General features: G+C 65.2%; 36 protein-coding genes and 1 tRNA gene. 15 read left to right on the forward strand and 22 right to left on the reverse strand.

The features are described 5' to 3' along the window. Positions 1-38 precede the first annotated feature (38 nt). Entirely contained in the window at positions 39-3,713 is a 3,675-nt protein-coding gene (locus KF791_17355) for a PQQ-dependent sugar dehydrogenase (protein MBX3734346.1), read from the forward strand. Between the two features lie 170 nt (positions 3,714-3,883). After that, the gene (locus KF791_17360) at positions 3,884-7,606 is read left to right on the forward strand and encodes a PQQ-dependent sugar dehydrogenase (GenBank protein ID MBX3734347.1); all 3,723 of its coding nucleotides are present in this window, start codon (positions 3,884-3,886) and stop codon (positions 7,604-7,606) included. A 57-nt stretch (positions 7,607-7,663) separates the two neighbouring features. Here KF791_17360 and KF791_17365 read toward each other — a convergent pair whose 3' ends face one another. After that, positions 7,664-8,497, reverse strand: coding sequence for a type II secretion system protein (locus KF791_17365; GenBank protein ID MBX3734348.1), 834 nt, complete (start codon positions 8,495-8,497; stop codon positions 7,664-7,666). A gap of 163 nt (positions 8,498-8,660) precedes the next feature. Here KF791_17365 and KF791_17370 point away from each other — a divergent pair, with 163 nt between their 5' ends. Then, entirely contained in the window at positions 8,661-9,575 is a 915-nt protein-coding gene (locus KF791_17370; GenBank protein ID MBX3734349.1) for an aldo/keto reductase, read from the forward strand. Between the two features lie 9 nt (positions 9,576-9,584). Here KF791_17370 and KF791_17375 read toward each other — a convergent pair whose 3' ends face one another. Continuing rightward, positions 9,585-9,791, reverse strand: coding sequence for a hypothetical protein (locus KF791_17375; protein ID MBX3734350.1), 207 nt, complete (start codon positions 9,789-9,791; stop codon positions 9,585-9,587). A 52-nt stretch (positions 9,792-9,843) separates the two neighbouring features. Then, positions 9,844-11,145, reverse strand: coding sequence for a Gfo/Idh/MocA family oxidoreductase (locus KF791_17380; protein MBX3734351.1), 1,302 nt, complete (start codon positions 11,143-11,145; stop codon positions 9,844-9,846). A gap of 154 nt (positions 11,146-11,299) precedes the next feature. On the opposite strand from KF791_17380, the gene KF791_17385 reads away from it, so the two are divergent. Both KF791_17385 and KF791_17390 read left to right on the forward strand, forming a co-directional pair. After that, positions 11,300-12,628 carry an asparagine synthetase B family protein gene (locus tag KF791_17385; protein MBX3734352.1) on the forward strand — a complete coding sequence of 443 codons (1,329 nt, stop codon included), beginning with the start codon at positions 11,300-11,302 and terminating at the stop codon, positions 12,626-12,628. Positions 12,629-12,768: 140 nt separating this feature from the next. After that, a tRNA-Ser gene (locus KF791_17390) sits at positions 12,769-12,859 on the forward strand. Positions 12,860-13,190: 331 nt separating this feature from the next. On the opposite strand, the gene KF791_17395 is transcribed toward KF791_17390, so the two are convergent. Beyond that, a complete protein-coding gene (locus tag KF791_17395; GenBank protein ID MBX3734353.1) occupies positions 13,191-15,407 on the reverse strand; it encodes an LPS-assembly protein LptD in 2,217 nt (738 codons plus the stop codon). A 132-nt stretch (positions 15,408-15,539) separates the two neighbouring features. Here KF791_17395 and tilS point away from each other — a divergent pair, with 132 nt between their 5' ends. Together tilS and ftsH are read left to right on the forward strand one after the other, a co-directional pair. Next, positions 15,540-16,910, forward strand: coding sequence for a tRNA lysidine(34) synthetase TilS (gene tilS, locus KF791_17400; protein MBX3734354.1), 1,371 nt, complete (start codon positions 15,540-15,542; stop codon positions 16,908-16,910). Between the two features lie 61 nt (positions 16,911-16,971). After that, a complete protein-coding gene (gene ftsH, locus KF791_17405; protein MBX3734355.1) occupies positions 16,972-18,984 on the forward strand; it encodes an ATP-dependent zinc metalloprotease FtsH in 2,013 nt (670 codons plus the stop codon). 18 nt (positions 18,985-19,002) lie between these two features. On the opposite strand, the gene KF791_17410 is transcribed toward ftsH, so the two are convergent. Continuing rightward, a complete protein-coding gene (locus KF791_17410; GenBank protein ID MBX3734356.1) occupies positions 19,003-21,351 on the reverse strand; it encodes a CRTAC1 family protein in 2,349 nt (782 codons plus the stop codon). A gap of 18 nt (positions 21,352-21,369) precedes the next feature. Beyond that, entirely contained in the window at positions 21,370-21,840 is a 471-nt protein-coding gene (gene ribH / locus KF791_17415; protein MBX3734357.1) for a 6,7-dimethyl-8-ribityllumazine synthase, read from the reverse strand. Between the two features lie 369 nt (positions 21,841-22,209). On the opposite strand from ribH, the gene KF791_17420 reads away from it, so the two are divergent. Both KF791_17420 and KF791_17425 read left to right on the forward strand, forming a co-directional pair. Beyond that, a complete protein-coding gene (locus tag KF791_17420) occupies positions 22,210-22,902 on the forward strand; it encodes an ABC transporter ATP-binding protein (GenBank protein ID MBX3734358.1) in 693 nt (230 codons plus the stop codon). Further along, the gene (locus KF791_17425) at positions 22,899-26,411 is read left to right on the forward strand and encodes an FtsX-like permease family protein (protein ID MBX3734359.1); all 3,513 of its coding nucleotides are present in this window, start codon (positions 22,899-22,901) and stop codon (positions 26,409-26,411) included. Before KF791_17420 ends, KF791_17425 begins: the two co-directional genes overlap by 4 nt. 21 nt (positions 26,412-26,432) lie before the next feature. Here KF791_17425 and KF791_17430 read toward each other — a convergent pair whose 3' ends face one another. Then, a complete protein-coding gene (locus tag KF791_17430; protein MBX3734360.1) occupies positions 26,433-27,917 on the reverse strand; it encodes an alpha/beta fold hydrolase in 1,485 nt (494 codons plus the stop codon). Positions 27,918-28,599: 682 nt separating this feature from the next. Between KF791_17430 and KF791_17435 the strand changes: the two genes are divergently transcribed. From KF791_17435 to KF791_17450, 4 genes are all read left to right on the forward strand, one after another. Then, entirely contained in the window at positions 28,600-29,628 is a 1,029-nt protein-coding gene (locus tag KF791_17435) for a transposase (GenBank protein MBX3734361.1), read from the forward strand. 162 nt (positions 29,629-29,790) lie between these two features. After that, a complete protein-coding gene (locus KF791_17440; GenBank protein ID MBX3734362.1) occupies positions 29,791-30,819 on the forward strand; it encodes a hypothetical protein in 1,029 nt (342 codons plus the stop codon). 46 nt (positions 30,820-30,865) lie between these two features. Then, positions 30,866-31,273, forward strand: coding sequence for an AAA family ATPase (locus KF791_17445; protein MBX3734363.1), 408 nt, complete (start codon positions 30,866-30,868; stop codon positions 31,271-31,273). A 45-nt stretch (positions 31,274-31,318) separates the two neighbouring features. Continuing rightward, the gene (locus tag KF791_17450) at positions 31,319-31,963 is read left to right on the forward strand and encodes a transposase (protein MBX3734364.1); all 645 of its coding nucleotides are present in this window, start codon (positions 31,319-31,321) and stop codon (positions 31,961-31,963) included. A gap of 342 nt (positions 31,964-32,305) precedes the next feature. Here KF791_17450 and KF791_17455 read toward each other — a convergent pair whose 3' ends face one another. The 3 genes from KF791_17455 to KF791_17465 are packed head-to-tail and all read right to left on the reverse strand — an operon-like array spanning position 32,306 to position 35,839. Further along, on the reverse strand, positions 32,306-34,495 hold the full coding sequence (locus KF791_17455; protein MBX3734365.1) for a hypothetical protein: 2,190 nt from the start codon (positions 34,493-34,495) through the stop codon (positions 32,306-32,308). Next, complete coding sequence (locus tag KF791_17460; protein ID MBX3734366.1) at positions 34,492-35,394, reverse strand: ABC transporter ATP-binding protein; 903 nt, start codon at positions 35,392-35,394, stop codon at positions 34,492-34,494. Before KF791_17460 ends, KF791_17455 begins: the two co-directional genes overlap by 4 nt. A 37-nt stretch (positions 35,395-35,431) precedes the next feature. Next, a complete protein-coding gene (locus KF791_17465) occupies positions 35,432-35,839 on the reverse strand; it encodes a GntR family transcriptional regulator (protein MBX3734367.1) in 408 nt (135 codons plus the stop codon). Positions 35,840-35,971: 132 nt separating this feature from the next. On the opposite strand from KF791_17465, the gene KF791_17470 reads away from it, so the two are divergent. Further along, complete coding sequence (locus tag KF791_17470) at positions 35,972-37,360, forward strand: tetratricopeptide repeat protein (protein ID MBX3734368.1); 1,389 nt, start codon at positions 35,972-35,974, stop codon at positions 37,358-37,360. 65 nt (positions 37,361-37,425) lie between these two features. Here KF791_17470 and KF791_17475 read toward each other — a convergent pair whose 3' ends face one another. The 9 genes from KF791_17475 to KF791_17515 form a co-directional block, all read right to left on the reverse strand. Beyond that, positions 37,426-39,126, reverse strand: coding sequence for an AAA family ATPase (locus KF791_17475; GenBank protein MBX3734369.1), 1,701 nt, complete (start codon positions 39,124-39,126; stop codon positions 37,426-37,428). Positions 39,127-39,249: 123 nt separating this feature from the next. After that, entirely contained in the window at positions 39,250-40,701 is a 1,452-nt protein-coding gene (locus KF791_17480) for a ThuA domain-containing protein (GenBank protein ID MBX3734370.1), read from the reverse strand. Further along, complete coding sequence (locus KF791_17485) at positions 40,692-41,507, reverse strand: PQQ-dependent sugar dehydrogenase (GenBank protein MBX3734371.1); 816 nt, start codon at positions 41,505-41,507, stop codon at positions 40,692-40,694. The genes KF791_17480 and KF791_17485 overlap by 10 nt, the downstream gene beginning before the upstream one ends. Before the next feature lie 33 nt (positions 41,508-41,540). Beyond that, entirely contained in the window at positions 41,541-41,786 is a 246-nt protein-coding gene (locus KF791_17490) for a hypothetical protein (protein MBX3734372.1), read from the reverse strand. Beyond that, entirely contained in the window at positions 41,783-43,306 is a 1,524-nt protein-coding gene (locus tag KF791_17495) for a proteasome accessory factor PafA2 family protein (protein MBX3734373.1), read from the reverse strand. The genes KF791_17490 and KF791_17495 overlap by 4 nt, the downstream gene beginning before the upstream one ends. Next, a complete protein-coding gene (locus KF791_17500) occupies positions 43,303-44,064 on the reverse strand; it encodes a hypothetical protein (GenBank protein MBX3734374.1) in 762 nt (253 codons plus the stop codon). The genes KF791_17495 and KF791_17500 overlap by 4 nt, the downstream gene beginning before the upstream one ends. Beyond that, entirely contained in the window at positions 44,061-44,855 is a 795-nt protein-coding gene (locus KF791_17505) for a proteasome subunit alpha (protein ID MBX3734375.1), read from the reverse strand. The genes KF791_17500 and KF791_17505 overlap by 4 nt, the downstream gene beginning before the upstream one ends. A 14-nt stretch (positions 44,856-44,869) precedes the next feature. After that, positions 44,870-45,043 (reverse strand): ubiquitin-like protein UBact, encoded by a 174-nt coding sequence (locus tag KF791_17510; GenBank protein ID MBX3734376.1) that lies wholly within the window; start codon positions 45,041-45,043, stop codon positions 44,870-44,872. Positions 45,044-45,045: 2 nt separating this feature from the next. After that, entirely contained in the window at positions 45,046-46,581 is a 1,536-nt protein-coding gene (locus KF791_17515) for a proteasome accessory factor PafA2 family protein (GenBank protein ID MBX3734377.1), read from the reverse strand. A gap of 236 nt (positions 46,582-46,817) precedes the next feature. Between KF791_17515 and pgm the strand changes: the two genes are divergently transcribed. Beyond that, a complete protein-coding gene (gene pgm / locus KF791_17520; protein MBX3734378.1) occupies positions 46,818-48,458 on the forward strand; it encodes a phosphoglucomutase (alpha-D-glucose-1,6-bisphosphate-dependent) in 1,641 nt (546 codons plus the stop codon). On the opposite strand, the gene tnpB is transcribed toward pgm, so the two are convergent. From tnpB to KF791_17535, 3 genes are all read right to left on the reverse strand, one after another. Continuing rightward, complete coding sequence (gene tnpB / locus KF791_17525) at positions 48,374-48,943, reverse strand: IS66 family insertion sequence element accessory protein TnpB (protein ID MBX3734379.1); 570 nt, start codon at positions 48,941-48,943, stop codon at positions 48,374-48,376. The genes pgm and tnpB overlap by 85 nt on opposite strands. Further along, complete coding sequence (locus tag KF791_17530; protein ID MBX3734380.1) at positions 48,940-49,311, reverse strand: hypothetical protein; 372 nt, start codon at positions 49,309-49,311, stop codon at positions 48,940-48,942. Before KF791_17530 ends, tnpB begins: the two co-directional genes overlap by 4 nt. 67 nt (positions 49,312-49,378) lie before the next feature. Next, positions 49,379-50,042, reverse strand: a 664-nt coding sequence (locus KF791_17535) for a hypothetical protein (protein ID MBX3734381.1), incomplete at its 5' end; no start/stop codon positions are given.

A 50,042-nucleotide genomic window follows, 5' to 3' on the forward strand; every position in this document is an offset into this window, starting at 1 on the left:
GAATCACGCGAGGCCCCAGCTCGCACAATAAAATCATCATGCGCCGCTTCCGAAATTCCGATCCTGACGTTGGCACCGCACCGTACCGGCAGACCGGACCGGGTGCCGCGGCCCCGCTGTCACCCGTCATCGCCCTTGCGGACCGGCCGCGGGCTTGGCTCAGGCCAATGCTTGCCGTGTTGCTCGCCTCGGCTTCGACCTGGGCCGGTGTGGCCCAGCATCTGGTTTCGAATCCGCCGCGGTTCCCATTCGCCGATCAACCGGCGGCGTATGAGCTGGTGAACTTGATGCCCAGCCTGAATTTCACGGACATCATCGGCATTGCCACGCCTCCGGGACGCACCAACGAGCTCTTCGTGGTGATCAAGACCGGGCGGATTTACGCCATCACCAATCTGGCTGCGCCGACCCTTACCGACTTCCTCGACATCCGGTCAAAGACCTTCACCGTCGGCGAATGCGGGTTGACCGGGCTCGCGTTTCATCCGAACTACGCGCAAAACCGGAGGTTCTTCGTCTTCTACACGCCGACCAACAGTGCGGCGCAGCGAATGTACAATGCGGTTTCCCGCTTCCAGACGGATCCGGCCAATCCCTGGCGGGCCCTGCCGAACTCCGAGCAGACGCTGTTCGCCCAGCACGACGTGGCCTCCAATCATCAGGGGGGTGACCTGCACTTTGGTCCCGACGGATACTTGTACGTCTCGCTCGGTGATGGGGGCGGCGGATCGGCCGGGGCGACTGCCAATGCCCAGAAGATCAACAATAATTTGTTCGCGGGAATCCTGCGCCTGGATGTGGATGAGCAACCGGGGAGCCTGACCCCGAATTCGCATGCCGCCGTCGTTGGGGGATACCGGATTCCGCCGGACAACCCGTATGTGGGTGCCACAAGCTTCCATGGACAGTCCGTGAATCCATCGTCGGTCCGCACGGAGTTCTGGGCGGTGGGCCTGCGGAATCCGTTTCGAATGTCGTTCGACTCCTACACCGGGGAGCTTTACGTCGGCGACGTCGGCGAGGTGACCCGGGAGGAGATCAACCGGGTGGTGGCCGGCGGGAACTACGGATGGAACCGTGCCGAGGGAACCCTCGTCTACAACGCGCCGCCTTCCGGGACCACCTATCTGCCGCCGCTTTACGAATATGGACGGACCGGTGACGCGAACTTCCAGGGGTTCTGTGTGATTGGCGGTGTGGTGTACCGCGGCACGCGGAATCCGGAACTTTTCGGCAGGTACATTTTCGCGGACTATACCACGCGCCACGTTTGGGCGCTGGATCCCGGGCAGCCGGCCGGGTCGGTGCGGCGTCTGCTGACGGCAGCGGGACAGCCGGTTTCGTTTGGCTTTCATCCGCGGACCGGAGAGGTGCTGGTGGTGGAAAGAAGTGGTTCCACCGGGCGGATTTCAAGACTCCGGCGCACGCCGGCAACGGACGGCCCGGGCCTGCCTCAAACGCTGAGCGCGACCGCAGTCTTTTCCAACCTGGGGACCCTCGCGACCCAGGAAGGGGTGCTTCCCTACGAGGTCAATCTTCCCTTCTGGTCGGATCACGCCATGAAGTACCGGTGGTTTTTCTTCCAGGACCCCGCTGGCGTGATCACGCGGGACGCTTCAGACCGGTGGACGTTCCCGACCGGCACGGTCTGGGTGAAGCACTTTGAGCTGGACCTTGTGCGCGGGAATCCGGCGACTCGACGCCGTCTCGAGACCCGCTTCCTCGTCAAGACGGCGGAAAGCGTTTACGGGCTGACCTACCGATGGCGTCCGGACGGCAGCGACGCGGACCTCGTTCCGGATGGCGGAATGGATGAGACCATCCAGATTCAGGACGGTGGTGTCATTCGCGACCAGGTCTGGCGTTATCCCGGGCGTTCGGAGTGCATGGTCTGCCACCATGGCACCGCGGGAGGCGTGCTGGGTTTCAGCACACGGCAACTCAATCGCAATGTGGTGGTTGCGGGATCAGGGATCAACCAGTTGACGGCGTTCGGAAACCTGGGGGTGATTCAACCGCCACATTCGCAGCCGGCGTCGTTGCCGAGGCTGTCGGCTTCGGATGATCTCACGGTGCCTTTGGAGGACCGCTTCCGGTCGTATCTGGATGTCAATTGCGCATACTGTCATCAACCGGGCGGCATCGGACGGGGCCAGTGGGACGGACGCTTGGCGACGCCGTTCCATCAGGCGGGCATTCTGAATGGCCCGGTTTTTGACGACCTCGGAATCCCCGGTGCCCGTGTCATTATCCCCGACAACCTCGGCGCCTCGATGATCTGGCAGCGAATCAGCCGCCTCGACGACCGGCACATGCCTCCGCTGGCCAGCTCCGAGCTGAATGCGCCAGCCCTGGAACTGGTTCGCTCGTTCATCGAGGGCGGACCACCGGCGCCGATGCGCACCGAATGGACCATCGGCACCTATGAGGGTCCCGGCACTCCCAATTATCCGGTCTCGGCATTTGCGGAGTTCTCGGCGGCGGACAATGCGCGCACGCCGGCTCCCGGTGCCGTGACCCGGGTGCCGGGTGATCCCCAGTACAGCGCGGCCAACAACCCCCGTTCGGATGACGACTACTACTTCGCGGGCACCTATCCCGCGGGATTCAATGGTCTGACCTCGACACTTGTGGTGCCATACGACGAGCCCTTTTCGGCATGGGAGCGCTCGCACGGAAAGACGGATCCGACCAACCGGATTCATCTGGTCCTTTCGCCCTCGCAGACATCAGCCGGGGTCCGTTTCCAGCTGCGCCTTGAGTATTGCAACGGCGGGGTGTCCATCGATGGGGTGCGGCAGCCCGGGTTCGGGGAGCACAGCATGGTGTACCGGTTTCGCAATGGAACCGGCCTGGAAACCGTCCTGCAGAGCCGTGTGCTCAATTCCGTGGGTCCGGTGGTGATCGAGTTCGATGCGGCGGCGGTGGGCGCCACCCCGGGCCCGAACACCATCGAGCTGGTTCGAACCGGCCCGTCGCTGTCCGGGGTGTCGTACTGGGTGGAATACGACCAGGTCCGCCTGAGCGTGGTGCCGTCTGCACCGCCTGCGGTTCGGACGTCCTGGGTGATCGGCACCCGGGAAGGACCCTCGACGCCGGGCTATCCCGGCGCTGCATTCGCGGAGTTTTCAATCCAGAACCAGAGGCTGGATCCGTCCCCCGGATCGGTGACCCGGCTGCCGGGGGATCCGCAGTACGCAGCCGCGTCGAATCCCGGCGCGGACGATCACTTCTATTTCGCCGGCACCTATCCCACGGGATTCAATGCCCTGACGACGCCCCTTCAAGTCCCCAATGACGAGCCTCCGGTGGCGTGGGAGCGTGCCCATTCCGGCGCGGACCGCTTCAACCGGGTCCACTTCATGCTGAGCGAAGCCCACTTGGTGCCCGGAGCCCGGCTGCGGCTTATTTTCGAGATCTGCAGCGGCAAGCGGATGATCGGCACGGTGGACAGCGGGTTTGGCGAGCACGACATGATCGTGAGTTTTCGAAACACGGCCGGGACGGTGACCCAGCTTCTCAGCCGAAAGATCACGGCCACCGGTCCGGTGGAGGTGGAGTTCCCCGTGAGCGCCGTGGCGGCGCAGGCGGGTCCGAACACGATCGAACTGAACCGAACCGGTCCAAACGCCTCGGGCGAATCCTTCTGGATCGTGTACGACTACCTCCGGCTGGACAGCAACGTGGGCGGCGGATACCCCGCACCCTACTGAGGTTCCTGGCCTCCCTGGACAATGATGTTGGTGCCGTCGCCCAGCGTAACTTCCCCGGCCGACGTGGGTGCGTCGCGGATGCTTGTTTGCGCCACTGTCAATGACCGGAGGGGGTCCTTGAGCGGCCCGAGCTCCCGCCGCCGCATCAGTAGCGCTGAGCCCGACACGTGATGCGTAACATTTCCAACGGGTCCAGCGGTGTCCTCCCGGGCCGGCTAAACCTCGGCCTCATTCCAGGCGCGGGCCACCGCTCCGGTTTGGGTGTGGTTCCGGAAGGCGCGACGAGCCCCCATGCCGCGATCCACCCGGGGGCCCTTCCTTGGAGGCCCCTCAAACCGTGGCTGCTGGCGCTCCTGTGGTGGATCTCGAACGTGGCTGGTGGTGCGCAGGGACCGTTGGTGAATCCGGCGCGCTTTCCATTCACAGCTCCCGGCTCGGAGTACCAGCTGGTGAATGTGATGCCCGGTCTGAACTTCCCGAGCATTGTCTGCACGGCGATGCCGCCTGGGAGGACCAACGAGCTTTTCGCGGTGATCAAGTCGGGCCGGATCCTCGTAATTACGAACCTCCAATCCCCGACGATTACAGCGTTTCTCGACATTCGGTCGCGGACATTCACCGCCATCGAGAGTGGTGTCACCGGCCTCGCGTTTCATCCAAACTACGCGCAAAACCGAAGTTTCTTCGTCTTTTACACGCCCACCAACCATGTGGAACAGCGCGTATACAATGCGGTCGCCCGCTTCCAGACGGATCCAGAAAATCCATGGCGTGCCCTCCCGAACTCCGAACAAATGCTGTACGCGCAGCACGACGTTGATGCGACCCACCAGGGAGGCGACCTGCAGTTTGGTCCTGACGGATATCTGTACGTTTCCGTGGGGGACGGTGGAGGCGCGACAGGAGCAGCGGCCAACGCCCAGAGGATCAACCGGGATCTGTTCTCCGGGATTTTGCGGCTCGATGTGGATGGGCGACCGGGGAGCCTGACCCCGAATCCGCATCCATCCGTCCGTGGAGGTTATTGGATTCCACCCGACAACCCGTTCGTTGGTGTGACGAGCTTTGGCTCGCAACCGGTGAATCCTGCCACCGTTCGCACCGAGTTCTGGGCCGTGGGGCTGCGAAATCCGTTCCGGATGTGCTTTGATGCCTATACGGGCGAGCTGTACGTCGGAGATGTCGGCGAGGTGACCCGCGAAGAGGTCAATCGGGTCATCCGCGGGGGCAACTATGGCTGGAACCGAATGGAGGGCACGGTGGTCCGCAGCAGCTTGCCATCCGGGATCCCATATTTGCCACCCCTCTATGAGTACGGGCGCGCCGGTGGCGATCCCAATTTTCTGGGAAATTGCGTGATTGGTGGCGTGTTGTACCGGGGCACCCGTCATCCGGAACTGTTCGGGAAGTATGTATTTGGGGACTATGGCACCCGGCACATTTGGGCGCTCGATCCTTCCCGGCCGTCCGGAACTGGAGTGTCCCGCCTTCTCACATCGTCGTGGGTGCCGAGTTCCTTTCTGGTCCACCCGACGAGCGGTGAGATTTGGGTGGCGGAACGGGAGGGCCCGAATGGAAGAGTTTCAAGGCTCGAACGAAATCCGACCCCCTCGGCGCCGGGGTTGCGTCAGACCCTGGGCGAAGCCGGCGTCTTTTCGGATCTGGGCTCGCTGGCGGTCGCTGATGGCGTGCTGCCCTACGAGGTCAACCTGCCGTTCTGGTCGGATCATGCAGCCAAATACCGGTGGTTCTTCTTCCAGAATCCCAACGGTGTCATCACTCGGGATGCCGCGGACCGCTGGTCGTTTCCAGAGGGCATGGTGTGGGTGAAACATTTCGAGCTGGACATGGTTCGTGGTAATCCCGCCACAAGGCGGCGTCTGGAGACGCGCTTTCTGGTGAAAACGGCAACCGGTGTCTATGGCGTGACGTATCGGTGGCGTCCGGATGGTAGTGATGCCGACCTTGTGCCGGATTCCGGCATGGACGAGAGCTTCCTGGTACAGGATGGCGGCGTCATACGATCCCAGCTTTGGCACTATCCCGGGCGATCGGAATGCATGGTGTGTCATCATGGTCCCGCTGGCGGAGTCCTTGGCTTCAGCACCCGCCAGCTAAATCGCGACGTGGTTGTCGCCGGCTCGGAGATCAATCAGTTGACTGCGCTGGGCAACCTGGGGTTGATTCATCCACCGCACCTCCATCCGGAATCCCTTCCGCGGCTCTCGGGGGCGTCTGATGCGACGGCATCGCTGGAGCACCGCTTTCGCTCGTATCTCGATGTCAATTGCGGGTACTGCCATCAGCCGGATGGAATGGGACGGGGATTATGGGATGGACGTTTGGAGACTCCATTGGTCGAGGCTGGCATCGTGAACGGTCCGGTTCTGGAGGGGTTTGGTATTCCAGACGCCCGGGTTCTTGTCCCAAACAATCTTCAGGCATCCATGATCTGGCAGCGCATCTCGCAGCTGAATGAACGGCACATGCCACCGCTGGCGACGAGCGAACTGGATTCCGGGGGGATGGCCCTTGTGCACGCCTTCATTGCTGGCTACGGACCTCCTGCGAATGGAGATCGCACCGAATGGACCATCGGCACCTATGAGGGTCCCGGCACTCCCAATTATCCGGTCTCGGCATTTGCGGAGTTCTCGGCGGCGGACAATGCGCGCACGCCGGCTCCCGGTGCCGTGACCCGGGTGCCGGGTGATCCCCAGTACAGCGCGGCCAACAACCCCCGTTCGGATGACGACTACTACTTCGCGGGCACCTATCCCGCGGGATTCAATGGTTTGACCTCGACACTTGTGGTGCCATACGACGAGCCCTTTTCGGCATGGGAGCGCTCGCACGGAAAGACGGATCCGACCAACCGGATTCATCTGGTCCTTTCGCCCTCGCAGACATCAGCCGGGGTCCGTTTCCAGCTGCGCCTTGAGTATTGCAACGGCGGGGTGTCCATCGATGGGGTGCGGCAGCCCGGGTTCGGGGAGCACAGCATGGTGTACCGGTTTCGCAATGGAACCGGCCTGGAAACCGTCCTGCAGAGCCGTGTGCTCAATTCCGTGGGTCCGGTGGTGATCGAGTTCGATGCGGCGGCGGTGGGCGCCACCCCGGGCCCGAACACCATCGAGCTGGTTCGAACCGGCCCGTCGCTGTCCGGGGTGTCGTACTGGGTGGAATACGACCAGGTCCGCCTGAGCGTGGTGCCGTCTGCACCGCCTGCGGTTCGGACGTCCTGGGTGATCGGCACCCGGGAAGGACCCTCGACGCCGGGCTATCCCGGCGCTGCATTCGCGGAGTTTTCAATCCAGAACCAGAGGCTGGATCCGTCCCCCGGATCGGTGACCCGGCTGCCGGGGGATCCGCAGTACGCAGCCGCGTCGAATCCCGGCGCGGACGATCACTTCTATTTCGCCGGCACCTATCCCACGGGATTCAATGCCCTGACGACGCCCCTTCAAGTCCCCAATGACGAGCCTCCGGTGGCGTGGGAGCGTGCCCATTCCGGCGCGGACCGCTTCAACCGGGTCCACTTCATGCTGAGCGAAGCCCACTTGGTGCCCGGAGCCCGGCTGCGGCTTATTTTCGAGATCTGCAGCGGCAAGCGGATGATCGGCACGGTGGACAGCGGGTTTGGCGAGCACGACATGATCGTGAGTTTTCGAAACACGGCCGGGACGGTGACCCAGCTTCTCAGCCGAAAGATCACGGCCACCGGTCCGGTGGAGGTGGAGTTCCCCGTGAGCGCCGTGGCGGCGCAGGCGGGTCCGAACACGATCGAACTGAACCGGACCGGTCCAAACGCCTCGGGCGAATCCTTCTGGATCGTGTACGACTACCTCCGGCTGGACAGCAACGTGGGCGGCGGATACCCCGCACCCTACTGAGCGAGAACGGGCGCCGTGACGGAGTGTCCGCGGTCTTTGGCGGGCAAGTCAGGCGGCTTAGCGGCGGACGCTGGTGCGATCTGAAAGCCAGATCATGTCGCGATTGTTGGGAGAGGCCACGTTCAAGGGCATTTCGTAGAACTTGATGGGCTGGACCGTTCGGGCGTCCACCCACTTGCGGATCTCGGTATGCCCGTCGGCAAAAGAGATGCCGGCCGCCCGGTTGTGGTAGCTGGCCGGGTAGTCAATGATCCGTGCCGCACCGGGAGATTCCACCATCATGTTGGCAAACCCGCCGGCATTGATGCTGTCCGGATGCTCATCGAGAAGAACCCACAAATCGGAGGCGCCCGGTTCGACAAAGTCCGAGGTCTTGTAGTAGGTCTTGTAGCGACGCTGGTTGGCGGACATGGACGATCCTGGTGGGAGCCACTCGCCGGGTCCCCCCATCGCCTGGCTCATGCCCATGCTGCGTACCCGGGGGTGTTTCCGGCCCCCCAGGGTGATCTGGCTGCGGTCGGCGGGACATTTGTACACCGCTGGCGTCCCGAGATAGGGGGCGAATTTGGAGTTCGTCACATCCATGATCATCAACAGGTTGGTGTTGTCGCTGGGGAACGGGCCCGGCCAGCCCAGCCAGCCGCCCACCCACTGATAGGGCTCGTTCCTCGAATTCCCGGGTGCGGTGATCCGGTCGGCGTTGTCGTTGGGGTACATCAGGTGCGCCAGCTGCAACTGCTTGAGATTGCTCATGCAGGAAATGCCCTGCGCCTTGGTTTTTGCCTTGGCGAGTGCCGGAAGTAGCATGCCGGCCAGAATGGCGATGATGGCGATCACGACCAGCAGTTCGATCAGGGTAAACGCGGACGTCCGACGCGGATGACACATCATGGCGGTAGCATGCGGCTCCTTGGAATTCGGGCAATGGTCAAGTTGCTGGTGCCGCCCCGCATCAGGCAGGGGGGAGAGGTCCGGAGGGTGACGGCGTCGCGATTCGCGTCCCCTGTGATGCACAGGCTTTCCCCCGGGGGGGCGCCGGGGCCAGTCTGGTCAGGTGCAACACATTCTGCTGGGACGCTCGACGTGCCGCGTTTCGCGCTTGGGCTATGGATGCTGGCGCCTTGCCGGGTCCGAAGGGGTGGAGACGCCAACGGAGCCGGCTGAGGGCATTCGCGCGGTGCTCGCGGCCGCCGATTCCGGGATCACACTCTTTGACCTGGCCGATGTTTACGGTGGCGGACGCTGCGAGGAACTCTTCGGCGCCGCGCTGCGCGAACGGCCGGGGCTGCGCAACGAGCTGGTCGTTGCCGGGAAGTGTGGAATCCGCAGGGCCGGTGTGCCCTCGGCAATCTCGCCCTACCGGTACGATTCAAGCGCGGCCCATATTGTGGTCAGTGTGGAGGCATCGCTGAAGCGCATGGGCATCGAGACGCTTGATGTTCTGATGCTGCACCGTCCGGATTTCCTGATGGAACCCGACGAGGTGGCGGGCGCCTTTGTTCGGTTGCATGACGGCGGGAAGGTTCGTGAGTTTGGCGTGAGCAACTTTCTGCCAACCCAGTTCTCTCTGCTCCAGCAGGCGTGTCCGATGCCCCTCGTGGTGCACCAAGTCGAGATCAGCCTGGCCCAGTCCACCGCGCTTGAGGACGGCACCCTCGACCAGTGCCTCGCCAGTCGGATGACTCCGCTCGCGTGGAGTCCGCTGGCACGGGGGGCGTTGGTTCCGACCCCGGGGGCTCCGAGGGGGGCGCTGACCGATGCCCTGATCGAGGCCGCCTCTGCCAGGGGCGTGACGCCGGCCGCCATTGCGCTCGCCTGGCTGCTGCGCCACCCGGCGGGAATCGTGCCGCTCATCGGCAGCATTCGGGCCTCGAGAATCTGGGAGGCCGTGGCCGCCATCGAAGTGCCCATGGACCGGGAGGAGTGGTACCGTCTACTGACGGCAGCCCGAGACCGAAGACTCCCCTGACTGCTGCGCTCAGCCCGCCTTGGGTTTCCAGACGGCGGCGTCAATCACAGACCACAGATGGACGAGCCATCCCATCAGCAGGAACCACAGCGCACCGGCCAGCAGAAACTGAATGAGCGCCATCAACAACCGCCCCTGAAGCAGCTGGCCAAGTCCCGGCACGAAGAAGCTGCAAAGCGCCGCGATGACATTTCCTGTGGAACCGGCACCGGCCATGGCGGGGTAGGGGCGGGAAGGAGTTGAGCACCGGCCGGCTGCCCGGCCAGCATCAGGCAAGCTTGTAAAGGCCGGGCACCGGCAGTGGCATGATGTCCAGCTTCATGTCCCACGCCAGCGGGGCTTCCGGTGTGAGCCGCTCGGTGGAGTTCAGCGCCTGCTCCCAGGTGACTTCCTGACCGGTGTAGGCCGCCATCCGGCCCATGATTCCGAGCAGGGTGCTCGACGTCATCCAGTCCCCATCAAAACGGCGCGGGGCGGTGCCCCGGATGCCCGCGAACAGTTCCTCATGTTCGACGACATACATGTCGGGCTTCTTGCCGTCGTACCGCCACCGGTTGGCCCCGGAAATCACCGGACTGTTCCAACCGCTCTGCGCGTAGCCCTTCGAGCCGAGGATGTAGTCCGAATTGTCACTGTAGCATCCCGCGATCTGGCGTTGCGCCACCACACCGCGCACGCCGCCAGCGTATTCGTACACCACGGTGACGTGATCGAAAATATTCCCCTCATGGTTCGGGACGCAGCGACCACCGGTGGCGGTGCATTTCAAGGGCGGCTCGTCGTTCATGCACCACGCAAGCTTGTCCACGGTGTGGATGCATTGCTCGACCAGCCCGTCGCCGGAGAGCCACGAGAAGTTCATCCAGTTCCGGACCTGCCACTCCAGATCGGTCATGCCCGCCTTCCGGGTGTTTGCCGCGGGCATGGGCTTCACGGGACCCGTGAGGTACGTGCCGTACACGGCGCGGACATCGCCGATCGCGCCTTCGCGGATCTTTTCGTAAAGCGCGCGCCGCGGAAGATCGCTCCGCCAGCAGAAGCCGCAGACCAGGTGCAGCTTCTTCTCCCTGGCCATCGCCACGGACTCCATCACGTGCCGGACGCCCACCGGATCCGTGGCCATGGGCTTCTCACAGAAGATCTGTTTCCCCTTTTCCACGGCGTAGCGGAGGTGTTCCGGACGGAACCCTGGAGGCGAGGCCAGGAGGACAACATCCACGCCCGAGTCCACGACCTTTTTGTAGGCATCAAGTCCAGTAAACTGGGTGTCGGGGGTCACCGTCACCCGGTTGCCGTACTGCTCCTTGAGGCCCTTGACAGCGGATTCCGCCTGCGACGCGAACACGTCACCCACGGCCGTCACGACGCAGTTGGCATCGGCCGTGAGCGCGTTGGCGGCGGCACCAGTGCCGCGGCCTCCGCAGCCCACCAACCCGACCTTCAGCGTGTCGGCATTGGCCGCGAACGCGGACTCACGAATGAGGATTCCCGGGGCGGCCAGGGCGAAGGCGGCGACGGAGGAGGAGGTGCGGAGGAACTCGCGCCGGGAGGGGGAAGGGGAATGATCCATGGTTGGACTCGACGATCCGGAGTGTCCCGCATTCGACCGAATCCGGTCAAGTGGCGAGGTGTCGTTTCCAACGGCGGGTGCCGCAGTGGCACAACCCCGGAGCTCTGCCTCCTGCCGGCTTGCATCCTTGGAACCGGTTGCCGACGCTGCGCATATGTCCATTCACGAGGCCTATGTGGAGCGGGTCGTGGACCTGCTGGATCCCGCGGCCAACCGTTTGTTCAATGTCACCCTGGACGAGGCCCGTGGGCGGGTGCGCACCGGCGACGCGGCGCAGGTGGCCTCCATTGACGGGTCCTTCGCCCTGCTCGCCCGCGAGGGCCGGACGGTCCGCATGGCACGTTCACTGGACCGTCCGATGCGCTATTTCCTCGCGAAACGCGCCGAGGGACCGGCGTTGATCGTCGCAGACCGAATGGACGTCCTTTTGGAGCAGTTGCGCCGGGAAGGCCTCGCCGACCAGTTCCATCCGAGCTACACGCGGATGGTTCCCGCCCACTACATCGTGGAAATCCAACTGGTCGGTTGCCCTGATCCCGACCCCGTCTACACCCGCTACTTCACGCCGGACCGAAATGCGCTGCCCGCCGATCTCGATGTCATCGGGCGCCGCTATGTGGGCGCCGTCGCCGACGAGATTGGCAAACTGCTGCGCACCCTGCCATCCCACGAGCCGATTGGAGTCGCCTTTTCGGGCGGGGTGGACAGCGGACTGGTGTTTCTCACGACCTTTCGGATGCTCCGGGAGCTCGGGATGAACCCGGCGCGGCTGAAGGCGTTCACACTGAGCTTCGGCGGTGGCCCGGACCTCGAACAGGCGCGGACGTTCCTCTCGCGGATGGGATTGGGACTGTTTCTCGAGGAGATCCACGCAGATCCGGCGGAACTCGATGTCCAGGAGACCCTGCGCGTCCTTGAGGACTACAAGCTCCTCGATGTCGAATGCGGGGCCATGGCCATCGCCCTGTGCAGGGGGATTCGGCGGCGGTATCCGGATTGGCGTCATCTGTTCGACGGCGATGGCGGGGACGAGAACCTCAAGGACTATCCGATCGAGGAGAATCCGGAGCTGACCATCCGCTCGGTCGTGCACAATCCGTTGCTGTACCACGAAGGGTGGGGCGTGGGCAGAATCAAGCATTCGCTGACCTACAGCGGGGGGCTGAGCCGGGGATGCGTCCGCACCTACGCCCCGTTGCGGCGTTATGGATTTGAGGGGTTCAGTCCGTTGATGGCCCGGGAGGTAATGCGGGTCAGCGAGGGGATCCCGTTCGTCGAGTTGACCGGATACGATGTGCCCACGCTGTACTCGTTGAAGGGCGAGGTGGTGTCCCGGGGCGTGAAACAGTTGTTTGGGCTCGACATGCCGGTGTTTCCCAAGCGGCGGTTTCAGCACGGCGCCGTGGAGGCCGGGACGCTTCGGACCCGGCTGCCGGCTGATGCCGCGGCGTGCCGGCGGCAGTTTTACGGGCTTTACGAGTGAACGAGTGAAGTCTTCCGGGCAGGGTGCCCGGGACCGGCGCGGATCCCGTGGCGATGCCCGCCGAGGGGCCATCCGCCCAAAACCACCGGCTCGAAACCAGTTGCCATGCCCGGGCACGCGTCGCCAATGTTCCCGCCGCCGGAGAGGTGGCTGAGCGGTTTAAGGCGCACGCCTGGAAAGCGTGAGTAGGCTTATACCCTACCGGGGGTTCGAATCCCCCCCTCTCCGCCAAATTCAGGGCCGTTCGCTGGACCCCGCGTTCCCACAAGGCCAAACCGGATTGGGCGGGGAACCGGCTGGGTTCCTTGGTCGTCCCGAAGACTGCAGGTATTCCCCGAACTGCCATTCTCCACGATTGCGGGCAACAACGGCCTGCAACTGCTGATCACGGTCGTGCAACGAGGCCAGGTATCCGGGGGAAGTTCCGTTGCTGATTGCGGGGCGCTGGGTCCGATGCATGTGCGGCCCAAAATGCGACCCAAAGCCGGGCCTGCGGAGTGTACAATATTTGTTATATTCAAATAATAGGTAAGCCGGAACTCCCGGTCTGTCGCCGGCGGCTTCAGAAGATCCAGGGTTCGAGGATCCGGTTCGGCCCGGTGTTTCTCTCCTGCTGCCCCGCTCCTGGTGCCGCCTTGAGCTGGAAGGCTACGCCAACCGTCCAGTCAATCCCGTTGGGTCCGTTGTCCAGCACCTGCACCGTCACGGCACCCACCCAGCTCCGGAAGTCGCGGGCCAGCGTGTAGTACTGGGCCTGCATGGTGCTGAACTCCGCCTCGAACTGGTGGCTCATGCGGACACTCCAATTCTCGTTCATCCGGTAGGCGATCGTCGAAAAATAGGTGTTGCTGGTGTCGTTCCCGAGTTCCGGATCGGCGCGGAGGTAGCGGTTGGCCAGCGTCCAGCTCCAGACGTCGTTCGGAGTCAACCGGATCACGTTATCGAACTCGTTCAACCGGCCGTCCGCCACGTCGAAGCGCAGGATGGACCCGTAGCCCATCCAGGAGGTCGGTTGGAAACTGAGCCGGGAATACACGTCCGAGAAGGTCGTCTCGAAGGACTCCTGCTTGCTGAGGTTCCAGTCGGTGTAGAGCTGCCAGTTCACGAACTGCTGCACGCCCGAGTCGCGCTTCGTCTCCAGGATGTTGAACAGCGAGAGGCGGATGACGTTCCGGTACCCCAGGGTGTCAATCGAATTGTCGTCCGGAAACTCAATCGGCCGCAGCTCGAACGAAGGCACCCGGTAGTCAAACTGCGGCACCTGGCGGGGCTTCAGATTGGGGGTGGGAATGAACGTGTAGTTCACCGAGGGCTGGATCACGTGCCGCAGCCCGTTGACGTCCAACGTGCGGTTCGAGACCTCCTTCCACGTGGCGGATGCCTTCCAGGTGATCTCGCCCCCGGTGTTGAAGACCCATCGGTTGCCCGGTGCGGTGATGTCGTCCAGCCCGGTGGGTTCCCCATAATGCGTGTAGCGGACCCCGCCCCGCGGGATGACGTTCAGGAATCCGAACAGGGTCTTCGGCAGCGTGATCTGATGGTAGGTGTCCGCCCGGAACGCCTCGTAGCTCAGACTCGAATAATCCCCCTCGGAAAACCGGTAGTAACCCACGGAACTCTGGGAGTCGTAATAAAGCGGCGTCGGGCCGAGCTGCTGTCGCGATCCGTTGAAATAGAGCTCTGGCAACCGGACGACGGCCGGTTGAAACGAATTGATCTGCGGCGCCACCAGGACGCCGAGGCTGAAGTTGCTCCAAAGCTGCTGGGCCTCGACATACGACAACGGCTGCGGGGTGTTTTCGCGGTACTCGTTCTGGAAGAAATCCCGGATGATGTCCGGATCCCCCTGCTGCCAGATGGCGGCGGTGGCATACAGGTCTTCGCGGGGATTGGCCTGATGACTGAACGCAAAGCGTTCCCGATTTTCCGGGTTTTCCTGTCCAAACTGGTCCGTGCCGGGCTCTCGATCGTGAATGTAGTAAAAGGTGCCCTTCCCCTGCCCCCAGCGTCCGAGATCATATTCGGCCGAGGGCCCGATTCCAGGTCCGCGCTTCGAGTAAAAGTCGAGCTCAACCGCGGTGTGAAGGTTGGTGCTCCAGTTCTGGTGAAACGCCCCGAGAACGAACCCGCCCCAGATGGACCGATACCCCGGCACCGCCGTCCAGTAGTACTTGTGCGAGGTCAGGGAGCGCGAATAGGTCGGGAAATACATCACCGGTACCCCGCCCACCACCGCCGTGGCATCCGTGGCGGTAATCCTCCGGTCCTGCGAGATCGTCAGGCGGCGTGCGCGGATCTTGTAGTCGGGATCGGCGACGTCGTCGGTCGTGAACACCCCGTCCACCGCGGTCTGCACCGCATTGGTCCGCCCGCCCTCCAGCCGGGACCCGGATGCGAAGAACGGCGGCTGCCCGAACCGGAAGTGATCCGCGCTGAGTTCACCCGTGTCGTAGTGGTACCGGATGCGCTCGCCCCGCCACAGCACGGTGCGCCCGTCGGGGCCACTGCGTTGCAGGCTGACGTCGCCCTCGGCCAGGAGGGACGCGTTGTCGAGGTCGAGCTGGATCCGGCGCGCCGTCAAGGTCGCACCGTCATAGGTGACCACGACGCCATTGACCGCCGTGGCCACCCGAGTGGCACGGTCGAATTCAATCTCCCCCTGCCCGTCCGCCGCCCGGATCAGCACCGTCCCGGCCGTTGATTCTCCGGGGGATTCCGCCTCCTGTCCGAGCGCGGAGGCGGTCAGCAGGATGGCTAGGCCCAGGGGCGTGAATCTCATTCGCGAGGCGCGACGCTACGGGCGCCGATACGTCCCGCCAAGCGCAAGGTGCGCCGCCATGCCGCCGTCGGAGCCCGGGTCTGCGACGCACGCAGCTTCCCAATTGTTCCGGGCTTGTCCCATGCTGTCCCGGTGAACGCACTCGCCGCCCACGTTCGCGTCTCGCTGACGCGGCACGGCCTGCTGCCAGCCGGCGGGCGGATCCTTGTTGCGGTTTCCGGTGGCGCGGACTCCATGATGCTGCTGCACCTGCTGCACACGCTGGCCGGCCCGCTGCGGCTGGAGCTTGCGGTGGCCCATGCGCATCATCAGCTCCGGGGTTCGGATGCCGACCTTGACGCCCGACTCGTTCGAATGACGGCACGTGCGCTCGGGCTTCGGTGTGTGATGGCCCGACTTCCGGTGCGCGAGGCCCGGGGTCTCACCGGCGAGTCTCTTGAAATGGCGGCGCGCCGCCTGCGGCACGCATTTCTTGCGCGGACTGCACGCCGGCTCGGAATGCTCACCGTCGCCCTCGCCCATCACGCAGATGACCAGGCCGAACTGGTGCTGATGCGATTGCTTCAGGGCGCCGGGGGGGACGGACTTGCGGGTATGTCCTGGCAGAATCCTTCGTCCGCCGACCGGAGGATCGTGTTGATCCGTCCCCTGCTCGATTTGCCCGGGTCCCGGCTGAAAGCCGCTGCGATTGCCGGGGGAGTCCCCTTCCGGGAGGACGCCAGCAATAGTGATCCCGGTCCGCTCCGCAACCGGGTCCGACTCGAACTGCTGCCGCTGTTGGAAGCGAGGTTCTCTCCGGCAATCCGCCGGTTGCTGGGTCGCACGGCGGATCTGGTGGGCGCAGAGGCCACGTTTGTCGGAGCGGAGGCGCAACGGTGGCTGGAGCATCCGCAGGATCGCGACTTTCGCGTCCTCCCGTTGGCCTTGCAGCGCGCGGTGCTGCGGGTCCAGTTGCGGGCGTTGGGGCATGAGCCGGGTTTCGATACGGTCGAGCGGCTTCGACGAGGCGTTGGGGTCCATCAGGTTTCCGAAGACCTGAGGGTTCGCCGGGATGCTGGTGGACGGGTCGTGCCCGAGTCCCCTGTCACCGTCCCCGACTTTGAAGGCCGGGAGCAACGCCTGGAATTGAGATCGCGTGGAGGCACCGCAACCCTCGGCGGCACCTCGATACGGTATTCGTTTGACCGGGCGGCATCTTTTTCCCCGGACAACAGGTCCGCGGGCGAGGAAGTTTTCGACGCTGCGCGGGTCGGGATGCGGATCTGCCTCCGCCACTGGCGTCCGGGCGATCGCTTTCAACCGCTGGGGTTCGCGAGGCCGGCAAAACTCCAGGACCTCCTCGTCAATCGAAAGGTGCCCGCAGCGCGGCGCCGGACACTGCTCGTGGCGGCGACTGGCGACGGCATCCTCTTTTGGGTCGAGTCCCTCCCGCCCGGAGACTTGTTTCGCATCCGGCCGGATACCCGGCGCACTTTGCGCTGGAAGTGGCGTCCAGTGCCGTAATTGCAGGGGAAACGCGGCTTGCACCGGTCCCGGACACTGGTAGCTTTCGCCAGAGTTCGTCATGGCCGAAAACAACGAAAACAGCCGCGGTCCAGCCTCCAACGGAACCCCCGGTCTCACTGCGCGGACGTGGATGGTCTGGATCGCCGTGGCCGCCCTGATTCCCCTGCTCCTGATCTTCCAGAAGACCAACCAGCAGCGCTATCACCCGATTTCGCAGAAGAAGCTGTTCGACCTGGTCGCGTCGAATCTCGTCGAGAGCGGCGAGATCCATTTCGCCCCCCAGACCCAGTTGCGGCTCGTCCGAGGGCGCTACCAGGCGCTTGACGGCGGGCCAACGAATCAGGCGCTGGTGCCCTTCTCCGTGGAGGCGGTGCTGAGCCCGCAGCGCATGGATGCGTTGATGGACACCGGGGTGTTTCGCCCCGTGGAGAACAACAACGCCTTCCTGCAGGTCGTTCTGGGCATCCTCCCCATCCTGATCATCGGCCTGTTGATCTGGTTCTTCTTCATCCGCCAAATCAAGGCTGCGGGACGGGGCGCGTTGAGCTTCGGCAAGTCCAAGGCGCGACTGCTCAGCAAGGAAAAGAACAAGACGACCTTCAAGGATGTTGCCGGGGTCGAGGAGGCCAAGGACGAGGTGTCCGAACTCGTCGAATTCCTGAAGGATCCCAAGAAGTTTCAGAAACTGGGGGGCCGCATTCCCAAGGGCGTCCTGATGGTCGGTCCGCCCGGCACCGGAAAGACCCTCCTGGCCAAGGCGATTGCGGGGGAGGCGGACGCCGCGTTCTTCAGCATCAGCGGGTCCGACTTCGTCGAGATGTTTGTCGGTGTGGGCGCCAGCCGGGTGCGCGACATGTTCGAGCAGGCGCGCAAGAGCACGCCGTGCCTGATCTTCATTGATGAAATTGATGCCGTGGGCCGCGCCCGCGGCCACGGGATGGGTGGCGGCAATGACGAGCGGGAGCAGACGCTCAACGCCCTCCTGGTCGAGATGGATGGTTTCGACACCACCGAGGGGATCATCATCATTGCGGCGACCAACCGGCCCGACGTGCTGGACCCCGCCCTCCTGCGTCCCGGCCGGTTTGACCGTCAGGTGACGGTGAGCCTGCCTGATGTCCGCGGTCGCGAGGCGATCCTGCGGGTGCATGCGAAGAACGTGAAACTGGAGAGCGTCGTGGACCTGTCGGTCATTGCCCGCGGCACCCCCGGCTTTTCCGGGGCGGAACTGGCCAATCTGCTGAACGAGGCGGCCCTCATTGCCGCCCGGGCGGGACGCAAGGCCATCGGCATGCACGAACTGGAGGAGGCTCGGGACAAGGTCCGATGGGGTCGCGAACGCCGCAGCCTGGCAATGTCCGAGGAGGAGAAGCGCGCCACCGCGTGGCACGAGGCGGGCCACGCCCTGGTGAATGTGCTGCTGGAGCACACCCATCCGCTGCACAAGGTCACGATCATCCCCCGCGGGCGTGCCCTCGGAGCGACCATGTCGCTGCCCAAGGAGGACGTGCTCAACATGCGACGCAAGCAGGCCGTGGACATGATCACCATGGCGATGGCCGGGCGGATCGCCGAGTCACTGGTGATTGGTGACATTTCCAGTGGAGCCTCCGGGGACATCCAGCAGGCCACCGCAATTGCCAAGTCCATGGTCATGCACTGGGGCATGAGCGACAAACTGGGCCACGTGCTCTACGGCGAATCCCAGGAGTATGTCTTCCTCGGCCGCGACATGATGCGGTCCAAGGACTACAGCGACGAAACCGCCGAGCTCATTGACGCGGAGGTGAAGCGCTTCGTCGAGGAGGGGTACAACACCGCGAAGCGGTTGATTGATGAGCACCGCGACAAGCTGGAGATCATCGCGAACGCCCTGCTGGAGTTCGAGACGCTCGACGGCACCCAGGTCGAGGACATCGTTCGTACCGGCAAGTTCACCCCGCCCCCTGCCGGCCCCGCGAACGTGGATCCGCCCACCGGTGCCCAGGCGGCCACCCCGCTTCCGGAGGTGGTCAAGCCGGTGCCACCAAAGCTTCCCGGCTTTGGGTCCCCTGCCCCCGCGGCGGCCTGATTGGACCTCTCGGGGCGTTCAACGTTCCGCCTGTAGGTTGCTGTCGGGAACATCTACAATGTTCCAGCGGTCATTCTGGGGCGCTTCAAGGGACGTCGGCGCCCGACCGGGTCCCCAGTCAATGACCGTTCTACCGGCTGACGAATGCCCCAGTCCGAAATGAACCGCCGCCGGTCCCTGGGAACGAAAGCTGTCCCCGGTCAACCGCCAGCGGGAGAACTGGGTCTCACCGGAGGTCACAGTCACCCGGACCCCGGATGGCACCGATCCGCGAAACCGAAATCCGATCCAGCGGCCGACGGCTTCCAGCTCGTTTCGGTAAATCCTTAGGCGCTGACGCTGACGGGGCCACCCCTCCTGGGTCGTCACCACGAGATCGAGCCGCCCATCGAGATCCAAATCAGCAGCCACCAGATTTCGGCAATCCTCCGGATCGGCGACCCCCAGCAGCCACGCGACCTCGGCATAATCCCCATCCTTCACCTGCAATCGGAGAATGTTGTCCTGCCAGCCGCCATAGCTGGCCCTTGCCGCCTGACGGCGGCCTGCAGCCGTCCGGAAATAGAATTCCGCCGCCGGATCGTTGGTGGAGCCGGCAACGAACCGATCGTGCAGCCAAAACTGGCGCTCGTAGTCCACGGTCGAGGAACGGGTCTCGTGCCCGTTGGCCACCGCCAGATCCAGCCGGCCGTCATTGTCAAAATCCTCCCAGGCTCCCCCCCAACTCCATCCCGTGGCGGCCAATCCCGAAGCCCATGCTGCTGGCGCCCCACGGAGCGGACGCGCGCCGTCCGTACTTCCGAGAAACAGCCGGTTGCCCGCCGTCATCCCTACCACGGCATTCGCAGGCTCGCCAGGGACCGGACGGCGCACCCCAAGCGCGAGCAAACGGGAGGCCACAATGGAATCCATGCCGAGCATCAGCACGTCAGGATGTCCGTCGCCGTTGGCGTCGCTGACGACATGCGCCATGCCGAAGGCATGCCGGTCGGGGCCCAGGGACGGGGTCAGGTCCTCGAAGCGCCCATGCCCAGTGTTTCTCAGGAAATCCAGGCCCGCAAAATCGCTGACATTCAGCAGATCCAGGGCGCCATCACCGTCAACGTCCACGAACGAAGCACTGTAGCTGCGCCGACGCCCCACGGGACCAAGGCCCGACGCCTCCGTGGCCTCCAAAAATCGGCCCCGCCCATCGTTGAGCAGCAGATGGGAGGAGAACCCGTCCCGCGCATCGTACCACGGGGTGGGAAACTGTCCCTGCTGGTACGGAAGCTTGTACTGCACCAGCCACAAATCCACATCGCCATCCCCGTCCACATCGCCGACGGCGATCGCCTGCGGATGCCGCAACAAGCCGGGTGCGGTCCAACCCTGCCGCCAATCGGGTTCCGTACGTCCGTCGAAGGCCGCGGCCCAGCGGAGCCCGGTCGCACCGGCGATCACCAGGTCCTCGCGGCCGTCGCCATCCACGTCGGCAAGGACGGCGGCTTGGATCCGCTCCTCAGGCACGCCGGCGACCTCCTTGCGGTCGAATGGTGCGGACGACGCCTGTCCTGTGCCGTTCCACCAGACGGAAGCGGCTCCAACCATCAGCAGTTCCGGGCGTCCGTCGCCATCAAGATCCCGAATGATCAGCGGATCATTGAACCGGGTGGACTCCGGTGGAAGATCCGCTTCCAGCCACAAACGAAACGGTGGCGGGCCCAAACGATGGAGCACGGTGAGGCGATCCACGCGAAGGCTGGTAACTTCCGCGATGCCCGAATCGCTCGATGTCCAGGTCACGGTGGCCTCGAGATCAAGCGTTGCCCGTTGCTCCGGCTTCAACCGCTCCAGCCGGGCTCCAATCCAAATGTGGGACCGGGCGTGCTGCCCGCGGCCAGCCGTCTGGTGGGACCTCAGAGCCCACCGCGTCCCCCGAATCTCCCATCCGGCGGCCGCCCACCCTTCAATCCAATCCCGCCAGTCCAGGCGGTCGAGCGTCTTGCCGGCACCGGGCGCCTGTCGGACACGCCAAATGCCGTGGGGCAGCGCCTCGGGGATTCCGATGTCCAGAAGGGAAACCTGCTCCAGCGAAATATCCTGCAGAATGCGCCAGTCGTTGGTCGCCGCATTCAGCGAATCCCAGATCTGGTGAAGCACGTCCTCGAATCGCTGGGCTTCAATTTCAGGCGCCCACAGTCCCCGGGCCACCGCCTGCTCCCGTTCCTCGATGGCGAGATACTGGCGGGCGATCGCCTCGGCTGCTTCCGCCGGGCTGCGGGGCCCGAGTGCGCCCGAGGTCCGGTGGCCGCTGCGACGCATCCATAGGGCCAGTGCGAGTGCAGTCGCCAGTGCTCCCAGCAGCCATGGAAAACGTCCGCGCATCGTTCACCACAGGACGGGCTACAGACTCCGCAGGAGCGTGGCCATTTCCAACGCGGTGCGCGCGGCCTCGAGGCCCCGGCCGGTTTCCGGATCCAGACAACGGGCGGTCGCCTGCTCCTCGGAGGCGACGCTCAGCACCTGATGCACCATCGGAACCCCGGTATCCACCGCCAGGCGCATCAGTGCGTCGCTGACGGCGTCACCGATGTGCTGCGCGTGCAACGTTTCCCCCTGCCACACGACTCCGAGGCACACGACCGCGTCGGGCCGGCCCCGGGTCCGACGGGCGACCGCGCCCGCCACCACCGGGATTTCCCAGGCGCCGGGAACGCGCAACACCTCGGGATCGGGCGCCCCCGCGCGATTCAGCGAGGACAATGTGGCGTTGAGCAGACCGTCCACAAACCGCGGATGATACCGCGATGCGATCACGGTGAACCGGCAGCCGACACCGGATGGCAGGGGATCCTCGATACTTGGGGTCAACACGCACCCAATCTGCCCAAAAGCCTTGCAGGCCGCCATCCGGGACTGAGGCCGGCCGGGAAGGCATCGAGCCGCTCTCACCCGCGGGTGGGGCTGGCCCCGGGTCGCGTTCCCGTGGCCCCCGGACTCCCCGTTGGACGGACGGCCCCTGGGGCCACTTGCCCCACCGCGTCGCACCTCGGCTCCGCTCCCGGTGGGGCAACGCTCCGCGGAGCCGTCCGCGTGCGAAGTCTCCACCAGCCCGACTCCGAGTTGTGCGGACGGCAGGAACCTCACCCCACCGCGCGGGGGCCTCACCGTTCCGCTAAAGGGTCCTCTGAGGTCTGCACTTCCGCCGTGGCTTCGGGGGTTGCTGACGCTACCCTTTCCGCGATGTCGGACACTGAATCCGGTCCCCTCCTTGCCCTGCATGAGGTGAGCAAGTCGTACCCGGGTGCGACCCCGGTCCCCGTGCTCCGCAGCGCCAGCCTGGTCATCGGACATGGCGAGAGCCTTGCGATTCTGGGCCCAAGCGGCAGTGGCAAAAGCACGGTCCTCAACCTTCTGGGAACCCTGGACCGGCCGGATTCCGGATCCGTGCTGATGGAAGGACGCGACCTGCAGCCGTTTGGGGCGCGGGAGCTCGCGCGCATCCGGAACCGCCAGATCGGCTTCGTCTTCCAGAACCACCATCTCCTGCCGCAGTGCACCGTTCTGGAGAACGTCCTCCTACCCGCACTCGCGGAGGCGACGTCCGTGGACTCCGGAGCTGAGGATCGTGCCCGACGCTGGCTCGACCGGGTGGGATTGGCGGGGCGGCTGGAACATCGTCCGGGCCAGCTCAGCGGCGGTGAGCGTCAGCGGACGGCCGTGGTGCGGGCCCTCATCAATCAGCCGCGCATTCTCCTCGCCGATGAGCCGACCGGGGCCCTGGATCGCGCCAGCGCGGGCACCCTGGGGGACCTGTTGGTGGAGTTGAACCGGGAGGACGGCGTCGCACTGGTGGTTGTGACCCACAGCACCGAGCTCGCCGCCAGAATGGGGCGGATCGTGGATCTGCTCGATGGAAAGCTGGTGCCCCGATGACCCGCCGCCGCCTGGCCCTTCGTTCGCTGCAGCATCACTGGCGCTCCCATGCCGGGGTGCTCGCCGGCGCCATCATCGCCGCCGCGGTGCTGGTCGGGGCGCTTGCCGTCGGCGATTCGGTCCGTGGCAGCCTCGCGGACCGTGTCCGCGAGCGCCTCGGACACCGCATCGCCACCGCGCTTTCACTGAACGACCGATTTGTCACCGCAGCGCTTTCTGAACGGATCAACGCGAGCAACCCGGCGATCAGCGTCTTGGGGCGGAGCTTGCCATTTGCTTCGAATCCGGCGACCGCCGGGATTCTGACCCTTCCCGGCACGATGACGCGTCAGGACGGAACCGCGCGCGCCAATCGGGTGCAAGTCCTTGAAGTAAGCAGTGAGTTTGAGCGGATATTTTCGCTCGGTGGGGGGGGCGCTTCCATATTCGAGACCGGAGCTGATGAGGTCTGGCTTGGGGAGCCCCTGGCCCGCCAGTTGAAGGTGACCCCGGGCGATGCGGTGGTGTTGCGCATTCACAAGCCGTCGGCGCTGTCACGGGATGCAGTCATCACCCCGCGGGACGACCAGAGTGTGGCGCTCCGATTCCGAGTGGGACGCATTTTGCCGGCATCCGAAGGCGGAGTCTTCGGATTGCAGGCAAATCAGGTCGCTCCGCTGAATGCGTTCGTTCCGCCGGGAACCCTCGCAAAGGCTGCGGACCTCGACGGGCGGGTGAATCTGTTGGTCGGTCGTCAACTGTTTCGTTGGGTACGCTCCACGAGTTCGGAACGCTTGGTTCAACGGTGGAGCGCCCTCCGGGAGCATGGCTTTCAAGCCTGGAAATGGCCGATGACGGAGACCACCCGAGCCATGCCGCCCGAAGCCCAGACGGCGCGCATGGACGAACTCCTGAGCGAGCACTGGCAATTGGCCGATGCGGAACTGGCAATCCGTGTCTGGAAGCCGGTGGCAGATCAACCCGGTTTCGTCGAGTTGACATCCCGCCGGATCTTCCTGGATCCGCCCGCTGTTTCCACCGCCCTTGCACCCAACATCTCAGAGGGGCCGGTGCCCGTGCTGACTTACCTTGTCAATTCCCTCGAGTCAGGCGATCGCCTGACCCCGTATTCCATGGTGACCGCGGCGGGCCCTCCCTACAGCCCGGCCGACCTGGCCGACGATGAAATCGTGGTTTCAGAGTGGTTGGCCGGGGATCTCGGGCTGGAGATTGGAGATTCGCTGCGTCTCACCTATTACCGGGCTGATTCCGGACCCCGGCTCGTCGAGCACACGAATCGGTTCAGGGTTCGGAGTATCGTGCCGATGACGGGGGTGCATGCCGACCGAACGTTGATGCCGGAATTCCCCGGCTTGGCGAAGGCGGAGAGCACACGGGACTGGGACGCGGGCTTTGACCTCGTGCACACCATCCGGGACAAGGATGAAGCGTATTGGAAGGAGTGGCGTGGTGCGCCCAAGGCCTTCGTCAACCCCGAGACCGGCCGGCGCCTCTGGGCGAACCGATTTGGAAACCTGACCGCAATACGCTGGCCGGTTGACGGCAATGCCGATCCCGACGAGGTCGCGGCGGGGATCCAGGCACGGCTTGAGGGAGCTCTGTCCCCACGGGATTTTGGCATCGTCTGGCAGCCGGTGGCCGCGCAGGGCCTAAGCGCGGCGGCATCGGGGCAGGATTTTGGCGGGTTGTTCCTGGGCTTCAGTTTTTTCCTCATCCTTTCGGCGCTGCTGCTCACCTCGATGCTCTTTTTGTTCGCCCTGGAGCGTCGGGCGGGCGAGGTCGGACTCCTGCTGGCAGTGGGCTGGACCCCTGCGGGTGTCCGGCGGCTGTTGTTGCGCGAAGGATTGATGCTCGCAGGCCTTGGAACGGTGCTTGGAATCGTCGGAGGCATCTACTACGCGCGCGCGATTCTCACCGGACTCAACACCCTGTGGCGGGACGCCGTCGCCGGCGGCGGGCTGACCTTTCACCTCACCCCCGCATCACTCGTGATCGGCGCGCTCCTCGCCTTCGGCACTGCGGCCGTGACGCTGACGCTGGCGTTGCGGGGCCAGGCCCGCCTGCCAGCACGTCATCTCCTTGAGGACACGGCATCGGATCTGGCAGGGGCCGAAGGGGCCAAATGCCGGTCGGCCCGCCCTGCCCTTCCCATCGGGATGGCCGCAGCGGCGTTCGGACTTTGCGCCTGGGGTTTCCTGGGATCGGAGCGGCACCAGCCGGCGGCCTTCTTTGGAGCGGGCGCCGCCGCGCTGGCAGCGGGAGCGCTTGGGCTGCGATACCGGCTACGCATGGTCCGCCCGTCCGGCCGGGTCGTCCGCACCCGGATGGGGTTGGCGCTCCGGGGCATCTCCAGACGCCCTTCCCGTTCCCTGGCCACCGTCCTGCTGCTGGCCAGTGCCTCGTTTCTGCTGGTCGTGGTGGCCGCCAGCCGGTTGGACGCGCGACGTGACGCCTCCAAGCGGAGCGCCGGGACCGGGGGATTCGCGTTTTGGGGTGAAAGCAGCCTTCCGATCGTCGCGGACCTCGACAGTCGAAAAGGCCGCGAATCCTTTGGCCTGGACGAGGGCCTGATGGAGGCCGTGACCTTTGTTCCGTTCCGGGTTCGCGAGGGCGACGATGCCAGCTGCCTCAACCTCAACCGGGCCCAGCAGCCCCGGTTGTTGGGAGTGGATCCCGAACCGCTTTCCCGTCGCCAGGCGTTCACCTTCACGGCGTCCCTGCCGGCACCCAATGGCGCCACCGGCTGGGACCTGCTGGCGGCTTCGTGGGCGGACGCCCCGGATGGCATTCCAGTCCTCCCCGCCATCGGCGATGCCAACTCCATTCAATGGGCGCTTGGCCGGAAGGTCGGCGACACGCTGGACTATCTTGACGACCGGGGACGTCCGTTCCGCGTCCGCATCGTCGGCGCGGTGGCCAACTCGGTCCTGCAGGGAAGCCTCATCATTCCCGAATCCGGGTTTGTGGAACGGTTTCCCACGGAATCCGGCCACCGGGTCTTCCTGGTGGATGCCCCCGCCGATCGCACGTCCGAAATCGCAGCCGACCTTTCACGCGCGTTTTCCGACGTCGGTCTGGAACTGACGCCGGCCGCGGTGCGGCTGGATCGCTTCAACGCGGTGCAGAACACCTACCTCAACACGTTCCAGATGCTGGGCGGCCTGGGCCTTTTACTGGGCAGTGTCGGGCTGGGTGTCGTGGTCCTGCGCAATGTGCAGGAACGTCGTGGGGAACTGGCTCTCATGAAGGCCGTCGGGTTTGACGATCCCCCGCTTCGCCGCATGGTGCTTTCCGAACACGCCATCCTGCTGGGGCTTGGCATTGTCCTTGGGGTGGCGGCAGCGGTGCTCGCGATCCTGCCGTCGGTCTTGCGCCCCGGTACCGAAATTCCGTGGTTTTCGCTGGCCCTGACCTTCTTCCTGGTGGGGGCAAACGGTCTGTTCTGGACCTGGCTGGCGACCCGGCAGGCGTTGCGCCGGGATCTCCTGACAGGCCTGCGGGAGCTCTAATTTTTGGAGGTCCCCGGGCGACTACTCTCCAGAGCTGATCGGCAGTCCGGTCACAAACTTGACCACCCGGTCTTCGAGGATGCTGTAGAACGGATTGTAGCGAAGCCGAAGCTGGGCTCCCGGCGGCACCAGCAACAGCCCGTTCTCGCCGCGAAGCGCAAGGTCTCCCAACTGCATGCGCCCCGGTTCCGCCCCCGACCCGTCGCCGTAAACGGGGTCCCATGGAGGGATGGGCAGCGCGACGTGGGACAACGACATGAGCCCCGGCGGCCATCGGAAAGGCACGGCCTGCTCCGTCACATGGGTCTCGCCAGCCGCGCGGAACAGGAGTCGCACCTGGTCGGAATCCGGCCCTTCGGTGGTCAGGAGACGGACCGAAAATGGCGCGGTCCGATCTTCCATCAGGCGTTGGGTGAACCCCTCGGGATGGGCAATCATCAACGAAGTCGCCACCGCGGTGCGCCGGATGTCGAAGAGCACCAGCTCATGCCCTTCCGGCGCGAGCCGGCGGAACAGTCGGTCCACAATGGCCGTGGGCACGATGGTCGAGTCCACGACGGACTGAAACGCCAGGACCGGGGGCATGCCGGCAACTCCTGCGCCGTGATCGAGCCGGGCCAGCCGATCCTGAATCCGCCGGGTCAGCCGGTACACTTGTTCGCCTGCGTTGATTGGAAACGAGTTGTACTTGTACGGATCGTATTCGGGTCCGATGTCCGTCCAGGCGGCCTTCTCCATCCCTGGAAGGCGGCTGAGACCTCGAATCAGGGGTGCCAGAGCCGCAGCCGGGCTCACCCCGATCGCCGGCGAAAGGAGCACCAATCCATCGGCGGCCGGCAGGGTCTCCCCTTCCAGTCGGGCCAGGGCATACTCGATCGCGAGTGCGGCTCCGTTGGAGTAGCCGACGAGGACCAGGGGCAGGTTGGTGCCCAACCGTTCCCGCAGGTGCCGCGCCGCCAGCCGTGTCGCCCCGGCAAAGTCCTCCATGGTTGCGCGGGTCAGGCTCGCGGGTGCGGTGCCGTGTCCTGGAAGCCGCAGACCCATCACCAGGAAACCCTCGCCGGCGAGCCGCTGCCCCAGGGCGCGCAGGCTGTACGGACCGTCCGAAAGCCCGTGGAGCAGCAGGACCCCGCCCCGCGGATTGCTGGGTCCCAGAACAAAAGTCCGGTTCCAGTTGGTGCCGCCGCGTGCCGGGTCAGCACCCGATCCCGTCCAGTAGCGACTCCACCGTTCCTGCTCCTTGGGAGGCGTCCGGTCGGTCACCTCGCGCATCAACTCGGAGAACAGACGCTCCTCCTGGGCAAGATACCCGTTGAAGTTGGTCGCCGACCTGGAACTGCTGACGCGGTACTCCTCAGATAGCGCGGCTGTGTGCCAGGGCTTCAGATCCGGACGGCCCCGCAAATACCGCACGTATCCGAAAACGCCCACCACCAGGACACCGAGTGCGCCGTAGGCGAACGCTAGGGCCGCATGTTTAAGGAGCCGCCTGATCGTGATCGCCATGCTTGGAGAGGCTACCCTCAAGTCCGGATGAAATCAGCAGCGGCGGTGCACCGCCGACCCGATTTCAGGCACCGGCCCGTTCCTGACGGGAGCATTGGGCCGTAATTGCCCAGAGCCCACGGCCTCAAGGTCATGTGCCAACGTCGCACCCCGAGCCGTCAACGGTGTGGAACATTCGGGATGAGAAATGGGTTTTAAGGGCTCGTGGTGGGCCTATGCGGCCCGTAGAGAAGTCCCCGAACCCAAAGGGGTGCTTCCCGAGCTTGCGCCAGTTTCCATCGGGGTGGCGGCACGCTGGCGGGTCAGTGATGCGGGGGCTGTGGGATGTCGTGCCCCATGGTTGCCCTTCACTCGGGCCAATTCGATCAACTCCGCACCTGCGGGCACTCCGCCCATGATGCCATGTCGCTACGCATGCAGCCCGAGCAGGGGGCGTGGGCTGCTTTGGAGAGCCTGCCGGTCCAGCTGAAGACGCAAGATCTATGATGGTCCTGACGCCTACGAGTTCCGGCTCGGCCCGCTCCGTCCCGTCGTCTCCGAGGTCTTCGGCAAGTTTCTCCAATGCGGCATCCTCGAGCGCGGCTTCGCCCGCGTCCGCTGCGATCGCTGCGCGCACGGATACCTCGTCGCCATTTCCTGCAAGGGACGCTGGTTTTGCCCCTCCTGCCATCAACGCAAGGTCTTGCAGACCGCCGCCCATCTGGTGGACCATCTCCTGCTGCCCGTCCCCCACCGACACGTCGTCCTCGCCCTGCCCAAGCTGCTGCGACCCATTTTCCGGCGGGATCAAAACCTCCTCCGGCGCCTCTGTACCGTCGCGCAGCAGACGCTGACCCAACTCCTGCGCACCGCCCTGGGATTGCCTCGCGGACGCCCCGCCTTCCTTCTCACCCTCCACACCTTCGGCGAATACCTCGACATACACCCCCACATCCATGCTCTGATGGCCGATGGCCTTCTTGATGCTGAGGGCCAGTGGCACCCCGCTCCCGTGATCCCGCACGGCATCCTGGAGTCCGTCTTTCGGGACCGGATCTTCGCCGAACTCCTTCGGTTGCGTCGGATCTCCCCGCAACTGGTGGAGCGCATGCGCGGCTGGAAACACACCGGATTCAACGTGGACGCCACCCGCAGTGTGCCCCCGGAGAACCGCGCCGAGCGGGAGGAACTCTGCCAGTACATCCTGCGCAACCCGTTCTCTGCGGCCAAGATCACCCTGGAACAACCCGGGGACGTGGTGATCTACCGCTCGCGGCTCAATCCCAAGATCCGCCGCAACTTTGAGGTCTTCGCCGCGGAGGACTTCCCGGCGGCGCTCTCGCAGCACATCCCCGACCGGGGCGCCCAAATGTTCTGGTACTACGGGTTGTATTCGAACAAGAGCCGCGGCTGCCGGAGCCGCGCCAATCCCGCCGCGAAGGTGGCTTGGCCCAAGGGCTCTCCGCCTCCACCGGCCAAGCTGCCCGCCCGCAAGTGGCGGGATCTCATCCGGCAGGCGTGGCATAGCGGACTTGTCCCGACGAAGCCTTGGCGAAGGCGGAGAACGTCCTCACCGACTGAATGCCGCTCAGTCGATGGACGCCGGTCTGCGACCCAGACCCTGAAATCGGGTAGTGTGCTAGGATCTCCGCCCCCTCTGGCAGCCTTCGACAGCCCCCCGACTCGCTACGGCTTGGGAGAAGGCTCGCCGCAGGCGAAAATCGAAAGTTGACACCGGGAAAATCGCGAAGTGAACTTCCAAAACGGTCGGGTCAGCAGAATCAAATCTCCCTCTCCCGGCGAAGCGCAAAAACCAAATTCCTATCAATAATAATATCAATACTAGGACATGGCGCGGGTGCTTGCGGCCGCAAGATCCTGAAAGTTGAGAAATATGGGACAGGAAGAAAAGTCAATTGCTACAACTGAGGAAGGGAAGGCGATAATGCCTGCCGGGCAATCGTTGATGGGCATGAAGGAGCTTCCTGCTTTACTTGGAAGTTTAGGAATCGGGTTTTATGCCCTCGGATTCCTAATCTGGGAGATTCACACGAGCACATATGGAATTTCTGGCCCTTCATTGTTTCAGGGAAGATTCGTTTCGGCCGGACTCTGCTACTTCGCCTTCGTCGTAATGTTCGTGATGCCTTTTGCTTTGCTTTTTGAATGGTTTGGTCCCGACAGGACAACTAAATCAAAACCAACCGCCACAGCTTCCCGAGACCAAATCACCCTTTTAGTCTTGTGGCTTTTTTTGCTCATGTCAGCTCTTCCCAGATTGCTACCAAGTGTCGAGGTCCGCGTTTGGGGGCTAGCTCCCGTTACGTTATCTGGACTCGCAATCACCATCGCTCCGTTTGTTCGCGGTTTCGCAGATTCCAAGTTTTTCAAAGTAGTCAACAATCCGTGGTTTAGCATTGGGGGCACCATCCTTCTGCTGTTAGTCGCTGTTTGGGTTGCACAGCCAAAGCTCGGGGCATTTCTCATCCTCTCGGCAATACTGTGGCCTGCCATTCACGTTCAAGGGCGGGCTTCCAGAACGGACCTCTGGCAGCACCCGAGCGTAGCTCTGAAGATGATATCCATTTCTTTATGTGGATTCTTGGCACTATCACACGCTATTTGCTTTGGCCAGACCGTGTTTCCCATGGTTCCCGGTTCTTTCGGTGGCGGGGCCCCTCAAATCGTATACTTCATTCCAGGCTCCAGTCGGACGGACCTTTTTTGGGCTGCTGGGTTCCCCATCACCAACGACGCCTATGGACCTTTCGAGGTCATCACGCAAGACGAGCACCGCCTCTGGATCCAGTCACCGCTGCAAGTAACAAACAGCGCGAGAAAGTCGGCGGTCCAGTTCTCGATTGAGTCGACTGACATCCTTCGTTTCGAAAGCAGAAACGGCACAAAAGTGCCAACCAAGTGACAAGCCTCTGCACTTTGATATTGTGCCGAACTAGGAGAAGCCTCGCATGGATTCGTTCCCCGGCTACCTCACCGCCGTCCGCCTGAAGCGGGACGCGGTGCCAAGGTTTTGCCGGTATCCCTTCGCGATCCCGGCGGTGCGCGGACTGGACCGGCTGGAGCTGCATCCCAAGGTCACGTTCTTCATCGGCGAGAACGGCTCGGGCAAATCGACCCTGCTCGAAGCCATCGCGGTGAAGTGGGGCTTCAACGCCGAAGGCGGCACGAAGAATTTCAACTTCGCCACACGCGATTCGCATTCCGAGCTGAACGACTATCTGGTGCTGGAACGCTCGAAGTTTCGGGCTCATGACGGCTTCTTTCTCCGCCCCGAAAGTTTTTACAACGTCGCCACCGAGGTCGATCGGCTCGACGAGGAACCCGGGCACCAAAGGGGACAGGACAACTATCCGTAGATCTGGCGATGGCGGACCGTGCTGCCGCCTCGTGATCCTGCGCCCATGCGCCAGCGTCGTCTGAAGGCCCCCGCCTTGTTCCCCGTCGCCCACTACCACTGCATGTCGCGGGTCGTGAACCGCGACTTCGTCTTCGGTCCCCATGAGCGCGAACACTTCGTTCGCCTGCTCCGCCAGTACGAACGCTTCTGCGGGGCCCGGGTGCTCACCTTCTGCATCCTCTCCAACCACTTCCACCTCCTGGTCGAGGTCCCGGCACGGCCGACGAGTTTCTGTCCCGCATCGAAGCGATCTCCAGCTCGGCCCTCACCCTCGGTCGCTTCCGCCAGCGCCTTGAACAGTTCCGGGCCGCAGGGGATGCGGCGGGTGAACGGGCGTTCCTGGACCGGATCTGCGCCCCGATGTGGGACATCAGCGGCTACCTGCAGCGGCTCAAGCAGCGCTTCACCGTGTCCCTTCGGCAAAGGTGCGGAAGGGGCTGGCGGGGCCGAAATTGTTTGGGTGGCGGCTCTCGACGGACGCGGGCTCAGGGTGCCCTGGGTGAGGTGGCGGCGCCGAGGGTCTGCCGGTAGGTCCACGGCATCCACCTTCCAGGGTCTGCTCGGACGGCCTCCGGATTCCGGACCACCGCCCGCATATAGTCGAAGGGGTTCTCCCCGTTGGCCCGGGCGGTTTCGATCACCGTCATGAAGGTGTCGCCCACCTCAGCTCCCTTCTGCGTCTTGTAGTGCAGGCTGTTCTTGCGATGCAGGATCGCGGTCTTCGGCAGCCTCTCGGCCGTGTTATTGTCGAGAGGGGCTCCGGGCACGTTCAGGAAGCGGGTCAGCGTCGTCCAGAGGTTCAGCAGGAAGGCCACCGCTGCGCCCAGGGCCGAGTTGGGCTCGATCTGCTTCTGGTCCAGGGCCTCCTGAAATTCCCGACGCAACTTCTCCATCACCGGCCCGCTGTGGGCCTGGTGTCGGCGCAAGCGTTCCTCAGGCCCCACCTGCTCCTTCCGGCACCCCGCCTCCACCCGGTACACCTCGCCCAAGGTTACTTCAGTGGAAGTCCGTAACGCCGCCTCAATTCCGGATCCAATGAATACGGCGCAGGGGCGGCAGTGCTCGAAGGTTCTCCGTGCATTTTGGATCGGTGCCCAAACTGCTCGATCGCCCGTTTCATGGGGATCCCGTATTGGATGCTCATCATCGGGTTCATGGCGCCTTGATGGCCGCGTCTCCCACTTGCTTCTCCGACCGCCTCGGCGAACAGAATTTGGATCCAGGCTTCGCGGTTGTCGGCGCGGTCGAATCCGTCGAGGGCGTTCAGAATCAACTGGCGATCCGAATCCTCCTTGAGGCCCAGTTCCCGAAGAAAGTCCGGATTCACGCCCCCGTGGTCCAGATGCCATTCCACGAGTTCCCGCAGTGCGGTGCGTTCCCGGGCTTCCTGATGGGTTGCCCGCTGCGCCTCATGGGCGCGGTATTGAAGGCCCATGAGACGCACCGCCACCTCCGAGAGCAGCAGCGTCGCGCCCACCAGTCCGAAGATGAGGTTTCGCGATTGGCGGAGAAGTTCCGTTCTCCCGGCCGATGCCGTTCCGAAATTCCGACGGCCGTAGCGCAGCAGTGCCGCGGCAAGTGCCATGACCATCAGGACCGTGCCTGCGATCACGGTCAGCCGAACCCCTTGGGCACCCGGTGCCCAGGACGGCATCGCCGGCCGGGCCTGCATCAGTTCGCCGGCGAGCGTTTCGAGTCGGCCCGCCTCGAATACCATGACGGGAGTGACGATCACAGGGAACGCAAGGACCATCAGCGCGGTCGCCGCGGCAGCCTGCATCGTGCCGCGGCACCACGATGAGGCATGCACCGCACAGGTGAAGATCAGGAACACCCCCAACGCAAACGCAGAAACGGCGGCACCAACCCCTGAGGCGCCCTCCGGAAAATAGGCTTCGACACCATAGCCCGCGACGAGCAATCCCATGGGGAGCATGACTCCCAGAACGACGACATGCAGCCAGGCCACGGCAACCTTCAGCCACCATTGTTGCGAGACGGAGACGGGCTGCGTCAGTTGCCAGGCCAGAGTGCCCAATTGACGCTCCTCCGCGACACAGGCCGCCCCGGCTGCGACGAGCGTCAACGATCCGAGAATCACCGCCAGCATCCCGAGGAAATGCGGCAGCTCGGGCATCCAGTCGGATGCGACCCCCAGCACCCGCAGCAACATGCCCGACGCCCATAGCGTGGAGAAGATTGCGGCGACCAACCACGGGACCACATGCAGGCGCATTTCCTTCCGGAGCAATTCCGCAATCCGGGTGCGCGGCAGGACGCGCGTGAGGAAGCGGTCCACGGGAAGGCTCAGCGGATGCCGGCCCACACTTCCCGGGCTGCCGCCAGTGGAGTCATGGATCTCGAGCCTCGCAAAGCAACGCCAGGCCAGTCCCGCGGTGCCGGCCGCGTAGAGGGTCAGGACGACGGGCACCGCATGCTGAATCCACCTGGACCTCACCGGCACCGCGGCGATCCATTCGAAGATGCCGGCAGCGACCGCTCCAAGGGCCGCGCCCAGCAGGGGCACCGCCACGGTGAACACGACCCCCGCCAGCGTGCTGCGCGTCCACAATGTGAACAGCGGCGCGCTGCAGAAGATCAGGGCCACGCTCCCGCCCACGATCACGGCCGACTCGAGAAGCGTTTTGCCGCCCGGTGCCGTGGGCTCGCGCCACAACAGCAGGAGATTCGAGGCAATCCAAAGCAGCACGCACGCGACCGAAGCCAGTTTCTCCAGATAAATCGTGCGCCGCGACCGGGGCTCACAAAGCAGTCCGGACAGCGTCCGGTGCCCAATTTCCTCCCCGAAGGTCACGGCACCGGCGATGACGGCTCCAGCCAGTGCGATCCCGGTCATCCAATCCCAGAGACTTTCGGGAGCGACACCGGCCCAGCGGAACAGAGATAGCGCGCCAGGCACACCGACACCCACCAGCAACGGCATCATTTGAATACGCAGATCCTTGATCCAGTGCCGGGCAAACGCGGTTCGTTCCCGGGAGCCCGGGAGCAACAGGGGGAGGACGACGATGGTGGCGAGGGCCGCCCGCAAAAGTTCGGTGGCGACGCCGATTCCGCTTCCCGCAATTCCCTGCCCTGCGAGTCCCACCCACGGAAGCGCCACGAGCAACCACCATCCCGCAAAAACACCGACACGCGGCACTGCCATTGTCAGATTCATGGCAGGACGCCTCCGGTTCGAACCGTGGCCATGAAAATTTCCTCGAGGGTCAAGGACTCCGCTTCCAGGTGCACGGGACTGCGGGCGCGCAATTGCTCCATCCACCGGTCCCCGTTGCCCTCCACAATCAACTCGAGCTCCCGCCCGGTGCGCCGTACGGATCGTGCCTCGGGGAACTCAGTGTCGGGCGGCGCCTCCCCGGCAAAGACGGCACGCAGCCGGCGAAAGGTCGCCCGCGCCGCGTCGGCCTCGGCCGTCAGAACGGCGCGTCCCTGCTCAAGGACGGTGAACCGGTCAATCAACCCCTCGAATTCGCTGATGAGATGGGTGGAAACGAAGACCGTTCGGCGGCCCGGGTCGGCTTCCTGGTAGGCGCCGATGACGGTCTGGATGAATTCCCGGCGCACCAGAGGGTCAAGTCCGGATGTCGGTTCATCAAGCACCAGCAGTTCGGGTTCGGCGGCAATCGCGCCGATCAATGCGAGTTGGGTGCGCTGTCCCTTGCTCAGACCATGTACGGGCAGGAGCGGATCGAGTCCGAACCGGTCCAGGAGGGACCGTTCCAGACCCTGATTCCATCGCTCCCGAAATGCGGCCTGATAGTCCAGCGCCTCGCGGACAGTCATCCACGGATAGAACGCGACGAAGTCCGGAACATAGGCGAGACGCGACTTGATCGCTGCCTCGTTGCGGACCGGATCCAGCCCGAAGACCGCCACCGAACCCGCCGTCGGCCGGAGCAGGTTGAGCAAACACTTGATCGCCGTGGTCTTGCCGGCGCCATTGCGTCCAAAGAAGCCATGGCAGCGTCCGGGTTCCACTGAGAGCTGGAGCCCGTGCAGGGCCTCGACGCGGCCGTAGCGATGGGTGAGGTTGCGGAATTCAATGACAGGATGCATGAGCGGAGGGGGTTGAGTCGTCGTCGGAAAGGGGCATTCAGGACACCGCAGGCGCGTGCTGGCGCTCGCGGAAGGCCTCCAGGCGTTCTTCGAGCAGCGCCTTGAGCTGCCGGTCGTCAATCTGGAGGTGATGGGCCTGAACGATGACCGCATCCAGTTCCGCGGAGAGACGGTCGGCACGCACCGCACGCCGCAGCGACGGCACCCCGTTGGCCCGGACAAAGCAGCCCGCACCCTGGCGGGTTTCGATCACTCCCTCGGCCTCAAGCGCCGCGTACGCCCGGGCGGCCGTGTTGCGGTTGATCCGCAGGGCCTCCGCCAGGGCCCGCACCGACGGGAGGGCCTCCCCGGGCCGCAGCACGCCGCAGGCGGTCGCCGCCTTCACCTGCTGCAGGATCTGCTGGTACACGGGAACCCCCGACTTGAAGTTGACGTGGGCGATCATGGGAACGGGCGCACAGTGTCATAGGACAATAGGACAGTCAAGACCGTTCATTTTCTGTCCGAACCGCGACGGAATTTCGGATGTAAACTCTTCCGGATTGGCAATCCGGGGACGACCCCGTACGCTGGGCGCATGCCAGAGAAGTCCATGGAACAGATCCCGTTCAGCACGCGCGAGCTGTACGACAAGGGCATCGCCGCGGTGCAAAAGCGGAATTTCGACTATGCCGTCACCCTGCTCATGCAGGCCCTGCGCCTGGAGCCGGGGTTTTACGAGGCACGGGAGGCGTTGCGGGCCACCCAGCATCAGCGGGTCTCCGGCAAGCGCAGCCTTTTCCGGAAATTTGTCGGGTCCGCAAGCTCGCTCACCCGCGGCCAGGTGGCGCTCCGGAGCAATCCGCTCGACGCGATTCAGATCGCAGAGGAGGCGCTGAATGAGGATCCCAACAACATTGCGGCCCACGAACTGCTTGCCGATGCCGCCATGGCGTCCGCGTTACCCCGGACTGCGCTGCTCTCGTTGGAGGTTGCGTTCAAGAGCCGGCCGACCGACCGCCGGCTCGCCTTGAAGCTCGCCGCTGCTGCCGGGGAAATGGGCCAGCGGGCCCGCGCCGAGAAGCTGTACCGCGACCTGCTTCGTGCCGATCCCCGCGACGGCGAGGCCAACGAGCTCCTGAAGAACATGCTCGCCTCACGCACCCTGCACGAGGGGGGCTACGAACGTCTGGCGGGCGGTGAGGGCAGCTACCGGGACGCGCTCAAGGACAAGGACGAAGCGGTCTCCCTTGAACAGGCCGGCCGGCTGGTCAAGGACGAGGATGTCGCCGCCCACCTGATCGGGGAGCTAGAGGCGCGACTGCAGAAGGAGCCCGACAATCTGAAGCTGATCCGCGACGTTGCGGATCTCCACCTCAAGCGCAAGGACTTCGATCAGGCCGCCGGATGCCTCAGGCGCTACCTGCAGGTGGCCGGCGTGAATGATCCGGTGGTGCTGGAGGCCCTGCGCGATGTGGAACTGGCCCGCTTCGACCAGGAGGAGAAGGCGCTCGACCCCACGGCACCCGATCACGCCGCGCAACTGGAGGCGGTCCGGACCCGTCGCGATGCGTGGCGCCTCGAGGATGTGCGGCGGCGCGCGGAGATGAATCCGACCGACCTGCAGATCCGCTTTGAGCTTGGTGAATTGCATCTCCGGGCCGGGCGCCTGGGCGAGGCGATCGCCGAACTGCAGAAGGCCCAGAACAACCCCAATCGCCGTCTCGCGGCAATGAGCCTCCTGGCGCAGGCCTTTGCCCGCCGGGGGATGAACGATCTGGCGGCCCGCAAGCTGCAGGACGCCCTCAAGGAGAAGCAGGTCTTTGACGAGGAGGCCAAGGACCTCCACTACCAGCTCGGCTGCGTCTTCGACGCGATGGGTCGGCGGGAGGACGCCATGGAGCACTTCAAGACCATCTACGAACAGGACATCGCCTACCGCGACGTCATGGCCCGCGTGGACGCCTTCTACGCATCCAACGGCTGAAAGGCGCTGGCCGGGGCCGCTGCTGCCCGTTGCTCACCCGTGCCGACAACCGTGCAGCCAGCGCTTCACACCACCCCGGCCGCCCCGCGAACCCGGGGGCGGACCGGGCCCAGGCGGACCACGTTCTCGGGATCGAAATCGGTGAGCTTGAGCCAGTCCTCGGTCAGATCGCCGGATGGGAACAGGTCGTTCTCGGAGTGCTCCCGCTCCAGCGCGGTCCGCAGGTCGTCCCGCGTGATGCAGGCGCCCGCATCCCCGGCAATCGCCCGATGGAGCGCCAGGCTCTTGGCACGTTCCACCACGGCCGCAATCACCGCGCCGCTCGCGACATCCCCCCGGTGCAGCACTTCGCGACGGCCGCTGCGGAACACCACTTCCAGAAACTCGGTGGACGCCACCCGCGCATAGTGCGCAGCGCTCACCTGCGCGGCCAGGACCTCGCGTGGTTCCGCCAGCGGCAGGGTGTCGCGCAGGTAGATCTCATAGATGCGCCGTGCGCCGGGTTCATCGGGACGCCGGACGCGGATTTTTCGGTCAATCCGGCCCGGACGCAGGATGGCGGGATCCATGAGGTCGGGCCGGTTTGAGGCCAGGATCACCACGACGTTGGACAGCGGTTCGAGTCCGTCCATCTCGGTGCAGAACATGGGCACGAGCGTGGAGGAGAGGTTGTAGGACCGGTTGCCGCGCCGCGTGCCCAGGAGGCTCTCGGCCTCGTCAATGAAGAGGAAGGCCAGTTGACCCTCGCGGGACCGCTCCCGGCACTGCGCGAAGAGGTCCCGGACCTGGCGCTCGCTCTCGCCGACCCACATGTTGAGCAGCTCCGGGCCCTTCACGTGGAGAAAGAACTCCGGGTGATCCTTTCCGGTCTGGACCCGCAACTGTTCCCGAAGGTTCCAGGCCGTCGCCTTGCCGAGGAGGGTCTTGCCGCAGCCGGGCGGCCCGTGGAGGAGGAACCCCTTCGGCACCGCATGATCGAAGCGCCGGAACAGGTCGCGATGCAGGAACGGCAGCTCCACGGCGTCGCGGATGGCCTGCACCGCCTCCTCCTGGCCGCCGATGGCGGCCCACGGAGTTGGCGTGACCTGCTCCAGGGAACGTTCGATCCGGCGTCCCATGCCGAGCACCTCCAACGCCACGCGCTGCGTGGGATCCAGCCGGAGTTCCATCCCGGGCTTGAGCTTCTCCTTCACCAGCAGCGTGGACCGGATCACCACGGTGCCGTTCATCCCCCCCTCGCCGCCCACCCGAATGCGCCCGTCGGCCAGCGCCTCCTCGACGCGCACCGCCGGCCCGCTGCGATCGAATCCGAGCGCGCGCACCACCGCGAACGCCTCGTTGCAAAGGACCCGCTGCCCGGTTTCAAGGCCGTCCAGCGGGATCGCCGGATCCACGCGGCACACGTAGTCGGATCCGCCGACGCAGACGCCGGCAAGATCGGGCTCGATTCGGGCGAGGAAGGTTCCCACCCGGAACGCGGGCGCTCGCAGCTTCTCGACGATCTCTTCATACTTCTCCAGGGCCACACGCGACTGATCGCAGATCTCCTCCATTCCCTCGACCCGACGCCTCAACTGGCGGAAATCGGCGCTGGCCTCCGGGTCGGAACGGGCCCGGGCCGCGATGTAGTCCAGGATCTGCAGTGTGGACAAACGTTCCAGCTGCTCTGGCGACAGCACGGACTCCAATGGCGGAGCGGTCCGCGGTTCCGTCGCTTCGGTTGCGGACGCCGGCTCCCTTGGCGCCCTTTTCCGATTTTCCGCCATGACCGACGTTAGGATCGGGTCATTCCTTTGCAACCGGAGATGCGAAGTCTGCGGATCATAATGCAGCGGATTCGAAGGGACCGGAGTTCCCGGCGGCGATCAGTCGGCGACAGCGAGGGCGTCTCATGCGGACACCGGTCGTCTGGCCGTCCAGGCAATACCCCGGACGACGAGGACGCGAAACAACGGGTCGTCGAGAGTCCAGGAGTAATGTCCGGGAATGCTGGCGAATACGCGTCCCGGTCCCCGTTCAAATGTCCAGACCAAAGGCCGCATCGCGCCGTCCACGGCTGCCGCCGCCAGCACCTGGACACTCTCCGTTTCGCCGATGAGCGGCCAGTAGGGTTCGTCGAGAAGCTGGATCCGGTCGGGGAGCCCGACGGTCAGCGGATGGCCGGAGGAGAGTTGCAGCTCGAGCAGCCGGGACCATCGCGACTGCCAGCGCGGGTAGTCATGTTGTCCCGGCCCGTGGTCCTGCCGCGAGGCGACGAGCACGATGTGCGCGGGTCGGCTGCTCCCGTGTGGCGACGCCACTCCCTCCGGATCTGCAGCCAGGAAGGCCGCCTTGCGGCCGCCCATTGCAATCATCGAGGCGATCTCAGCGCGATCCCGGATCGGCGGCATGTGACGCAGATAGGTCAACAAGTCGGCAACCCCCTCCGCCGACAGGCCATCGAGGAGTCCTGACGGCATCAGGGACACGCTCGCGGGTCGCCGCTCGCGAATTGAGGACGAGCGAACCACGCGGGATTCGCCGGTCACGCCGATCAGGCGAAGCGCGTCATCTCCTGAATGCCTCACAAATCCTGTGAACTCGTCCCCTCCCTCGATCCGCAAATGGTAGCCCACGTAGTCCGGGTGAATGGTGGCGTCGGGCTCAACGATGTCCCTGAGAATTTCTGAAGCCTCCCGGGCGGCGAGGTGGTCCAGATCGGGCCCCTCCCCGCCGCCGTCCCCCCGGAGGCGGTGGCACGCGGCGCATTGCAGCTTGGAAAACAGTTCGCGGCCCCGCTCATGGTCTCCTTCCCCGAAGGCCAGATCCCTCCTTCCCCCAACGGCCTGCGCGGGACGGGCTGGCGGAAGCTCGCAGGCCGTCAAACGGTATTCCACCGTCATTTCGCCGGCCCCGCCGCTCCCCGAAAGCGGCAGGGTCACGACGCCGCGTCCGGGTCCGGCGTGCGGCGTGGTGGTGAGGACCAGTTCTTCGCCCCCTTGGAGCGCGGCCGTCAGGATCTTTGCCCGATACTTTGGCGTGGCCTCCTGTTGATTCACGGCGGCATAGGGAGGTTTGAGGATTTCCCAGCGATCCCCTGCACGCACGTGTTCGCCATGGACGATTTCCAGTCCCGCGAGGACACCGATGGACTCCGGGCGCACCGGGCGGTCGAAGCGGATCCGGACCTCCTCCGGATGTGCTGCGACCGTCTCAAGCGGTTGCGGCGCGTCGGGGTCCGAGTACCGGATCCGGAGCAGCCACCCCTGGCCCGTTAGGCCCGTGCCCCAATCTGGAAGTCCCCCATGTCCGCTCAGATACAGGTCGCCCCGAGGAGAAACGGCCAGATCGGTCACCAGCATGCCCAACTTGGCGATCGGGACGTCCTCGCCGGTGTACCCCCCGCCCCGCCCCGCAGCCGCACCCGCCAGAGCGTGCCGCGCGATTGCCCGGCGACCAGGGCGTCGCCCCGCCAGGATGCGGGTCCGAAAAGCGCCTGCCCGGGTGATGCCGGGGAGGCTGCGGCGGGCTCATTGAACACGAAACCGCAGGCCGACTGGTGTTGGGGCGCGAATCCGACCACGGGTGGCTCGCTTCGGAGGTCCGGGAGCCATTGGGGATGTTGCGGGGGGAATCCGTAATGAAGGCCGCGCCGGATGAAATTCAGTTCGTCGAGCGGATTCCCACCCGGACACCAGGTTTCGCCTTCCTGATCCGTGCAAAACAGGTCGCCCGCCCGATTGAACCGGAGTTGGAACACCACGCGAAGGCCGGTCGCCCAAGTCTCGCGACGGCCGGTGACCGGATCCATCCGCTGAATGGATCCCCGCGCCCCCTGCGGATCGTACAGGGAGACCACGGCGTCCGGATCGGCAGGAATGGGACGTCCCATCGCCGCGAGCGCGCCGCGCTCCTCAGACGTCAATGAACCCGCCGGCTTCAGCCGGTACGGATTCGCGTAGTTTGCCGTGAGCAGGGCAAAGTAAATCGCACCGTCCGGACCGACCGTCACCCCAGTCGCATCCACGTTGCCGGAAGCGGAGTCCTTGTCCGGCCACCCGGAAGCAACCACCTCCTCGGAGTCAGCACGTCCATTCCCACTGGAGTCCCGAAGCAGCGAGACTTTGCCACTGGAAGACACGTAAAGCCCCCGCTCGGTCCAGCACATTCCGACGGGCACGGTGAGCGTATTCCGGTCCCATCAAGGATCCGCCCAGTCTTCGAGGCCGTCGCCGTCGCGATCACGAAGGCACCAGACGCGCCCATCGTAACCCAGGGCGGTCAGGACCCCATCGGGCGCAAACGCCAGGTTGTTGATGTTCGGTAGGCGAACGGGAAGCCATTCCGCCGTGAATCCGGGAACCAACAGTCGGACCTCCGGTTCGGCGCCTGCGAGCGCCGCGCCAAGGATGGACACCAGGCCCGCCAGCAGGAGTCGGAAGTTCATGAGGACATTCGGCCGCTGCCCGGGAGCCTTTGGCAATCATCCGGGGCCGATCCGTCGTCGGCCACCGTGGGGAGTGACGAGGGAGGATCCGACGATGTGGGTCCGGTGCCAATCGCGCGCGGTGAACGACGCGCCCGAGTCTCCAGGGCTTCGGCCAGCCAGCGGTCGGCCTCTGCGAATCCAGACTCGAAGGGATCCAGCAGCAGCAGGGGGTTCATCGCCTCGGTGTCCACCATTTCCCAGTCCACAAAAACCGGCAGGCCCTCCGCGGACAGGCGCCGCATCAGATACGACCGCACCGCCGCCCGCGTGTCGGCAGGGGGTTCGCGTCGTGCCTGCTGCACCCGCTCCGCCGCCGGAGCCCAACGACAGCCCGGGGCCGCAAGGCTCCGTCCCAGACCCCTGGCGGGGTCGGTATGGTGAAACTCGAGATCCTGGGATCTGAGCCAGGGCGAGTCCCAGTCCACACCCTCCGCGGCCATAAACTGGAGGAACAGCCACCGTTTGGTGATCCAGTCCACCGTCCCGACGAGTGTGTCCGGCGCCGCGCCCAATCCGTCCAGCGCCTCTTTCCAGGAGGCGAGGAGTCGGTCCGTTTCGGCGTCGCGCCCGCCAAATTCTGCGGCGGCCGCGCTCCGGTAGCGGTCGAGCACCTCAAGGGCATCCGCGGCTTCACCGGAGGCCAGGTCCACCGGCCACGGACCGCCGGGGTTCGCCGAGATGCCGCGAAAGGTCCCGACGGCATCCAGCAGGGCCACCGGCGGCAGGTGATTGATCTCCAGCAAATCCAGCACGAGCGAGGTTGTGCCCACCTTCAGGGCCAGCGTCGCAGGCAGCACGCTGGTGTCGCCGTGGAGCAGGTGCAGGCGGCGGAAGCGCCGCGCGTCGGCCAGCGGTTCATCCCGGGTGTTGATGATGGCCCGGTTGAATTGCACCCACTCGAAGAGGTCGTTCTGGATGAAATCGGCCCGCTGCGAGATTTGGAAGGGCGCCACGACGCCAGCGGATGCGCTCAACTCCCCGGCCGCAAGCCCGCCCACCTTGCCGGCGCCGCTGTAGAGCACCCGCAGGGTCAGGAAGGCCAGAAGCGACAGCACGTTTTGCTCGGTCAACGGCGCAGTGCGGCGCACCAGATAGTTCTCGTGACAGCCAAAGGTGGCCCCGGAGTAATGGTCCACATTGTTTCGGATGAACCCGACGCGGTCGCCCAGATGCAGTGCCCGCACCGCCTCCCAAACCAGCGCATCGGCCGCCGCGTCGTGCGCAACGAGGTCGTCAAGACCGAGGCACTCGGCGGTGCACAATTCCAGGTGCCCCATGTCCATGTAGGCGCGTCCACCGTTGAAAAGAAACCCGCCATTGCCGGCCGGTTCGTCCCAGTCGCGCTGTTGCCGGTCAATCAGCCCGTAGCGTCCCCCCAGGAAGAGCCAGTCGCGAATGCGGCGGACGGTGTCGTGGCTGCCGGTGGCCTCCTCCACGAGGCAGCCGTACTCCGTCTCAAGGCCGGCAAGGCGGGTCACGGCTGGGGGGCGCTCAGGGCGGGTGGCGCCATGGGGATCCATTCATAGCGTGCGGCTTTTCCGGCGCCGCGTCGCAACCAGGCCAGTTCGGGCGTGCGCCCGGCTGGAGGGAAACGCGGGCTTTCCCCCGGGACTGCTCCCGGAGCCCCCGCGCTGGATAATGATCCTCCCTTCTGGAGGCGTTCCCAAGCCTCCAGAAGGACGCCGATTGCCGCCTCCCGACCGGTCACCCCGGCCAGCGCATCCTCGAGCCACCGGGCGGCGGACCGCTCGACGTCGGGATCCGGTGCCACCACCGCAATGCCGCCCTCGCGCGCAACGAACGTGCCGTCAAACCGCAGCCGCACCAGCAAGTCCCGCGAGGCCACGGAGGCCACCTCGACCAACAGGAACTCGGCGAGCACCGGTGCGGAGAACAGTTGCTCGAAGGCCTGCTTGATCTGCCCGCTCAGCCCGTAGGCGACCAACCGTCGCAGACTCACGTCCTCGGGCGCGCGGGCGAACGCCTCGAGGTGGGCGGCGTCAATCGCCGCCTGACGCACCCGTTCGATGTCGGCCGGGTGCCCAAGCGCGGCCATGGCCACCCGGTCGTGGATCTCAAACACCTTGGAGACCCCCCCGCCCATGCCGACGCCCAGCAGGAGCAGGCCATCCGGCAGGGATACGGCAAAGCACGGAGACCCATCCTTCAGCTGTTCGCGGACGTATTCGCGACGGTTCCCCATCGCCTCCAGCCATCGGTAGGGTTCCTCAGTCATGGGGCCAACGCCTCCGCCTGCGCAGCGTCATTCACGGACTCCACGCCTTCCGGACGCAGGATCTTGAGGGTGGCAAACTGTCGGGCGGCCGGGTTGACCCCGCCGGTGGCCGAATCGAATTCCGACGCCACCGCGAGCAATCGCAGGGCAAAGGTGATGGCCTGCCGGTCCGACATCGCCGCCGGTGCGGGATCCCCGTAGCGTTCCTGAAAGGACAGAATGCTCCGGATGGTGCCGCTGCCGCTGCCGCTTGAGGCGTGGTGAACCGCCTGGAACTGGGCTCCCAATGGGTCGTAAAAGAAGATTCTTGGCGCCGGGGGATTCACCGTCCAGTCCACCCCCGCGAACAGGGGCACCACAATGCCGACACCCTGCAGGGTCATCGGCAGGTTGTCCCGAAGCAGTCGCGCCAGCGCCCGCACCTTGGCTGGCAGGCTCAGGGGCTGGAGCTGGCTGCGCCGGTAGTATTCGAACGAGGTCTGGAGGACACGCGCCATTTCGAACGCCGTGGCGGGGACGCCGGCAATGGCCAGCAACGAGGTGTCGTCCAGCTCGATGATTTTCTCAACGCGGTCGGTGACGATCTGGTTCCCGGCCGTCGCCCGCCGGTCTCCGGCCATCAACACCCCGCCCGAAAAATGGAACGCGAAAACGGTGGTGGCCCGTGTTTCCTCCGGGGCTCCGGCGGCGACCCGGGCCATCGGCGCCACGGCGCCCCGCTGCAACAGGCTGAGGAAATCCCCCGGAATGGAGACCGGAGCCGCCGGGACGGCGGCGGGCTCCGACGTCATGCGGGGTCCCGGGTTCACTCGCCGGTGCGCTGCCGGTAACGTCGTGCCTGGTCCGGATCCACCTTGCGCATCCGTTCCAGCAGGTTCTTGACGTCGGGCTTGTCCACCTTGGGGGAGCCGGGACCGGAACCCTCCCCGCCGCCGGAGGGGGGGGCTGGGAGCCGCGGCTTCTGGAGTTGCTCTGGCATTTTCAGGAGTTCAACAGGGTTTTCAGCTCGTCGGGCGACGCCGCCCTCAACACGGCGTCATGGTAGCGTCGAAGGTCCGAAGGCGCGAACAAATCCAGGAGAGACACCACCACCAAGCCGTTCCGGCCGCGCAAGGTGACGTGATCCCACTGTGCGGAGACCACCGCTGGCCCGAACTTGCGAATGCAGGCGCCTCGAATGAGCGCCCGCGTGGTCTGAGGCGGATGGGTCAATGCCAACGTGGCGGCCTCCGGTGCGGGCACTCCCTGGATGCCGCCCGCCTGCTCGAGTCCGAAATAGAGCCCGGAGGCCAAGTCCAGATGGTGGTAGGCCAGATCCAGGCTTCGCAGCCATGGGTCGTCCGCGGCGAGGGACTCCGACCGCTGGAAATCGAGGATCAGTGAGCGCTTGGCCACCCAGTCCAGCCGGTCGGCACACTGCGCGGGATCCCCTGCGAGATCCGCGAGCACACGATCCCAGTCTGCCAGCACCTCGCGTGTTCCCGGACGGGATGGGTCACACCAGCGTTGCGCTGTTTCGAGGTAGTTCCGCTGGATCTCGATCGCCGTCGTGGGGCGTCCGCCGGAGCCGCGGACCTCCCAGCGGAACGCTGGATCACGCGAGATGGCTCGCAGGGCCCCAAGCGGATCCTCCAGCGCGGGCCAACTCTGCGGATCTCGCGAGGCTGCGGCTGCCACCAGCGCCTCAAGGACCAGCGCGGTGGTGCCGACTTTGAGCCGGGTGGCGAAGGGCTGGAGGTTCGCATCCCCGAGGATCACGTGAAACCGCCGCCAGCGATGACGGTCCGCGTGCGGTTCGTCACGGGTGTTGATCAGCGGGCGGCGCTGCATGGTGTCCACGCTCTGCCGCTCGGTGAAGAAATCGGCGCGCTGACTGATCTGAAACCCGGGGCCGAGAAACCGGTCCTCGTCCTCAATGCCAAACTTCCCCGCCCCGGCAAAAACCTGACGGGTCACCAGGAAGGCCTCAATTCCGCGCACGAGACTTGCCCACGGCAGCGATCGCGGCAGCAGGTAGTTTTCGTGGCAGCCGTAACTATGGCCGCGAAAATCCGAGTTGTTTTTGTAGAGCAGCACCGGACCAGACCGCTCCCCGGCCAGTGTGGCCGCGCAGCGCATGACCAGTTGATCCCCCGCCCGGTCGTGTGCGGCCAGTTCGTCGAGGGTGCTGCATTCCGGCGTGCAATACTCCGGATGCGCATGGTCATTGTAGAACCGGGCGCCGTTGGAAAGCACCAGGTCGCTCTTGATTTCCGCGAAGGTCAGCGGACGTGCCTCATCCTGCGCCCGGTAGCCCGCCTCGTCGGTGTCCTGGCGGAGTTCCCGGACCCGGAAACCGCGCATGTCACGGTGCGGATCCTCGCAGCCGTAGTCCCAGCGCATCCGCACCCCAGGCGAAGCCGCGGCGCGGACCAACGCGATGGACTCCGCCACGACGTCGTAGGACTCGTCCGTGTCACGGGCGATTCCGTACTCCGTCTCCAGCCCGAAGAGGATGGGGGGCGTCGTTTGCGTCATGAGGCGATCTCCCGACGGCCGCACAGGACACCCCTTCCCACGATGCAGCAAGCCGCAACGTGCCGCCCACGGGCGACCCGCCACCGTCGCCGGCCGATTCGAGCCCGGCTGGGACGGAATCCCCCATGCCGGAGCGTCCCAATGGTGGGTCTCGGCCCGCAGAAAATCGTGACGGCCTCCAGCGGACTGGCCCATCGTTCGGCCGCACCGGTGGACCTGCCGGTTGCTCATTTGCCATGCCCCTCTCTCCACTCGCCGGAAGGCCCGCGCCCCGCGAACTGCTCGTGGACCTCAATCGCCTCGAACGGGACTACTACCAGAAGTCCCCTGATCCGTCCGACCCCAACCAACGGGTCAGCTTCGGCACCAGCGGCCACCGGGGCACCCCGGGCAGCGGCACCTTCAACGAGGCCCACATCCTCGCCATCACCCAGGCCATCTGTGAGTACCGCCACGCCCAGGGCACGACCGGCCCCCTGTACATGGGCATGGACACCCACGCTCTCTCCGCCCCGGCCCAGCGCACGGCTCTCGAGGTGCTCGCCGCCAACGGGGTCCACACGGTGATTCAACGGGACGGGGGCGTCACTCCGACGCCGGTCATTTCCCGGGCCATTCTGGTGCACAATCGGGGACGCACCTCGGGACTCGCAGACGGCATCGTCATCACTCCGTCCCACAACCCCCCGGAGGACGGGGGGTTCAAGTACAATCCGACCAATGGCGGTCCGGCCGACACCGGGGTCACGCGGTGGGTGCAGGACCGGGCCAATGAGCTGCTGGCCGCAGGCAATACCGGGGTCCGGCGTGTGCCGCTGACCCGCGCGATGGCGGCACCCACCACCCACGAGGAGGACTTCGTCCGGCCCTACGTTGAGGACCTCCGGAATGTCATCAACATGGAGGCCATCCGATCGGCCGGACCTCGCCTGGGGGTGGACCCCCTGGGTGGTGCCGCGCTCCCCTACTGGGAGCCGGTGAATGCGACTTACGGGCTCGACATCACCGTGGTCAATCCGCGTCTCGACCCCACGTTTGCGTTCATGTCGGTGGATCACGACGGAAAGATCCGGATGGACTGCTCAAGTCCGTATGCCATGGCCGGCTTGGTGGGATTGAAGGATCGCTTCCAGGTGGCCTTTGCCAACGATCCGGACTCGGACCGTCACGGCATCGTCACGCCCTCCTCGGGTCTGATGAACCCCAACCACTACCTCGCGGTGGCCATTGACTACCTGCTCGCGCACCGGCCGGGCTGGTCGCCCGGGGCCGTGGTGGGCAAGACGCTCGTGAGCAGCGCCCTCATTGACCGCGTCGTCGCCGCGCGCTCGCGATCGCTGTGCGAGGTGCCGGTCGGGTTCAAATGGTTCACCCCCGGCCTGTTCGATGGCTCGTTCTGCTTCGGCGGCGAGGAGAGCGCCGGCGCCAGCTTTCTGCGGCACGACGGCACGGTCTGGAGCACCGACAAGGACGGCCCGATCCTGTGCCTGCTGGCGGCGGAGATCATGGCAGTGACCGGGCGCGATCCCGGGCAACATTTCGAGGAACTCGCGGCACGCCTTGGACGACCGCACTACACCCGCCTCGATGCCCCGGCAACGCCCGCCCAGAAATCGCGGTTGCAGAAGCTGGCGCCCGAGGATGTCCGGGAGTCGCGTCTCGCCGGGGACGCCATCACGGCAAGGCTGACCCGGGCGCCGGGAAACCACGCGCCCATCGGCGGTCTCAAGGTCTGCACGGAGGCCGGATGGTTTGCCGCGCGCCCCTCGGGCACGGAAGACATCTACAAGATCTATGCCGAGAGCTTCCGCAGCGCGGAACACCTCGACGCCATCGTGTCGGAGGCCCGCCAGATCGTCGCCAACACCCTTGGGTAACGGTACTGAAACCAGGCAAGGCGCCCGCGCTCACCTCCAGCAGGGCCTGGTCCTTCACCGCCACGATCCCACCTGCCTCGACCTCGAGACCGCTGGCTACTGAGTCGTGGCTGCGATCGTCCTGGACCGATTCGAGCGTCTGTTCGGCCAATTCCAACGCCGGGACAAATCTGTGCCATCCCCCTCCAATCCACCGCGGCCACCCCGGCCCGAAGCCCCCCCGCGTCCCGATTTTGGAAATTTTCGCGGTACCCGTGCTTGCCGAGGCAACACAGCCGTTTCTGGAACAGCCAAAAGCCCTGACCGTCATACACCAGCAGCTTGAGCGCGCGCCGGTTCCGGCTGCGGAAGATGAACAGCGCACCGCTCAGGGGATCGCTGCCCAGCGCCGAACGACACAGCGCGGCCAGTCCATCAATCCCCTTGCGGAAGTCCACCGGCTCCACCGCCACCAACAGGCGCATCTGCGGGGTGATCTGGATCATGCAACGCCCCTCCAACACTGCGCCACCAGCCGCTCGAGCGCTTCCCGGTCCCCGCCCAACTCCACACGCAGGCTGCGGCCACCCCCGTCCTCCAGCACGATCCGGTATCCGTCCGCCGTCGCCACCGATGTCGGTGGCCGCGTCAGCTCCACAAACTGAACCTTCGGCGTTCCGCCAGGCCCCACCCCGCTCTGCGCCTCGGTGATCCGCCGCAGCCGGTGATAGCCCAGACCCAGCTGCAGGGACACCCGGCTGACCCCCTCCCGCCGCGCCAGCGCCCCCGCCGCATCCCAGAGCGCCTCCGGCAGGCGGCATCGCCCACCGCGCTGTTGTCGCCACCCCTCCAGTTGCGTGCTCAGGGTCTCCAAATCCGTTCCGCAGAATCGTTCTCGTTACATAGGCTGCCCAGCAGCCTACCCTCGCACCCCACGGCGCTCACCCTCGCTTGCCGAAGCAACACCGCAGATCGAGCACGGTGATGAAGTTGAAGGGGCCCGCCAGATAGGTCGACGTCCCGTCTAGTTCCACATCGTAAACCAGATTCGGGCCGCAAGTCTGGGTCAGAATTTTCGGATTGGCCAGGTCATTGATGACGATCACCGTCAGCACCGGATTGGGGTTGGGCTGGTTGCGGAGGGTTCCGCCGGCCACGTAGGCGATGACGTTGGTGACAACCGAGGTCTGCTGGGGTCCGCGCAACGGGATGAAGCCAAGCTGCCGGTGGACGGCGATGTTCGCGACGTCCACCACCACGATCCCGGATTTCTCCCGCAGGCAATAGGCGGTGTGGTTGACCAGCGAGACGCCGATGGCGGACTCCTTGAGCTCGGGGGCCAGGGATATGGACCCCACCTGCTTGAAGCCGGCCGCCTGCGAGGCAAAACTTGACAGCGCGAAAAGCAGGCCGCAGCGCACCGCCCGGCCCATTGATGAAAAACTCATTCTGGCTTCACTATTTCTGCGGTTCTCATCGCACCGCCCGGTAGAACGCCCGGCCGACGATCGGATTCGGACCCGCGAACGGCCCGCTGCTGCCGGTCTGTTCTGCAACGTCCCCGCCGTCGCGATCAGAAGTGCAAGCACATGGCCGATATATTGT

It is taken from the genome of Verrucomicrobiia bacterium (assembly GCA_019634635.1).
Classification (GTDB): domain Bacteria; phylum Verrucomicrobiota; class Verrucomicrobiia; order Limisphaerales; family UBA9464; genus UBA9464.

Excerpts from the sequence above, each read along its gene's own strand:
- pgm (MBX3734378.1), top strand. The coding sequence starts at position 46,818 with ATGCCCCTCTCTCCACTCGCCGGAAGGCCCGCGCCCCGCGAACTGCTC.
- KF791_17360 (MBX3734347.1), top strand. The coding sequence starts at position 3,884 with ATGCGTAACATTTCCAACGGGTCCAGCGGTGTCCTCCCGGGCCGGCTA.
- KF791_17465 (MBX3734367.1), bottom strand. The coding sequence starts at position 35,839 with ATGATCGCCCACGTCAACTTCAAGTCGGGGGTTCCCGTGTACCAGCAG.
- KF791_17470 (MBX3734368.1), top strand. The coding sequence starts at position 35,972 with ATGCCAGAGAAGTCCATGGAACAGATCCCGTTCAGCACGCGCGAGCTG.
- KF791_17395 (MBX3734353.1), bottom strand. The coding sequence starts at position 15,407 with ATGAGATTCACGCCCCTGGGCCTAGCCATCCTGCTGACCGCCTCCGCG.
- KF791_17475 (MBX3734369.1), bottom strand. The coding sequence starts at position 39,126 with ATGGCGGAAAATCGGAAAAGGGCGCCAAGGGAGCCGGCGTCCGCAACC.
- KF791_17375 (MBX3734350.1), bottom strand. The coding sequence starts at position 9,791 with ATGGCCGGTGCCGGTTCCACAGGAAATGTCATCGCGGCGCTTTGCAGC.
- tnpB (MBX3734379.1), bottom strand. The coding sequence starts at position 48,943 with ATGATCCAGATCACCCCGCAGATGCGCCTGTTGGTGGCGGTGGAGCCG.
- KF791_17380 (MBX3734351.1), bottom strand. The coding sequence starts at position 11,145 with ATGGATCATTCCCCTTCCCCCTCCCGGCGCGAGTTCCTCCGCACCTCC.
- KF791_17515 (MBX3734377.1), bottom strand. The coding sequence starts at position 46,581 with ATGACGCAAACGACGCCCCCCATCCTCTTCGGGCTGGAGACGGAGTAC.
- KF791_17505 (MBX3734375.1), bottom strand. The coding sequence starts at position 44,855 with ATGACGTCGGAGCCCGCCGCCGTCCCGGCGGCTCCGGTCTCCATTCCG.
- KF791_17430 (MBX3734360.1), bottom strand. The coding sequence starts at position 27,917 with ATGGCGATCACGATCAGGCGGCTCCTTAAACATGCGGCCCTAGCGTTC.
- KF791_17365 (MBX3734348.1), bottom strand. The coding sequence starts at position 8,497 with ATGATGTGTCATCCGCGTCGGACGTCCGCGTTTACCCTGATCGAACTG.
- KF791_17445 (MBX3734363.1), top strand. The coding sequence starts at position 30,866 with ATGGATTCGTTCCCCGGCTACCTCACCGCCGTCCGCCTGAAGCGGGAC.
- KF791_17455 (MBX3734365.1), bottom strand. The coding sequence starts at position 34,495 with ATGAATCTGACAATGGCAGTGCCGCGTGTCGGTGTTTTTGCGGGATGG.
- KF791_17450 (MBX3734364.1), top strand. The coding sequence starts at position 31,319 with ATGCGCCAGCGTCGTCTGAAGGCCCCCGCCTTGTTCCCCGTCGCCCAC.
- KF791_17490 (MBX3734372.1), bottom strand. The coding sequence starts at position 41,786 with ATGAACTTCCGACTCCTGCTGGCGGGCCTGGTGTCCATCCTTGGCGCG.
- KF791_17510 (MBX3734376.1), bottom strand. The coding sequence starts at position 45,043 with ATGCCAGAGCAACTCCAGAAGCCGCGGCTCCCAGCCCCCCCCTCCGGC.
- KF791_17485 (MBX3734371.1), bottom strand. The coding sequence starts at position 41,507 with ATGTGCTGGACCGAGCGGGGGCTTTACGTGTCTTCCAGTGGCAAAGTC.
- KF791_17355 (MBX3734346.1), top strand. The coding sequence starts at position 39 with ATGCGCCGCTTCCGAAATTCCGATCCTGACGTTGGCACCGCACCGTAC.
- KF791_17460 (MBX3734366.1), bottom strand. The coding sequence starts at position 35,394 with ATGCATCCTGTCATTGAATTCCGCAACCTCACCCATCGCTACGGCCGC.
- KF791_17410 (MBX3734356.1), bottom strand. The coding sequence starts at position 21,351 with ATGCGCGGACGTTTTCCATGGCTGCTGGGAGCACTGGCGACTGCACTC.
- KF791_17440 (MBX3734362.1), top strand. The coding sequence starts at position 29,791 with ATGGGACAGGAAGAAAAGTCAATTGCTACAACTGAGGAAGGGAAGGCG.
- KF791_17500 (MBX3734374.1), bottom strand. The coding sequence starts at position 44,064 with ATGACTGAGGAACCCTACCGATGGCTGGAGGCGATGGGGAACCGTCGC.
- KF791_17420 (MBX3734358.1), top strand. The coding sequence starts at position 22,210 with ATGTCGGACACTGAATCCGGTCCCCTCCTTGCCCTGCATGAGGTGAGC.
- ftsH (MBX3734355.1), top strand. The coding sequence starts at position 16,972 with ATGGCCGAAAACAACGAAAACAGCCGCGGTCCAGCCTCCAACGGAACC.
- KF791_17480 (MBX3734370.1), bottom strand. The coding sequence starts at position 40,701 with ATGCTGGTGACCGATCTGGCCGTTTCTCCTCGGGGCGACCTGTATCTG.
- KF791_17425 (MBX3734359.1), top strand. The coding sequence starts at position 22,899 with ATGACCCGCCGCCGCCTGGCCCTTCGTTCGCTGCAGCATCACTGGCGC.
- KF791_17385 (MBX3734352.1), top strand. The coding sequence starts at position 11,300 with ATGTCCATTCACGAGGCCTATGTGGAGCGGGTCGTGGACCTGCTGGAT.